The organism is Pseudomonas sp. p99-361 (assembly GCF_003935475.1).
Taxonomy (GTDB): Bacteria; Pseudomonadota; Gammaproteobacteria; order Pseudomonadales; family Pseudomonadaceae; genus Aquipseudomonas; species Aquipseudomonas juntendi.
The window spans coordinates 1-43,387 of the sequence record NZ_RHQO01000042.1 but is presented as its reverse complement, the minus strand read 5'-3'; the positions used below and the strand labels follow the sequence as shown (position 1 = coordinate 43,387).

Annotated in this window: 34 protein-coding genes and 2 pseudogenes; 18 read left to right on the top strand and 18 right to left on the bottom strand. The window is 63.1% G+C overall.

The features are described 5' to 3' along the window. Window positions 1-82: 82 nt before the first annotated feature. A complete protein-coding gene (locus EGJ22_RS17885; protein WP_009685641.1) occupies window positions 83-1,606 on the bottom strand; it encodes a fumarate hydratase in 1,524 nt (507 codons plus the stop codon). Window positions 1,607-1,885: 279 nt separating this feature from the next. On the opposite strand from EGJ22_RS17885, the gene EGJ22_RS17880 reads away from it, so the two are divergent. Next, complete coding sequence (locus EGJ22_RS17880) at window positions 1,886-2,806, top strand: iron-sulfur-binding ferredoxin reductase (protein WP_029887344.1); 921 nt, start codon at window positions 1,886-1,888, stop codon at window positions 2,804-2,806. A 130-nt stretch (window positions 2,807-2,936) separates the two neighbouring features. Here EGJ22_RS17880 and pyk read toward each other — a convergent pair whose 3' ends face one another. Further along, a complete protein-coding gene (gene pyk / locus EGJ22_RS17875; RefSeq protein WP_009685639.1) occupies window positions 2,937-4,391 on the bottom strand; it encodes a pyruvate kinase in 1,455 nt (484 codons plus the stop codon). 234 nt (window positions 4,392-4,625) lie between these two features. On the opposite strand from pyk, the gene EGJ22_RS17870 reads away from it, so the two are divergent. The 3 genes from EGJ22_RS17870 to sbcB all read left to right on the top strand — a co-directional run bounded on the left by EGJ22_RS17870 (window position 4,626) and on the right by sbcB (window position 6,988). Further along, the gene (locus EGJ22_RS17870) at window positions 4,626-5,012 is read left to right on the top strand and encodes a tol-pal system YbgF family protein (protein ID WP_029887345.1); all 387 of its coding nucleotides are present in this window, start codon (window positions 4,626-4,628) and stop codon (window positions 5,010-5,012) included. A gap of 123 nt (window positions 5,013-5,135) precedes the next feature. Then, window positions 5,136-5,495, top strand: coding sequence for a PilZ domain-containing protein (locus tag EGJ22_RS17865; protein ID WP_009685637.1), 360 nt, complete (start codon window positions 5,136-5,138; stop codon window positions 5,493-5,495). A 59-nt stretch (window positions 5,496-5,554) separates the two neighbouring features. Continuing rightward, window positions 5,555-6,988, top strand: a complete 1,434-nt coding sequence (gene sbcB / locus EGJ22_RS17860) for an exodeoxyribonuclease I (protein WP_029887346.1) — start codon at window positions 5,555-5,557, stop codon at window positions 6,986-6,988. Between the two features lie 72 nt (window positions 6,989-7,060). Here the strand turns inward: sbcB and mvaT are convergent, their stop codons facing one another. After that, window positions 7,061-7,438: a histone-like nucleoid-structuring protein MvaT gene (gene mvaT / locus EGJ22_RS17855; protein WP_009685634.1), complete on the bottom strand. Its 378-nt coding sequence runs from the start codon at window positions 7,436-7,438 to the stop codon at window positions 7,061-7,063. 284 nt (window positions 7,439-7,722) lie between these two features. Between mvaT and purU the strand changes: the two genes are divergently transcribed. Next, entirely contained in the window at window positions 7,723-8,574 is an 852-nt protein-coding gene (gene purU, locus EGJ22_RS17850; protein WP_029887347.1) for a formyltetrahydrofolate deformylase, read from the top strand. A 209-nt stretch (window positions 8,575-8,783) separates the two neighbouring features. On the opposite strand, the gene EGJ22_RS17840 is transcribed toward purU, so the two are convergent. The 5 genes and pseudogenes from EGJ22_RS17840 to EGJ22_RS26970 all read right to left on the bottom strand — a co-directional run. Then, window positions 8,784-9,776 carry a lysylphosphatidylglycerol synthase transmembrane domain-containing protein gene (locus EGJ22_RS17840; protein WP_029887348.1) on the bottom strand — a complete coding sequence of 331 codons (993 nt, stop codon included), beginning with the start codon at window positions 9,774-9,776 and terminating at the stop codon, window positions 8,784-8,786. Next, entirely contained in the window at window positions 9,773-10,537 is a 765-nt protein-coding gene (locus tag EGJ22_RS17835) for a DUF2334 domain-containing protein (RefSeq protein WP_029887349.1), read from the bottom strand. The genes EGJ22_RS17840 and EGJ22_RS17835 overlap by 4 nt, the downstream gene beginning before the upstream one ends. Beyond that, a complete protein-coding gene (locus tag EGJ22_RS17830) occupies window positions 10,530-11,651 on the bottom strand; it encodes a glycosyltransferase family 1 protein (protein ID WP_125920320.1) in 1,122 nt (373 codons plus the stop codon). Before EGJ22_RS17830 ends, EGJ22_RS17835 begins: the two co-directional genes overlap by 8 nt. Window positions 11,652-11,810: 159 nt before the next feature. Continuing rightward, on the bottom strand, window positions 11,811-12,575 hold the full coding sequence (locus EGJ22_RS26975; protein WP_371105818.1) for a methyl-accepting chemotaxis protein: 765 nt from the start codon (window positions 12,573-12,575) through the stop codon (window positions 11,811-11,813). A gap of 93 nt (window positions 12,576-12,668) precedes the next feature. Continuing rightward, window positions 12,669-13,685 (bottom strand): annotated as a pseudogene (locus EGJ22_RS26970) (cache domain-containing protein); the annotation flags it as partial. Window positions 13,686-13,854: 169 nt separating this feature from the next. Here EGJ22_RS26970 and EGJ22_RS17820 point away from each other — a divergent pair. Continuing rightward, window positions 13,855-15,330, top strand: a complete 1,476-nt coding sequence (locus tag EGJ22_RS17820; RefSeq protein ID WP_029887352.1) for a helicase HerA-like domain-containing protein — start codon at window positions 13,855-13,857, stop codon at window positions 15,328-15,330. Window positions 15,331-15,442: 112 nt separating this feature from the next. Here EGJ22_RS17820 and EGJ22_RS17815 read toward each other — a convergent pair whose 3' ends face one another. Next, complete coding sequence (locus EGJ22_RS17815; RefSeq protein ID WP_009685626.1) at window positions 15,443-16,915, bottom strand: inorganic phosphate transporter; 1,473 nt, start codon at window positions 16,913-16,915, stop codon at window positions 15,443-15,445. Window positions 16,916-17,223: 308 nt separating this feature from the next. After that, window positions 17,224-17,424, bottom strand: a complete 201-nt coding sequence (locus EGJ22_RS17810) for a hypothetical protein (RefSeq protein ID WP_009685625.1) — start codon at window positions 17,422-17,424, stop codon at window positions 17,224-17,226. Between the two features lie 474 nt (window positions 17,425-17,898). On the opposite strand from EGJ22_RS17810, the gene pcaR reads away from it, so the two are divergent. The 7 genes from pcaR to pcaC all read left to right on the top strand — a co-directional run bounded on the left by pcaR (window position 17,899) and on the right by pcaC (window position 25,987). Next, a complete protein-coding gene (gene pcaR, locus EGJ22_RS17805) occupies window positions 17,899-18,774 on the top strand; it encodes a pca regulon transcriptional regulator PcaR (RefSeq protein WP_009685624.1) in 876 nt (291 codons plus the stop codon). 340 nt (window positions 18,775-19,114) lie between these two features. Further along, entirely contained in the window at window positions 19,115-20,461 is a 1,347-nt protein-coding gene (locus EGJ22_RS17800; RefSeq protein ID WP_009685623.1) for an MFS transporter, read from the top strand. A gap of 261 nt (window positions 20,462-20,722) precedes the next feature. Further along, entirely contained in the window at window positions 20,723-21,928 is a 1,206-nt protein-coding gene (gene pcaF, locus EGJ22_RS17795) for a 3-oxoadipyl-CoA thiolase (protein WP_172828423.1), read from the top strand. A gap of 201 nt (window positions 21,929-22,129) precedes the next feature. After that, complete coding sequence (locus tag EGJ22_RS17790; protein ID WP_009685621.1) at window positions 22,130-23,419, top strand: MFS family transporter; 1,290 nt, start codon at window positions 22,130-22,132, stop codon at window positions 23,417-23,419. A gap of 9 nt (window positions 23,420-23,428) precedes the next feature. After that, complete coding sequence (locus tag EGJ22_RS17785; protein WP_064314687.1) at window positions 23,429-24,781, top strand: 3-carboxy-cis,cis-muconate cycloisomerase; 1,353 nt, start codon at window positions 23,429-23,431, stop codon at window positions 24,779-24,781. Between the two features lie 11 nt (window positions 24,782-24,792). Continuing rightward, a complete protein-coding gene (gene pcaD / locus EGJ22_RS17780; RefSeq protein ID WP_064314688.1) occupies window positions 24,793-25,584 on the top strand; it encodes a 3-oxoadipate enol-lactonase in 792 nt (263 codons plus the stop codon). A 10-nt stretch (window positions 25,585-25,594) separates the two neighbouring features. Further along, window positions 25,595-25,987 carry a 4-carboxymuconolactone decarboxylase gene (gene pcaC / locus EGJ22_RS17775; RefSeq protein WP_047583944.1) on the top strand — a complete coding sequence of 131 codons (393 nt, stop codon included), beginning with the start codon at window positions 25,595-25,597 and terminating at the stop codon, window positions 25,985-25,987. A gap of 170 nt (window positions 25,988-26,157) precedes the next feature. Here the strand turns inward: pcaC and EGJ22_RS17765 are convergent, their stop codons facing one another. From EGJ22_RS17765 to ttgA, 5 genes are all read right to left on the bottom strand, one after another. After that, on the bottom strand, window positions 26,158-26,670 hold the full coding sequence (locus tag EGJ22_RS17765; protein ID WP_029887531.1) for a DUF962 domain-containing protein: 513 nt from the start codon (window positions 26,668-26,670) through the stop codon (window positions 26,158-26,160). A 199-nt stretch (window positions 26,671-26,869) separates the two neighbouring features. After that, the gene (locus EGJ22_RS17760; RefSeq protein WP_009685614.1) at window positions 26,870-28,126 is read right to left on the bottom strand and encodes an OprD family porin; all 1,257 of its coding nucleotides are present in this window, start codon (window positions 28,124-28,126) and stop codon (window positions 26,870-26,872) included. 198 nt (window positions 28,127-28,324) lie between these two features. Further along, complete coding sequence (locus EGJ22_RS17755) at window positions 28,325-29,779, bottom strand: AdeC/AdeK/OprM family multidrug efflux complex outer membrane factor (protein WP_029887532.1); 1,455 nt, start codon at window positions 29,777-29,779, stop codon at window positions 28,325-28,327. Beyond that, window positions 29,776-32,928 carry a multidrug efflux RND transporter permease subunit TtgB gene (ttgB, locus tag EGJ22_RS17750; RefSeq protein ID WP_029887533.1) on the bottom strand — a complete coding sequence of 1,051 codons (3,153 nt, stop codon included), beginning with the start codon at window positions 32,926-32,928 and terminating at the stop codon, window positions 29,776-29,778. The genes EGJ22_RS17755 and ttgB overlap by 4 nt, the downstream gene beginning before the upstream one ends. A 3-nt stretch (window positions 32,929-32,931) precedes the next feature. Beyond that, a complete protein-coding gene (gene ttgA, locus EGJ22_RS17745) occupies window positions 32,932-34,086 on the bottom strand; it encodes a toluene efflux RND transporter periplasmic adaptor subunit TtgA (protein WP_009685610.1) in 1,155 nt (384 codons plus the stop codon). A 259-nt stretch (window positions 34,087-34,345) separates the two neighbouring features. Between ttgA and ttgR the strand changes: the two genes are divergently transcribed. Then, the gene (gene ttgR / locus EGJ22_RS17740) at window positions 34,346-34,978 is read left to right on the top strand and encodes an efflux transport transcriptional regulator TtgR (RefSeq protein WP_029887534.1); all 633 of its coding nucleotides are present in this window, start codon (window positions 34,346-34,348) and stop codon (window positions 34,976-34,978) included. 104 nt (window positions 34,979-35,082) lie between these two features. On the opposite strand, the pseudogene EGJ22_RS17735 reads toward ttgR, so the two are convergent. Continuing rightward, window positions 35,083-36,533, bottom strand: a pseudogene (locus EGJ22_RS17735) (MDR family MFS transporter). Window positions 36,534-36,971: 438 nt separating this feature from the next. On the opposite strand from EGJ22_RS17735, the gene EGJ22_RS17730 reads away from it, so the two are divergent. Further along, window positions 36,972-37,841 carry an oxaloacetate decarboxylase gene (locus tag EGJ22_RS17730; protein WP_009685607.1) on the top strand — a complete coding sequence of 290 codons (870 nt, stop codon included), beginning with the start codon at window positions 36,972-36,974 and terminating at the stop codon, window positions 37,839-37,841. 97 nt (window positions 37,842-37,938) lie between these two features. Here EGJ22_RS17730 and EGJ22_RS17725 read toward each other — a convergent pair whose 3' ends face one another. Beyond that, window positions 37,939-38,853 carry a LysR family transcriptional regulator gene (locus EGJ22_RS17725; RefSeq protein ID WP_009685606.1) on the bottom strand — a complete coding sequence of 305 codons (915 nt, stop codon included), beginning with the start codon at window positions 38,851-38,853 and terminating at the stop codon, window positions 37,939-37,941. Between the two features lie 103 nt (window positions 38,854-38,956). On the opposite strand from EGJ22_RS17725, the gene EGJ22_RS17720 reads away from it, so the two are divergent. Then, the gene (locus tag EGJ22_RS17720) at window positions 38,957-39,832 is read left to right on the top strand and encodes an MBL fold metallo-hydrolase (protein WP_029888060.1); all 876 of its coding nucleotides are present in this window, start codon (window positions 38,957-38,959) and stop codon (window positions 39,830-39,832) included. A 27-nt stretch (window positions 39,833-39,859) separates the two neighbouring features. Then, window positions 39,860-40,474, top strand: coding sequence for an NAD(P)-dependent oxidoreductase (locus EGJ22_RS17715; RefSeq protein ID WP_029888059.1), 615 nt, complete (start codon window positions 39,860-39,862; stop codon window positions 40,472-40,474). Between the two features lie 98 nt (window positions 40,475-40,572). Here the strand turns inward: EGJ22_RS17715 and EGJ22_RS17705 are convergent, their stop codons facing one another. Then, window positions 40,573-41,448, bottom strand: a complete 876-nt coding sequence (locus tag EGJ22_RS17705; protein WP_029888058.1) for a LysR substrate-binding domain-containing protein — start codon at window positions 41,446-41,448, stop codon at window positions 40,573-40,575. Window positions 41,449-41,562: 114 nt separating this feature from the next. On the opposite strand from EGJ22_RS17705, the gene EGJ22_RS17700 reads away from it, so the two are divergent. Next, window positions 41,563-43,200, top strand: coding sequence for a 5-guanidino-2-oxopentanoate decarboxylase (locus EGJ22_RS17700; RefSeq protein ID WP_029888057.1), 1,638 nt, complete (start codon window positions 41,563-41,565; stop codon window positions 43,198-43,200). The last annotated feature ends 187 nt before the right edge of the window (window positions 43,201-43,387 follow it).

The window sequence follows — 43,387 nt, the reverse complement described above, 5'->3', positions numbered from 1 at the left end:
GGTGAACCCGCTCCCACCGGGGACATGAGGTCCCTGTAGGAGCGGGTTCACCCGCGAAGCAGGCGCCGCTGTTACATCAGGCTTACTTGACTTCGACTGCCAGGCTCTGGGCAATCTTGCTCTGCCACAGGGCAGGGCCAGTGATGTGCACCGACTCACCGTTGCTGTCTACGGCAACAGTAACTGGCATGTCCTTGACCTCGAACTCGTAGATCGCTTCCATGCCCAGTTCGGCGAAGGCCAGTACCTTGGACTTGCGGATAGCCTGGGCTACCAGGTAGGCAGCGCCGCCCACAGCCATCAGGTATACGGCCTTGTTGTCCTTGATCGCTTCGATCGCGGTGGGGCCACGTTCGGACTTGCCGATCATGCCCAGCAGGCCTGTCTGCTCGAGGATCTGGCGGGTGAACTTGTCCATGCGGGTCGCGGTGGTCGGGCCGGCAGGGCCAACCACTTCGTCACCGACCGGGTCGACCGGGCCAACGTAGTAGATGAAGCGGCCTTTGAGGTCCACTGGCAGCGCTTCGCCACGGTTGAGCATTTCCACCATGCGCTTGTGCGCGGCGTCGCGGCCGGTCAGCATCTTGCCGTTGAGCAGGATGGTTTCGCCCGGCTTCCAGCTGGCGACTTCTTCCGGGGTGATATCGTCGAGGTTGACGCGACGTGCGCTTGGGCCGGCTTCCCAGACGATTTCCGGGTAGGCGTCCAGCGATGGCGCTTCCAGCTCGGCCGGGCCGGAGCCATCGAGCACGAAGTGCGCGTGGCGGGTGGCGGCGCAGTTGGGGATCATGCACACCGGCAGCGAAGCGGCGTGGGTCGGGTAGTCCATGATCTTCACGTCGAGCACGGTGGTCAGGCCACCCAGGCCCTGGGCACCGATGCCCAGTTGGTTGACCTTCTCGAACAGCTCCAGGCGGATTTCTTCCAGGCGGTTCTGCGGGCCACGGGCTTTGAGCTCATGAATGTCGATGGACTCCATCAACACTTCCTTGGCCATGACCGCGGCCTTCTCGGCGGTACCGCCAATGCCGATGCCGAGCATGCCAGGCGGGCACCAGCCAGCACCCATGGTCGGTACGGTCTTGAGCACCCAGTCGACGATCGAGTCGGACGGGTTGAGCATGGCCATCTTCGACTTGTTCTCCGAGCCGCCGCCCTTGGCGGCGACATCGACCTCGACCTTGTCGCCAGGCACGATGGAATAGTGGATCACGGCCGGGGTGTTGTCCTTGGTGTTCTTGCGGGCACCGGCCGGGTCGGCCAGGATCGAGGCACGCAGGACGTTTTCAGGCAGGTTGTAGGCGCGACGCACACCTTCGTTGATCATGTCGTCGACGCTCAGGGTGGCACCGTCCCAGCGCACATCCATACCCACGCGCACGAACACGGTGACGATACCGGTGTCCTGGCAGATCGGGCGGTGGCCGGTGGCGCACATGCGCGAGTTGATCAGGATCTGGGCGATGGAGTCGCGGGCAGCAGGCGACTCTTCGCGCAGATAGGCCTCGTGCATGGCCTGGATGAAATCGACGGGGTGGTAGTACGAGATGAATTGCAGGGCGTCGGCGACGCTCTGAATCAGGTCGTCTTGCTTGATCACGGTCATGCAGCGCGCTCCTCTTAAAGACGGGAACATTCATAGAGACGCTCGACGGTGCCGACCAGCATGTCGAGACGCCTTGCAAAGGCGCGCCGGCAGCATGGCCGACGCAAAAGGGCGCGGCAGTATAGCGTGCCTCACCGCGTGGCACACCTGCGAGTGGTCTGGACCTTGGTCGGTTGGGGCTGGGCATCCTTTTTGCTGCTGACGCCTGTGGTTGGCCTTACTATCGACGGGCGCGCAGAGCGCCCCCCCACAACCTGAAGCGGGAAGAGATACCTGAAGATGCCCGAACTTTGCGTAGGCGAGCACCGCTGGGCGGTGCCGACCGGCAGCAACCTGCTCGATGCCCTGAACGAGGCCGGGCTCAACGTGCCCTACAGCTGCCGCGCCGGAAGCTGCCACGCCTGCCTGGTGCACTGCCAGGCCGGGCAGCCGCTGGACGCCATGCCTGAGGCCCTGGCCCTGGACCAGCACGCCCTGGGCTGGCGCCTGGCTTGCCAGTGCAGGGTGATCGAGGACTTGCAGGTTGCGTTGTTCGACCCGCAGCGCGATGGTGTGCCGGCGCACGTCTGTGCGCTGGACTGGTACGGTGACGTGTTGCGTGTACGGCTACGGCCCGAGCGGGCGGTGCGTTACCAGGCGGGGCAGCATGTGGTGCTGTGGAATGGTTCGGTAGCGCGGCCTTATTCACTGGCCAGCCTGCCGGGGGAAGATGACTTCCTGGAGTTTCACATCGATTGCCGGCGACCCGGCGCCTTTTGCGACAAGGCTCGTGGTTTGCAGGTAGCAGATGTGCTGCGCCTGGGCGAATTCAGGGGTGGTGCGTTGCACTACGATTTGGATTGGCAGGATCGGCCGCTCTGGCTGCTGGCAGCTGGAACCGGGCTTGCGCCGCTGTGGGGCATCTTGCGTGAGGCTGTGCGGCAGGGGCATCGCGGCGAGATTCGGGTGCTGCATGTGGCGCGCAACAGCGCCGGGCACTATCTGGCTGAACCCCTGATGCAGCTGCAGGGCGTGCAGGTCGAGCTGGTGCTGGAAGAGCAGATGGATGAAGCGCTGGCGCGGTTGCGCCCGCCTTCGCGGCAGACGGTGGCGCTGGTGTGTGGGGCAGCGGGGAGTGTGGACCGGTTTGCGCGGCGGCTGTTCATTGCCGGGGTGCCGCGAGGGCAGGTGTTTACTGACGTCTTCGTTGAGCATGCCTGAGGCAGTCGGGTTGATTGTGCCGGCCTATTCGCGGGCTCGCCCGCTCCCACAGGGGTGAGGCTAGCGCTATACCCTGTAGGAGCGGGCATGCCCGCGAAGGGCCGCAGAGCGGCCCCCCTTTGAGGCAGGCTCAGCCGACCAGCGGATCACCCACATGCAGGATCTTCATGCCATTGGTGCCACCGATGGTGTGGTAGCTGTCCCCTTTGGTCAGGATCACCCAGTCGCCTTGTTCTACCAAGCCACGCTTGAGCAGTTCGTCGACAGCTGCCTGGCTGACTTTGTCGGCGGGCAGCGAAGCGGGGTCGAAGGCAATCGGGTAGACGCCACGGAACATGTTGGCCCGTGCCTGGGTCGCGCGGTGCGGCGAGAGCGCGAAAATCGGCACGTGCGAGCGCAGGCGCGACATGATCAGCGGGGTGTAGCCGCTTTCAGTCAAGGCGATGATCGCCTTCACGCCCGGGAAGTGGTTGGCCGTGTACATCGCCGCCAGGGCGATGCTTTCGTCGCAGCGCTCGAAGGTGGTGTGCAGGCGGTGGCTGGAGCGCTGGCTGGTCGGGTGCTTCTCGGCACCGGAGCAGATGCGGGCCATGGCCTGTACGGCTTCGATCGGGTACGAACCGGCAGCACTTTCCGCCGACAGCATGACCGCGTCGGTGTTGTCGAGCACGGCGTTGGCCACGTCGGACACTTCGGCACGGGTCGGCATCGGGTTCTGGATCATCGACTCCATCATCTGGGTCGCCACGATCACTGCCTTGTTGTTGCGGCGAGCGTGCTGGATGATCTTCTTCTGAATGGCGATCAGCTCGGCGTCGCCGATTTCCACGCCCAGGTCACCGCGGGCGACCATGACGGCATCGGAAGCGAGGATCAGCTTGTCCAGGGTCTCGTCGTCGGCGACGGCTTCGGCGCGCTCGATCTTGGCCACCAGCCAGGCGCTGCCACCGGACTCGTCACGCAGCTTGCGCGCGTATTCCATGTCGCTGGCGTCCCGCGGGAACGACACGGCCAGGTAGTCCAGGTCCATTTCCGCAGCCAGCTTGATGTCGGCCTTGTCCTTTTCGGTCAGGGCCGGTGCGGTCAGGCCGCCACCTTTACGGTTGATGCCCTTGTGGTCCGACAGCGGGCCACCGATGATCACCACGCAGTGCAGGGCATCGGCGGTGGCGGTTTCGACGCGCATGACCACGCGGCCATCGTCGAGCAGCAGTTCGTCACCGACACCGCAGTCCTTGACCAGGTCCGGGTAGTCGATGCCGACGATATCCTGGTTGCCTTCGGTCAGCGGGTGGGCGGTGGAGAAGGTGAACTTGTCACCGATCTTCAGTTCGATGCGCTTGTTGGCGAACTTCGCGATGCGGATCTTCGGACCCTGCAGGTCGCCCAGCAGTGCAACATGGCGGCCGTTCTTGGCAGCGATGTCGCGGATCAGGCGCGCGCGGGCCTTGTGCTCGTCCGGCGTGCCGTGGGAGAAGTTCAGGCGTGCCACGTCGAGACCGGCGAGGATCAGCTGTTCGATCACTTCCGGCGAGTTGCTGGCGGGGCCAAGGGTGGCGACGATTTTGGTACGGCGGATGCTCATGCACAGACTCCTATAGTGAAGCGCAGCGAAAGGCTACTCCTGAATCTCGCTGTAGTCATTGTTCCGTTGCACTACCTGTGACTTCCGCGGTAGGGCAGCTGCAAGCTACAAGCAGTAAGCTACAGAGAAAAGCGCGTGCGGCATTCATGCCGCTCGTGGCGGCCTGGCACTTGTCGCGCGCCGCTGAAGAAAACCCGACAGCGGCCGATAGGTTTGCTATCAAAGGAGATTGCCATGCGAGCCCTGATCGTTTTCGCCCTCGCCGCCAGTGCTGTCGGCTGTACCCGCTGGTCCATGGACCACCACCTGAACAATGCCTATCGCGCCTATGACCGGGGTGATTGCGCGCGGGTGATGCTGGAACTGTCACAAGTAGACCGTACCAGCCGCGCGCGCCCGTTCATCCACCCCGAAGTGTCGCTGCTGCGCGGCCAGTGCCTGGAGCGCCAGGCGTTGTACGTGGACGCAGCCCAGACCTACCAGTACCTGATCCAGCAATACCCGCGCAACGAGTACGCCTATCGCGCCCAGGCCCGCCTGCACACGCTGGAGAAGCTCGGCCATTTGCGCGGTACCGAAGCGGCCGTGGCCCGGCCGGCGACTACTGCACCTTGGCGCTAATACAAAGGTGTGGTTTATTTCACGGGATTCGCAGCGCGTGCTGCGCTAATCTGTAACCCAGCTGTTACAACAACCGCCAGTACCTTGTATTCCTGGCATCAGGTACGGAATACACTCGCCATCATGTTCAACAAACGCCGCATCGAACGCCATCAGCTCCCTTGTGCCCTCAAGGTGTTCAACCGCTTTACCGACCAGGAAATCGGCCTGCTCGGCAACGCCTCGGAAGACGGCCTGATGGTCATCAGCCAACTGCCCGTGCTGGTAGGGCCCGATTATGAATTGCAACTTCGCATGCCCCTGGCCGGCGGCGGGTTCCAGTTCGTCAACCTGACCGCCAGTTGCCTGTGGTGCAGTGAGGACCAGACCCCTGGGCATTACGATTCGGGCTTCATGCTGCTGCAGGCCCCGCGCGAGTACGACGATTTCGTGCGCTCGCTGCGCGACTATTTCAGCTTCCGCCCGGCCAACGCCTCTGCCTGAGCCTTGGCGCCCTGGAATCGCGTTAGAATCGGGTCGACCTCGCAAGACAGGACGACCCCGTGACCTCCAGCATTTTCTGGCACGACTACGAAACCACCGGCATCAACCCGCGCTGTGACCGGCCGCTGCAGGTCGCCGGCCTGCGCACCGACTTCGACCTCAACGAGATCGACGAGCCGATCAGCCTTTACTGCCGCCCCGCCGACGATATTCTGCCGCACCCGGCTGCGTGCCTGGTGACTGGCATCACCCCGCAGTTACTGGCCGAGCAGGGCCTGTGCGAAGCCGAATTCATGACCCGCGTGCATGCGCAGCTGGCACAACCAGGCACCTGTGGGGCGGGCTACAACACCCTGCGTTTCGATGACGAAGTGACCCGCTACAGCCTGTACCGGAATTTTTTCGACCCCTATGCCCGTGAATGGCAGGGCGGCAACAGCCGCTGGGACCTGATCGACATCGTGCGCACGGCCTACGCCCTGCGCCCGGAGGGCATCGAGTGGCCGCAGCAGGACGGGCGCACCAGCCTGCGTCTGGAGCTGTTGAGCAAGGCCAACGGCATTGATCACGGGCATGCGCATGAAGCGCTTTCCGACGTGCGGGCAACCATTGCCCTGGCGCGACTGATCCGGCAAAAACAGCCCAAGTTGTATGACTGGCTGTTCCAGTTGCGCAGCAAGCATAAAGTCATGGAACAGATCCGCTTGCTACAACCGCTGGTGCATGTATCCGGGCGTTTTTCAGCAGCGCGTAATTACCTGGGGGTGGTCTTGCCATTGGCCTGGCACCCGCACAATCGCAATGCACTGATTGTCTGCGACCTGCATCAGGAAACCCTGCCATTACTCCGGGAAAGTGCTGAAGTATTGCGTCAGCGCTTGTACACCCGGCACGAGGATTTGGCCGAGGGCGAACTACCGGTGCCGCTTAAACTGGTACAGATCAATCGCTGCCCGGTACTTGCGCCACTGTCGGTATTACGCCCTGCCGATCAACAGCGGCTGGGCATCGACTTGACGTTGTTACAATCGCGCGGTGAACAGTTGGCCGATCAACAGGCGCAATGGCAGGACAAGCTGGAGCACATTTACGGCAAGGACGATTTCGCGCCGAGTGAGGACCCGGAGCAGCAGTTGTATAACGGTTTTATTGGTGACCGTGACCGGCGTCTATGCGAGCAAGTTCGTGCGCTGGAACCGGCGCAATTGGGCCGGGGGCAGTGGCTGTTCGATGACCCGCGCTTGCCTGAGCTGTTGTTCCGTTACCGGGCGCGCAACTTTCCGGACACCTTGACTCCCGAGGAGCGCCAGCGGTGGTATGCGTTCTGCCAGCAGCGCCTTAGCCAGCCGCAGTGGGGGGCGCCGAACACATTGGGTGATTTCCAGCAGGCGCATCTGCAGGCCTGGGAGCGCGCCGACGAGGCCGGGCGGCGCGTGCTGGAGGCATGGCAAGTACATGCCCGGAACTTGCAACAACAGTTTGCAATTGACTGAAGGCCAGACAAACAAAAACGCCGGCAATGTGCCGGCGCTTTGTATTGCGATAAGAGGGCAGGGGCTGAACAATCAGTCCAGCAGGGTAGCCCAGCTCTCGACCACGTCGCCGCCCCACTTGGCTTTCCACTCTTTCAGGGTCTTGTGGTTGCCGCCTTTGGTTTCGATCACTTCACCGTTGTGCGGGTTCTTGTATTGCTTGACCTTGCGGGCACGCTTGGTAGCAACAGCCTTGACGGTGCCACGCGGTGCTTTGCTCAGTTTCGACTCTGGGTCGAGCAGGGCAATCACGTCGCGCAGGGACTTGGAGTACTCGCCCATCAGGTTGCGCAGTTTGCCTTCGAACTCCAGCTCTTTCTTCAGCTTGTCGTCCTGCGACAGGTTGGCCAGGCGAGCCTGAAGTTCTTTGATGGCTTCTTCGGTGGCGCGGTACTCGTTGATCAGGGACATGGAGTGTTCCTTAATGCGTGTTCAGAAATGTGTGGGGCAATAATAGACAGCCGATACTCGCAAGTAAACATAATGTTGGGCAATTAACTGTTGATTAAGCTGTGACAATATTTCTCCGATGAACAAAAATTTACATTAGCGTGTGCCATTTCGCCGGCTGTGTCAGATAGTGTCCACATTGCCAGCGTGGTTGCTACAGTGGCCGCGGCCGCTGCAATCAATACTGCGCTTTTCCTTGCGTGCCGCTAGAATAAGCGCCTTTGCGAAGTTCTGGAGTCTCATTCATGCGCACCTATCGTCTGGTGATCGCCTGCCCCGACCGTGTAGGGATCGTGGCGAAAGTCAGTAATTTCCTGGCCTTGTACAATGGCTGGATCAACGAAGCCAGCCATCACTCCGATGAGCAGAGCGGCTGGTTCTTCATGCGTCATGAAATCCGCGCCGAATCATTGCCCTTCGGTATCGAAGCCTTCCGTGAGGCGTTTGCGCCGATTGCCGAAGAGTTCTCCATGACCTGGCGGATTACCGACTCGGCGCAGAAAAAGCGCGTGGTGCTGATGGCCAGCCGCGAGTCGCATTGCCTGGCTGACCTGCTGCACCGCTGGCATACCGATGAACTGGACTGCGAGATCCCGTGTGTCATTTCCAACCACGACGACCTGCGCAGCATGGTCGAGTGGCACGGCATACCGTTCTTCCATGTACCGGTCGACCCCAAGGACAAGGCCCCGGCCTTTGCCGAAGTGTCGCGCCTGGTCGTAGAGCACGCGGCCGATGTCGTGGTGCTGGCCCGCTACATGCAAATCCTGCCGCCGCAACTGTGCCGGGACTACGCGGAGAAGGTCATCAACATTCACCACAGCTTCCTGCCGTCGTTCGTGGGTGCCAAGCCTTACCACCAGGCCGCGCTGCGTGGGGTGAAGCTGATCGGTGCAACGTGCCACTACGTCACCGAAGAACTGGATGCCGGCCCGATCATCGAGCAGGATGTGGTGCGCGTCAGCCACGCTGACAGCATCGAAGACATGGTTCGCTTTGGCCGTGATGTGGAAAAGATGGTGCTGGCACGTGGCCTGCGTTATCACCTCGAAGACCGCGTGCTTGTGCATGGCAACAAGACGGTGGTCTTCGACTGATACCGTTGGGTTGCCTGCAAGCCTTTGGGGCTGCTCGGCAGCCCTATCGCTACGCTTGAGGAACATACCGATGGCCAAACGGCGCAACCAACCCACCGCTACGGCCCCGCCCACCGTGGGTGAAGGCTGCCTGGCGCGCTACGACCCGCAAGCGCTGGCCGACACCGACGGCACCGATTTCCCCGGCGCCGCCGAACTGTGGCAGCGGCTCAACCCGCCTGGCGCCGCCAGCGCGTCAGCAACGGACGCGCCAGCAGGCACACGAACACCGGCCCGCCTGCCAGCAGGTAAAAGTAATAAGTGACTGCCCGCCAGATGAGGATCGCCGCGGCGGCGGTGGAGCTGCCCACCAGCGGCGTCAGCAGGCTTGCAGACGTCAGCTCGGCCGCACCTGCCCCGCCCGGTAGCAGGCTGAATTGCCCGGCACTGAGCGACAGCATCTGCACCAGAAAGCTGGGGATCCATGCCAGCTCCCCGCCCAACCCGCGCAATACCAGGTACAACACGCTGTAGCGCAGCCCCCAGTGGATGCAGGTGAGGGTGAACACCAGCGCCAGCGTGCGCTTGGGCAACTGCCAGGTCTGCGCCAGTGCGGCGATGAAGTGCAGCAGTTTGCGGGCCCAGCGGCGCTTGCGCGGTGCGGCCACGCCCAGGCGTTGCAGCAGCCTGCCGTTGAGGCGCATGAGCGCGCGGTGGTAGCGCAGCAAGCCGATCACCCCGACCAGCGCACTGCACAGCAGCAACGCACTGCCCAGCAACATGCTCTGCTGGCTGTGGCCCAGGCTGTGAAACAATGCGTAGCCCGCAATCGCCAGCATCGCGCAGAAAAAGAACAGCAGGTCGTTCAATTGGTCCATGGCGAACACGGCGCCACTGCGCGCCGGGCCGATGCGCTCGCGTGCCAGCAGCGCCATCAGGGTCAACGGGCCACCACTGCCGCCGGGGGTGGTGCAGATGGCGAACTCGGTGGCCATCACCACGCCCAGGCTGCGCAGGTACCCAAGCCTTGCGCCTTGCTGGCCCAGCAACAGGCGCAGGCGCATGGCGTTGATCACCCAGCACAGCAGGATCATGCCCAGCAGGGTCAGCAACAGGCCAGGATCGAACCCTTGCAACCGGGGCAGCAGGTCACTGCCGCCAAGCAGGGCTGGCACCAGCATTGCTGCGACAAGTGCCAGGCCTAGCCAGGCCAGACGGCTCATGCGCTGACCTGTCGGTCCAGCCAGGCGGACTTGGTGAGGGGTTCGCGACCTTGGGCAATCAGGGTGCGCAGGGTATTGAGCCAGTACTCGCGGGAGCTACGGTGGCGCATGTCCACCGGGTGCAGGCCCAGGCGCAGGGTTTCGGCGTTCTGCCACCGTCTGCACTGCCAGTCGCACAGGGCCCGCGAAAGCCCCCGGCGCCAGGCACTGCGGGCGCTCCACACCAGCCCTGGCGCCTTGATCGGGGTGAACTCGGGCAAGCGGTACAGGTGCTGCGGTGTGCTGGTGTAGCGCAAAGGCAGCTGGCGCAGCGCCTGGCGGGTGCCTTCGCTCATCAACCAGGCTGGCGCCACGAAACCTGCCACCGGCCATTGCTGTTGGGCGAACACGGCCAGGCCCTGTTCCAGGCGCTGCAGGGCCTGCTGCTGATCAAGGCCATAGAACTCGCCTTCGTGGGTATAGATACGGCGCATGAAGAAGTCGCCTGGCGTGCGCGGCGGTGGGCCGTTGTCGGCATGGTAGTAGCCATGCAGCGCCAATTCGTCGCCCTCGGCCAGGCGCCGTTCAAGCAGGCGGCAGAACGCCGGTGAGCGCAACAGCGGGTTGCGCTGGTGAAAGTCCGGAACCACCAGCCAAGTCATGGGCACACCGCCGATAGCATCCACCGCCTCCACGAAAGGTTGGTAGTCGGGCCATGTTTCAGGCGCGACATCGTGCAGTACCAGCATCAGGCTACGCGGTGCGGGGCGTGACTCAAGCATGGGCGCGCACCAGAGGCTGATGGCCGAGCACGGCCTGGTAGTGCTGCAGCAGGCCCGCGACCACGTTGTCCCATGAGTAGTGTTGCTCGACGTGGCGGCGCGCCTGCGCGCCCAGCTTGCGCACACCTGCCTCGAATGCCTCGCGCACGGCTGTGGCCATGGCCTGGGCATCGTTGGCTGTACACAGGCGGCCGCACTGGTCATTGACGATTTCGCCGAAGGCACCCGCGCGCACGGCGACCACCGGCGTTGCACTGGCCATGGCTTCGAGAATGACCAGGCCGAAGGTTTCCTGGTCGCCGGCATGCACCAGCAGGTCGGCGCTGGCCATCAGCCGGGCGACCTCCTCGGGCGGGCAGAACTGGCCGATGACACTGACGTTGTCCGGCACATTGGCGGGCATGCCGGAGCCCACCAACAGCAGGTGGTAGGGGTGGCCCAGCTGCTGCATGCAGGCCAGCAATACCGGCAGGTTCTTTTCCCGGGAGCCACGCCCGGCGTAGATCAGCAGGCGGGTGGTATCGGCGATACCCAGCTCGGTACGCACATTGGCGTCGCGTTTGGACGGGTGGAACGTGGCCAGGTCCACGCCCAGCGGTTGTACGTGTACATCGCGCACACCCAGGCGGCGCAGTTTGTCGGCCATGACCCGGCTGGGGGCCAGCACCCGGTCGAAATTCCCATATAGCTTGCTGACATAGGCCTCGACATTGGGCGTGAACCAGTTGCCCATGCGGTTGCTGACCAGCAGCGGCAGGTCGGAGTGGTAGAAGCCGATTACCGGCACGTCCAGCTGGCGCCGGGCCTCCAGCGCCGCCCAGGCAGTCAGGTACGGGTCGCCGACCTCGATCAGGTCCGGCTTGAGCGAACGCAGGGTCTTGCACCACGGGGCCAGGCGTACCGGGAAGCGGTAGCCTTTGCCAAAAGGCAGCGGCAGTGCCGGTACTTGGTAGATGCCGTCGGCATTGTGGGCGCTGGCACCAGGAATCAACAGGCTATGGCGTACGCCCTGGATGGCGTCGAGGCGGTGATGTTTGGCATCAAGATAAGTTCGTACGCCACCGCTGGCGGGGGCGTAGAACATGGTGATGTCGGCGATGTGCACGATCAGCATCCCTCCGGGATCGTCTTTCGGGTCTGTCATCTGGCGCTTGGTTGGCGGCGATGACACGCCTAAAGGTTGACCTTTCAGAAGGATAGTTTGTTCGATCGGGGTTGCGCGGCAAGCTGCCCCAGGGGAGGGGGTGTACCTGCTCCCCTGGGGCGCGTGGGACTAGATCCGGAAACTGCCCACCAGGTGCTTCAGGCGCCCGGCCTGCTGCTCCAGGTCGGAGCACGCACGCAGGGTGGCCTGCAGGTTCTCCACACCTTCCTGGTTGAGCATGTTGATCTCGTTGATATCCATGTTGATGGCTTCGACCACGGCAGTCTGCTCCTCGGTGGCGGTGGCCACCGACTGGTTCATGCCATCGATTTCGCCAATGCGCACGGTCACGCTGTCCAGCCGTTCGCCGGCCTGGTTGGCGATCTGCATGCTGTCGGTGCTGTGGCGCTGGCTCTGATCCATGGTTTCCACCGATGCGCGGGCACCCACCTGCAGTTCTTCGATCATGGCCTGCACCTGTTGCGCCGATTCCTGGGTGCGGTGGGCCAGGTTGCGTACCTCATCGGCCACCACGGCGAAACCACGCCCGGCTTCACCGGCGCGGGCCGCTTCGATGGCGGCGTTCAAGGCCAGCAGGTTGGTCTGCTGGGAGATACTGGTAATCACTTCCAGAATCTGGCCGATGTTCACGGTTTTGCTGTTGAGGGTCTCGATGTGTTCGCTGGAGGTGACGATCAGGTCCGAGAGCCGGTTCATCGCCGCAATGTTGCGCTCGACCACCTGTTGGCCTTCTTCGGCCAGCAGCCTTGCGGAGCTGGCGTGCTGCGAGGCCTGGGCAGCGTTGCCGGCGATTTCCTGGGCCGCGGCACCCAGTTCGTTAATGGCTGCGGCCACGCTGTTGGTGCGGTTGGCCTGCTCATCGGAGTTGGTCATTGATGAGTTCGAGGCGCTGATCACCCGCAGCGCCACTTCGTTGACTTGCTCGGTGGCCGAGGACACTTCGCGGATGCTGCTGTGAATACGCTCGACGAAGCGGTTGAAGGCGTTGCCGAGAATGCCGAATTCATCATGGTTATGGATGCGCAGGCGCTTGGTCAGGTCGCCCTCACCTTCGGCGATGTCTTCCATGGCGCGGGTCATGGTGTGCAACGGCTGCATCAGTACGCGAATCAGCAAGCCGAGCAAGGCGATGATGATGACCACGGCGACGACCGTGGCAACCACTGCCGAGGTGCGGAAGGTGCTCAGCATCGAGAAGGCCTTGGCCTTGTCCACCGACAGGCCGATGTACCAATTGGCCGAGGGCAGGCCGGTGATCGGGGTGAAGGTCAGCAAGCGTGCCTGGCCGTCGCTTTGCACTTCGGTCAGTTCGTTGCTCAGCTTGGGTGTGTGTTGCGGGAACAGGTCTGACAGCGACTTCATCACCAGGGCCTGGTCCGGGTGTACCAGGATCTTGCCCTGGTCATTGACCAGGAAGGCATAGCCCATACCACCAAAGTCCAGCGAGTTGATGATTTGCACCAGACCGTCCAGCGCCAGGTCGCCACCGACCACACCCACGCTGCTGGAGACCTTGCTGAGGATGCCGATGACCATCTTGTTGGTGGTCATGTCGATGTACGGTTCGGTCAACATGGCCCCGCTGGCATTCATGCCATCCTTGTACCAGGGCCGGATGCGAGGGTCGTAGCCGTCGGGCATCTTCGCGTCCGGGCGAACACTGAAGCCGCCGTCGATCTTGCCCAGGTAAACGGTCAGGAAGCTGGAGAGCAGTGCGCGCTGGCCCATGAATGTTTCAGCGTTGGCCGGGTTCTGGGCAATGTTCTGCGCCAGGTTTTCCACCAGTTTGATACGCCCGTCGAACAGGTTGCGGATGTTGGTGGACGTGGAAGTACCCATTTCAGCCAGGTAGTTTTCCAGGTCCTCGCGGATGGCATTACGCTGCAGGTAATCGTTGTAAAGGGTGAAAAGGCTGAAGGCGAGTATGACGATCAGTGAGGCGGCCAACAGTATCTTGTGGCTGAAACGCAGGCTTTTATTCATGGCGTAATCGGTTCCGCTAAGGTTTCAATCAGGGCGTTCGCACGAGTGAGGCCGCAAGGATGTGCAATATCCGGAAAAATCCCTTTTCGGTTGTTCCTCTCTTCTAAGACGAATATCACCCGAAGGTATCGGCCGGTTTCAGTTAAAGCTTGAGCAGGGGATTAAAGAGATGTTGGAAACTTCGACCATAGTTGTGGGATCGGGCCCGGATGGCCAGCCGCTCGGGCAAGCCATGCGCCTGGCCAACCGCCACGGCCTGGTGGCAGGCGCCACCGGTACAGGCAAGACCGTCACCTTGCAACGCCTGGCGGAAGTGTTCAGTGACGCCGGGGTCGCGGTGTTTGCCGCCGACGTGAAAGGTGACTTGTGTGGCCTGGGCGCCGCCGGTGCACCGCAGGGCAAGGTGGCCGAGCGCATCGCCGGCATGCCGTGGCTTGGGCATACGCCACGGGCCTACCCGGTGACGTTGTGGGATATCGCGGGGCAGTCCGGCCACCCGCTGCGCACGACCCTCAGTGAAATGGGGCCGCTGCTGCTGGGCAACTTGCTGGAACTGACCGACAGCCAGCAGGCGGCGTTGTATGCAGCGTTCAAGGTGGCCGACCGTGAAGGCCTTTTGCTGCTCGACCTGAAAGACCTCAAGGCGCTGCTTGCCCACCTGAAAGACAACCCGCAATTGCTGGGTGAAGACAGCGCGCTGATGACCACTGCCTCGACCCAGGCCTTGTTGCGCCGGCTGGCAACCCTCGAGCAACAGGGGGCCGAGGCGCTGTTCGGCGAGCCGGCGTTGCAACTGGAAGACTTGCTGCGCCCGGACCCCGATGGCCGCGGCCGGATCCACCTGCTTGATGCCAGCCGCTTGGTGCATGGAGCCCCCAAGGTCTACGCCACCTTCCTGTTGTGGCTGCTGGCTGAATTGTTCGAGCAGTTGCCCGAGCGCGGCGATGCCGAAAAACCGCTGCTGGCGTTGTTCTTCGACGAGGCGCACCTGTTGTTCAACGGCACGCCCAAGGCGCTGCAGGAGCGCCTGGAGCAGGTGGTACGGCTGATCCGGTCCAAAGGTGTGGGTGTGTTCTTCGTCACCCAGTCGCCGGGTGACTTGCCGGATGCGGTGCTGGCCCAGTTGGGCTTGCGCATTCAGCATGGCTTGCGGGCATTCACGGCGAAGGAGCAGAAGGCATTGCGGGCGGTAGCCGATGGCTTCCGCCCCAACCCGGCGTTCGACACCTTGAGCGTGCTCACCGAACTGGGCATTGGCGAAGCGCTACTGGGGGCGCTTGAAGAGAAGGGCACCCCGGCCATGGTCCAGCGCGTGTTGGTGGCACCGCCGCAATCGCGGATCGGGCCGTTGAGTGCTGCGGAGCGCGGTGCGCTGATTGCTGCTTCGCCGCTGGCCGGGCGCTATGACAAGCCGGTGGACCGTGAGTCGGCCTATGAAATGCTGACCCAGCGCAAAGGTGAGGCGGTGGAGCCGGCGCCGCAACCGAAGGCCGATGAAGAGAGCTTTGCCGACAAGGCCGGTGATTTCTTGCAGAGTGCGGCGGGGCAGGCGATCAAATCGGCGGTGCGCCAGGCAGCCAACCAGTTGGGGCGGCAACTGGTGCGGGGGTTGATGGGGTCGTTGTTGGGGGGCAAGAAAAAATAGTTGGCTGCCACCTGGACCGTATCGAGCCTGGGCCTTGCGCAGTGCCTGTGGGCCCAGCTGCCGATATGAAAAAGGCGCCCCGGGGGACGCCTTTTCCTAATTGCGGTGTCACTCAGCCAATGGCCTTGGACGCCAGCCAGAACAAGCCGGCCGCCAGGCCCATCGAGGCTGGCAGGGTCAGAACCCAAGCCATCAGGATGGTTTTGACGGTGCCACCTTGCAGGCCGCTTTTGTTGGCGACCATGGTGCCGGCCACGCCGGACGACAGCACATGCGTGGTCGACACCGGCAAGGCGAACACGTTGGCCATGCCGATGGCACAGGCCGCGGTGATCTGTGCCGACATGCCCTGGGCATAGGTCATGCCCTGCTTGCCGATCTTCTCGCCAACGGTCAGCACCACACGCTTCCAGCCCACCATGGTGCCCAGGCCCAAGGCCAGGGCAACGGCCACGATTACCCAGAACGGGGCGTATTCAGTGGTGGCGGTAAGGTCCTTGCGCAGTTTTTCCAGGTCGGCCTTTTCGCGGGCTTCCAGGCCAGGCAGCTTGCCAACCTTCTTCGCGGTGTCGTCCAGGCACAGCAGGTAGCGGCGTACTTCAACGCGCTTCTCGGCAGCCAGGCTGTGATAGTCGGTCACGCCTTGCAACGAGGTTTGCAGTGCGGCGATGGTCGGCTCGGTCTGCTGCGGGTTGCAACTGAACTGTTCCGGCAGGTCGCTGGCCTTGGCCTTGCCCAGGGCCAGGAACTCGCCCAGGGTGGCGGCGTTGCGCTCGTAGAACTGGCTCATGTGCAGCGTGGCGTCGCGGGTACGCTCGATCTGATAGGTGGTGCTGTTCAGGTCGAGCACGAACTTGGCCGGAACGATACCGATCAGCACCAGCATGATCAGGCCAATGCCTTTCTGGCCGTCGTTGGAACCGTGCACGAAGCTCACACCCATGGCAGAAACCACCAGGACCAGGCGGTTCCAGAAGGGCGGGTGCTTCTTGTCGTCGAGTTTACGGCGCTGTTCGGGGGTCTTGTGCATCTTCGACAGCGGGCGCCACCACTTCAGGCCGAGCAGCACCAGGGCGGCTACGGCGAAGCCGGCCATTGGCGAGACCACCAGCGACATGGCAATGTCGATGGCTTTCTGCCAGTTAACGCCGTCTCCCAGCGGGATGTCGTTGATCAGGGCATTGGCCAGACCTACACCCAGAATAGAGCCGATCAGCGTGTGCGAGCTGGAAGCGGGAATACCGAAATACCAGGTGCCGAGGTTCCAGGTGATGGCCGCGGCCAGCAGGGAGAAGACCATGGCCAGGCCGTGCCCGGTGTTCACATTGATCAGCAACTCTACCGGCAGCAGGTGCACGATGGCGTAGGCCACCCCGACACCGCCCAGCAGTACGCCGAAGAAGTTGAACACGCCGGAGAAGAACACGGCGAGGTGGGGAGGCATGGCTTTGGTATAGATGACGGTAGCTACCGCGTTTGCGGTGTCATGAAAGCCATTGATGAACTCGAAGGCGAGTACGAAGGTCAAGGCGAGCAGCAGGCTCACCAATACCCAGGCATCCAGTCCGCTGAATAAATCGATCATGAAGGTTGTCTGGCGGTCATAGGGGGGCGGGATTATGCCAGAAAACATTGGCAATCGATGCACCTCCAGCAGGCCGTTGGCACGGCCAAAAGCGCCAAAGCTGCCCTGCGAGCGGCCCTTGATTACAGGGCAAGTTCAGCTTAAATCGGCGAATTGCTGCGAAAAGCAGGTCAAAAACGTAAAGGTCCAGCTTCGGCGCTAATTAAAACGATCGTTTGAAATTTGTGAAAATCCATTTCACTTCGCTTGGGTAATAAGACCAACACGCCCGGGCGAGCCGGGCGAACACAGCGCTGCATTGACCCGGGTCAGGGGTTCTCGCTGCGTAGTTCCTTTTCCATCCGTTCCAGTTCCTGGCTGAAAGCCTGGTCGCGCAAGCTGGCGCGTTTGCGCCAGGGTTTGCGCTCCGGTTCCGTTTGTGCGGCATAGGTGGTGACTTCGCCGCCGTAGACATCCTTGTAACGTTCAGCCTGGCGCTCGAGTTCTGCGCGCAGTTCATCTTTCGTCACATGCAGTACCTGAATTAAGTGTAATCACGGGGGTAACGCGTTATGCGCTTGTGCGCCCTGTTCCGGCCGCAACGGCTTGGTTCCACGGAAGGTTCCGTGGGCACAATTGCGTCACGACTGTGGTGCCGATTATAGCAACCGATAATTTGCCGAACATCGTTATTTAACCTGCACCGCCATCATCCGACGCACGTTATGGCATGTGCCGGTAAACAAGTTGGGGCTTTCTTACAAGTTTGAAAGGCATGCCGGATAAAAGTTCGGGCAACAAGCTGACGAGGGGGGAATTAAAAACGGCCCCGCCGAAAGGCGAGGCCGTTGCCTGGGGACTTCTATGGTGGGTACCTGACCAGTCTCTCCAAAGAAGCCACATGTGGCAGGAGAAAGGTATAAGCAAAAGTGTCAGCGGTCAATTGCGATTATCGGCCGTTTGTTCGATAATCGCACGAACCGGCGTTTTTTTTGAGGTGTGCGATGAGTGACGAAACGGTGGACAACGCTTCTGCCAGCCCAGAGGCGGCACGGCCTGTGTTGGCGGCCATGGCGCCGCCGATCGTGGCCTCGCCGGCCAAGCGCATCCAGGCTTTCACCGGCGACCCGGACTTCATGACATCCCTGGCCCGTGGCCTGGCGGTGATCCAGGCTTTCCAGGAGCGCAAGCGCCACCTCACCATCGCCCAGATCAGCCACCGTACCGAAATACCCCGGGCCGCCGTGCGCCGTTGCCTGCACACGCTGATCAAGCTGGGCTATGCCACCACGGATGGGCGCACCTACTCGCTGCTACCCAAAGTGCTGACCCTGGGGCATGCCTACCTGTCATCCACGCCATTGGCGATTTCGGCCCAGCCGTACCTGGACCGCATCAGCGACCAGCTGCACGAGGCGGCCAACATGGCCACCCTCGAAGGTGACGACATCCTTTATATAGCCCGTTCGGCCACGGTCGAGCGCCTGATTTCGGTCGATTTGTCGGTGGGCGGGCGCCTGCCCGCCTACTGCACGTCGATGGGGCGCATTCTGCTGGCGGCGCTGGATGACACCAGTCTGCGCGAATACCTGGAGCGGGCCGACCTCAAGGCGCGCACCAGCCGTACCTTGCATGATGCCGAATCGTTGTTCGCCTGTATTCAGCAGGTCCGCGCCCAAGGCTGGTGTGTGGTGGACCAGGAACTGGAGCAGGGGCTGCGCTCGATTGCCGTGCCGGTGTACGACGCTTCCGGGCAGGTGCTGGCAGCCTTGAACGTAAGTACCCACGTCGGGCGGGTCACGCGCAGCGAACTGGAGCAGCGCTTCTTGCCGATACTGCTGGCTGCCAGCCGGGACCTGTGCCACCAGCTGTTTGGTTGAGCGCTCAAAGGAGGGGGCGCAGCAACCTGCGGGGCGGGCGCCAGCGGTTTTTTGAACAGGCAAAACGGTTTCCTGTGCGATAAACGCACAGTGTCGTTCGCGGCGAATTGCTTCACCTGCGCCCGCTGATTAATGTCTCTCGCAACGGTCGGCTGTGCCGACCGAACAAGAAAAACATGAGGCACATACCATGCATACTGTCCCTAGGCTGCTGCGCTCGCACCCGCATGCAGTTTCGTTGTATCCAGGCTAACCCAGGCCATTTTCCCTAGCGTTGCCCACCTGTACCGGCTAGCCGAGTGCAAAGGCCTGGCTGTGCCCCTTATTCTGGATAACAACAATGAACCAAGCGCAAACCAACGTCGGCGCGAGCCTTGACGTCCAGTCGTTCATCAATCAGCAACCGTTGTCCCGCTATCAGTGGCGGGTCGTGCTGCTGTGCTTTCTGATCGTCTTCCTCGATGGCCTGGACACGGCCGCCATGGGCTTCATCGCCCCGGCCCTGTCGCAGGAATGGGGCATTGACCGTGCCAGCCTGGGCCCGGTGATGAGTGCCGCGTTGATCGGCATGGTCTTCGGCGCCCTGGGCTCGGGGCCGCTGGCCGACCGCTTTGGCCGCAAGGGCGTGCTGGTGGGTGCTGTACTGGTATTTGGTGGCTTCAGCCTGGCCTCGGCCTATGCCACCAACGTCGACCAGCTGCTGGTGCTGCGCTTCCTGACCGGCCTTGGCCTGGGGGCGGGTATGCCCAACGCCACCACGCTGCTGTCGGAGTACACCCCAGAGCGGCTCAAGTCGCTGCTGGTCACCAGCATGTTCTGCGGCTTCAACCTGGGTATGGCCGGCGGTGGCTTCATTTCCGCGAAAATGATCCCGGCCTATGGCTGGCACAGCCTGCTGGTAGTCGGTGGCGTGCTGCCGTTGCTGCTGGCCGTGGTGCTGATGGTCTGGCTGCCGGAGTCGGCGCGCTTCCTGGTGGTGCGTAACCGTGGCACTGACAGGGTGCGCAAGACCTTGTCGCCGATCGCCCCGCAGGTGGTGGCCGAGGCGGCCAGCTTCAGCGTGCCGGAACAGAAGGCCGTGGCCGCCCGCAACGTGTTCTCGGTGATTTTCTCTGGCACCTACGGCCTGGGTACCGTACTGCTGTGGCTGACTTATTTCATGGGCCTGGTGATCGTCTATCTGCTGACCAGCTGGCTACCGACCCTGATGCGTGACAGTGGCGCGAGCATGGAGCAGGCAGCCTTCATCGGTGCTTTGTTCCAGTTTGGTGGCGTGCTGAGTGCGGTCGGTGTGGGTTGGGCCATGGACCGCTTCAACCCGCACAAGGTGATCGGCGTTTTCTACCTGCTGGCCGGGGTCTTCGCCTACGCCGTAGGGCAGAGCCTGGGCAATATCACCTTGCTGGCGACGCTGGTGCTGGTGGCTGGTATGTGCGTGAACGGCGCCCAGTCGGCCATGCCGTCGCTGGCGGCGCGCTTCTACCCGACCCAAGGCCGGGCGACCGGGGTATCGTGGATGCTGGGCATCGGCCGCTTCGGCGCGATTCTTGGGGCCTGGAGCGGCGCGACCCTGTTGGGCCTGGGCTGGAGCTTCGAGCAGGTGCTCACGGCGCTGCTAGTGCCGGCGGCGCTGGCTACCGTTGGGGTGGTGGTGAAAGGGCTGGTGAGCCACGCCGACGCCACCTGATAGCGAGGCCGCCCTTGCCGGCCAGGCGCTATACGAAGGTGGGTAGCAAGGCAACAAATAGTTCGATAATCGCACTAATAGTCGATTATCGGATTGTAAGCTACCCACCGGCCTCCTTAATCTGAGCTTACTGAAGCACCCTGACCAGGAGCCTCCAATGCCACGTGCAGACCACCACCGAACCCACCGAAATCAAGCTGCCACCCCGCGTGACCTTGATGCCCGTACCGCCGCGGCCCATGGCCAGCCGGCAGGAGAAGCCTGATGCGAGACGTATTCATCTGTGACGCCATCCGTACCCCGATTGGCCGCTTTGGCGGCGCCCTGGCCGGTGTGCGTGCCGACGACCTGGCCGCCGTGCCACTGAAGGCGCTGATCGAGCGCAACCCCGGTGTGCAATGGGACCAGGTTGACGAGGTGTTTTTCGGGTGCGCTAACCAGGCAGGTGAAGACAACCGCAACGTGGCGCGCATGGCGCTGCTGCTGGCCGGCCTGCCCGAATGCATTCCGGGCGTTACCCTTAACCGCCTGTGTGCTTCGGGCATGGATGCCATTGGCACTGCTTTCCGCGCCATTGCCAGCGGGGAAATGGAGCTGGCCATCGCCGGGGGTGTGGAATCGATGTCGCGCGCCCCGTTCGTCATGGGCAAGGCCGAAAGCGGCTATTCGCGCAACATGAAGCTGGAAGACACGACCATCGGCTGGCGTTTCATCAACCCGCTGATGAAGAGCCAGTACGGCGTGGACTCCATGCCGGAAACCGCCGACAACGTGGCCGACGATTATCAGGTATCGCGCGCCGACCAGGATGCTTTCGCCTTGCGCAGCCAGCAAAAGGCCGCTGCAGCGCAGGCAGCCGGCTTTTTTGCCGAGGAAATCGTGCCGGTGCGCATCGCCCACAAGAAGGGTGAAGTGATCGTCGAGCGTGATGAACACCTGCGCCCGGAGACCACCCTGGAAGCGTTGACCAAGCTCAAGCCGGTCAACGGCCCGGACAAGACCGTCACCGCCGGCAACGCTTCGGGCGTCAACGATGGTGCGGCAGCACTGATCCTGGCCTCGGCTGAAGCGGTGAAGAAGCATGGCCTTACCCCGCGTGCCCGCGTTCTGGGCATGGCCAGCGGTGGCGTTGCGCCACGGGTGATGGGCATTGGCCCGGTCCCGGCAGTGCGCAAGCTGACCGAGCGCCTGGGTGTGGCGGTGAATGATTTCGATGTGATCGAGCTCAATGAAGCGTTCGCCAGCCAAGGCCTGGCAGTGCTGCGTGAACTGGGCGTGGCCGATGATGCGCCGCAGGTGAACCCTAATGGCGGCGCGATCGCGTTGGGCCACCCGCTGGGCATGAGCGGTGCTCGCCTGGTGCTGACGGCGCTGCATCAACTGGAGAAAAGCGGTGGCCGTAAAGGCCTGGCGACCATGTGCGTGGGCGTCGGCCAAGGCTTGGCGCTGGCCATCGAACGGGTTTGACCTGTCCTGGCCCCTTCGTGGGGCAAGCCGGGTGTCACAGCATGGCCGTTGCCCACTGCACAACGCCAAACTGTGGCAGCAGGCTTGCCCAGCGAAGGGGCCGGCACCTTCGACCCAAGGCCAATTGCCAGCTTCAAGGCGGAACGAGGTGTTACCAGGTATGTCTAGACTAACCTGTGACCCTTCAGGAGTAACCTCACCATGACTTCAACCTATTACACCGGTGAAGAGCGCAGCAAGCGCATCTTCGCTATCGTTGGTGCCTCTTCGGGCAACCTGGTGGAATGGTTCGACTTTTACGTCTATGCCTTCTGTGCGATCTACTTCGCCCCGGCGTTCTTCCCCTCCGACGACCCCACGGTGCAGTTGCTGAATACCGCGGGGGTATTCGCCGCAGGCTTCTTGATGCGCCCGATTGGTGGCTGGATCTTCGGCCGCCTCGCTGACCGCCATGGCCGCAAGAACTCGCTGATGATCTCGGTGCTGATGATGTGCTTCGGCTCGCTGATGATCGCCTGCCTGCCCACCTATGCCAGCATTGGCACCTGGGCCCCGGCGCTGCTGTTGCTGGCGCGCCTGATCCAGGGCCTGTCGGTGGGCGGCGAGTACGGCACCACCGCCACGTACATGAGTGAGGTGGCCCTGCGCGGCCAGCGCGGCTTCTTTGCCTCGTTCCAGTACGTGACGCTGATCGGCGGCCAGCTTTTGGCCGTGCTGGTGGTAGTGATCCTGCAGCAGCTGCTGACCGAGGATGAGCTGCGTGCCTGGGGCTGGCGCATTCCGTTCGTGGTCGGGGCCATTGCTGCACTGATCTCGTTGATGCTGCGCCGCTCGCTGCACGAAACCAGCAGCGCCGAAACCCGTCAGGACAAGGATGCCGGCACCATCAAAGGCTTGTTCAGCAACCACGCTGCAGCCTTCATCACCGTGCTGGGCTACACCGCAGGTGGGTCGCTGATTTTCTACACCTTCACCACCTACATGCAGAAGTACCTGGTGAATACCGCTGGCATGACGGCGAAGAACGCCAGTTATGTGATGACTGCTGCGCTGTTCCTGTTCATGGTGCTGCAGCCGTTCTTCGGCATGCTGTCCGACCGTATTGGGCGACGCAATTCCATGCTGCTGTTCGGCGCGTTGGGAACGCTGTTCACCGTGCCGCTGCTGATGGCGTTGAAAACCGTGACCAGCCCGTTCATGGCCTTCGTACTGATCAGCCTGGCACTGTGCATCGTCAGTTTCTATACCTCGATCAGCGGCCTGGTGAAGGCCGAAATGTTCCCGCCGCAAGTTCGTGCGCTGGGTGTAGGCCTGGCCTATGCGGTGGCCAACGCAGCATTCGGCGGTTCGGCCGAATACGTGGCCCTGGGGCTGAAGACCATGGGTATGGAGAATACGTTCTACTGGTACGTGACAGCGATGATGGCGATAGCCTTCCTGTTCAGCCTGCGCCTGCCGAAGCAGGCCGAGTACCTGCACCATGATCATTAAGGAAGCTGCATGAGCAACCAACTGTTCGACGCCTACTTCACCGCGCCGGCCATGCGCGAGGTTTTTTCCGACCGTGGCCGCCTGCAGCGCATGCTGGATTTCGAGGCCGCGCTCGCCCGCGCCGAGGCTTCGGTCGGCTTGGTTCCGCACAGCGCCGTGGCCGCCATCGAGGCGGCCTGCCAGGCCGAGCGCTATGACGTAGGCGCCCTGGCCAATGCCATCGCCAGCGCGGGCAACTCGGCAATCCCGCTGGTGAAGGCGTTGGGCAAAGTGATCGCCACCGGCGTGCCCGAAGCCGAGCGTTATGTGCACCTGGGCGCTACTAGCCAGGATGCGATGGACACCGGCTTGGTATTGCAGTTGCGCGCTGCCCTCGACTTGCTGGAAAGCGACCTTGGCCAGCTTGCCGAAACCTTGGCGCAGCAGGCCTTGAAGCACGCCGACACCCCCATGGTGGGGCGCACGTGGCTGCAACATGCCACGCCGGTGACCTTGGGCATGAAGCTGGCCGGGGTGCTTGGCGCCGTGACCCGCCATCGCCAGCGCTTGCAGGCGTTGCGCCCGCGCTTGCTGGTGCTGCAGTTCGGCGGCGCCTCGGGCAGCCTGGCGGCCTTGGGCAGCAAGGCGCTGCCGGTGGCCGAGGCGCTGGCCGAGCAACTGCGGCTGGCCCTGCCGGAACAGCCTTGGCACACCCAGCGCGACCGCTTGGTGGAGTTTGCCTCGGTGCTGGGCATGATCGCCGGCAGCCTGGGCAAGTTCGGCCGCGATGTCAGCTTGCTGATGCAAACCGAGGCTGGCGAGGTGTTCGAGCCTTCCGCGCCGGGCAAGGGCGGCTCTTCGACCATGCCCCACAAGCGTAACCCGGTGGGGGCCGCCGTTCTGATCGGGGCCGCCACCCGGGTGCCGGGGCTGGTTTCGACGATGTTCAGCGCCATGCCCCAGGAACACGAGCGCAGCCTGGGGTTGTGGCATGCCGAATGGGAAACCCTGCCAGAAATCTGCTGCCTGGTCTCCGGTGCGCTGCGCCAGGCCCAGGTGATTGCCGAGGGGATGGAGGTGGATGCCGAGCGCATGCGCCGCAACCTCGACCTGACCCAGGGCCTGGTGCTGGCCGAGGCGGTGAGCATTGTGCTGGCACAGCGCCTGGGCCGCGACCGCGCCCACCACCTGCTGGAGCAATGCTGCCAGCGCGCCGTGGCCGAGCAGCGTCACCTGCGTGCCGTGCTGGGTGACGAGCCGCAGGTCAGCGCCGAACTGTCCGCCGAGGAACTCGATCGTTTGCTCGACCCCGCCCATTACCTGGGCCAGGCCCGCGTCTGGGTGGCGCGCGCCGTGTCCGAACATCAACGTTTTACTGCCTGAAGGAGACCGCTGTGGCGCATTTGCAACTGGCCGATGGCGTTTTGAATTACCAACTCGATGGCCCGGCAGACGCCCCGGTGCTGGTCCTGTCCAACTCGCTGGGTACCGACCTGGGCATGTGGGACGCCCAGATGCCGCTGTGGGCCCAGCAATTCCGGGTGCTGCGCTACGACACCCGTGGCCACGGTGCATCGCTGGTCACCGAAGGCCCTTATTCCATCGAGCAACTGGGCCGCGATGTGCTGGCGTTGCTCGATGGCCTGGACATTGCCAAGGCGCACTTTGTCGGCTTGTCGATGGGTGGCCTGATTGGCCAGTGGCTGGGCATCAATGCCGGTGAGCGCTTGCGTAGCCTGACCTTGTGCAACACCGCCGCCAAAATCGCCAATGACGAGGTGTGGAACACCCGTATCGACACCGTGCTCAAGGGCGGCCAGCAGGCCATGGTCGACCTGCGCGATGCGTCCATTGCCCGCTGGTTCACCCCAGGCTTTGCCCAGGCACAAGCCGCAGAGGCCCAGCGTATCTGCCAGATGCTGGCGCAGACCAGCCCCCAGGGTTATGCCGGCAACTGCGCGGCGGTGCGTGATGCCGACTTCCGTGAGCAACTCGGTCGCATTCAGGTGCCGACGTTGATCGTGGCAGGGACTGAAGATGTGGTAACCACCCCGGCGCACGGCCAGTTCATGCAAACCGGTATTGCCGGTGCCGAATATGTCGAGTTCCCGGCAGCGCACCTGTCCAACGTCGAGATTGGCGAGGCGTTCAGCCACCGCGTGCTCGCCTTCCTGTTGGCTCACTGAGGACCCTGCCATGGACGAGAAACAACGCTACGACGCCGGCATGCAAGTACGCCGCGCGGTACTGGGCGATGCCCATGTGGACCGCAGCCTGGAAAAGCTCAACGACTTCAATGGCGAGTTCCAGGAAATGATTACCCGGCACGCGTGGGGTGACATCTGGACCCGCCCCGGCCTGCCACGTCACACCCGCAGCCTGATCACCATTGCCATGCTGATCGGCATGAACCGTAACGACGAACTGAAGCTGCACCTGCGCGCGGCGGCCAACAACGGCGTGACCCGCGACGAGATCAAGGAAGTGCTGATGCAGAGCGCGATCTACTGCGGCATTCCAGCGGCCAATGCCACCTTCCACCTGGCGGAGTCGGTATGGGACGAGCTAGGGGTAGAGTCGCGTAGCTGACCCTCACGCGGCACCTGTGCAGGCGCAACTGTCTTTCTCAAAATTTGAAAAGCCTGCGCGGTTCATTGTGGGAGCGGGCTTGCCCGCGAAGCAGGCGACGCGGTGTCTGGCACCGGCTGCGCCGGTGTTCGCGGGCACGCCCGCTCCCACAGGCCGCTCAGGTGCCACGGTTACATCGAGCGTATGGCCACCGGGCCTGCATTGCTTTCCACAGCCTGCTTCAGGGCCGGGCACAAGCCCAACATGAAGGCCGCTTCTGCCACCACGAACAAAGGCCCGATGATCAGGCCACTGATGTCGTCCACAAACGCTGGTTTTCGGCCTTCGTAATAGTGGCCGACGAACTGGATGATCCAGCCCAGCACGAACGCGCCCACCCCGGCACCGAGCCAAAGCCCGGTAGGCTGCACCGCCAGCACCTGGCCAACCCACAGGCACAAGCCCAGCAACGCCCCCATCACCAGCCCGAAGCGCAGGTCCAGGCGCAAGTAGAACCAGACCGAAGCCGCTGCCGCCAGCAGGGCAGGGGACAGCCATATGCCAGCAACCTCCCACCCGGGGCGGGACAGCAGGATGGTGACTGCCAGCACGATCATGGGGATGCCGATGAAGTGGGTGACGATGTTGCGCGGGTCGCGGTGGTAACTGGCGTACTGGCTCAGGTGGTCGACGAGCGTTTTCATTGTTGTGCCTCCCTGGTTTGCCTGGGCTGGTCAAGCTGCCTGTCAGGGCCCTGCGCGGCGGTTACACGCCGCGACAGGCCCGGTACAGGCAATGGGTATAGCTCAGGATAGCCCGCAGCCACCACTATCATCAGCGGGGCGAATGGCAGGGGCGCCCCGCGGGCTTATCCTGCGGGGCCATGGCGCACATTGGCAGGGCTTACAGCAGGTTCAGCGGGTAGCTCACGATCAGGCGGTTCTCGTCGAAGGCGTTGGTGCTGAAGTCACGGCGCATGGTGGAGTTGCGCCATTTCACCGACAGGTCCTTGAAACTGCCCGATTGGATCACGTACGCCAATTCGGTTTCCCGGGCCCATTCCTTGCCATCATCAACGTTGCCGACGGTCACGTTCTCACCCTTGATATAGCGGTTCATCAGCGTCAGGCCGGGAACGCCAACGGTGGCGAAGTTGAAGTCATGGCGCACCTGCCAGGAGCGTTCCTTGGCGTTGTCGAAGCTGGAGTTGTAGCTGTCGTTGGCCAGGGTCCCGCCGCTGGTGCCATTGACCCGCATCCAGGCGTTGTCGCCGCTGACCTTTTGCAGGCCCACGTAGAACGTATGGCCCTGGTAGCGCGCCGAAAGCAGCGCCGAGGCGGTACGGTTGTCCAGCTTGCCGGCACGCTCGGCGCCGTCTTCCTTGCCGATGAAGTAGCCCAGGTTGGCGCCCAGGGTCCAGTCGCCCAGCGGCTGGCTGTGGGTCAGGTTCAGGTACTGTTGGTGGTAGATGTCCTTGAGCTGGGCATCCCACAGGCCAATCATGGTGCGTTTGTCGTTGAAGGTGTATTCGCCGCCACCGAAGTTGAACCGGTCGGAGGTGAACGCGCCTTTGCCGTTCATCGACATGTCTTCCATGCTGGCGTCGTTGCGCGGGCTGTTGCCGCGGAACTGGCCGGCGTACAGGGTCAGGCCGGCGATTTCCCTGGAGGTCAGCTGGCCGCCGCGGAAGGTTTGCGGCAGCGAACGGCCGTCGTCCGAACGCAGGATCGGCAGCACCGGCATCCATTCCCCGACCTTCAGTTCGGTTTCGGAAAGCTTGGCCTTCAACGCCACACCCAGGCGGCCAAAATCATCGGCTGGGCGGCCGTCGTCGTGCACGGGTAGCAGGTGGGTGTTGGTGGTGCCTTTGCCACCGTCGAGCTTGACCGAATACAAGCCCAGCACGTCCACGCCGAAACCGATGGTGCCTTGGGTGAAGCCGGAACGGGCATCCAGAATGAAGCTCTGCGTCCATTCTTCGGCCTTGCCCTGTGGGTTGGCCGGGTCAACGAAGTTACGGTTGATGTAGAAGTTGCGCAGGTTGAGGGTGGCCTTGGCGTCTTCTAGGAAACCGCCTTGGTCGGCAGCGAAGACGGGGAGGGCGCAGGACATGGCCAACAGGCCGGGCAGCAGCTGGCGTGCGGTTTGCGAAGTGCTCATCTGTCGTGGATCTCTTGTTTTTATGGGGCGTTGCGTGGGGGGATGGTGCTGCGTGAGGCGGGGGTGAGGCAATTCGTCGCAAACGGAAGGGGGCGATAATCGAACGGAATGTTCCAGTTGGTTAATTGCTGACACATTTTGCAGCAGCCATGAAAAAGGCCCACCGCCAGGGTGGGCCTTGTGCTGTACCGAGCCAGGTCAGCCTTTGGGCGTATTCACCGCGGCTTGCTGGTTGGCCTGGCCAGTGCGCTCGTACCAGCCACCGCCCAGCGCCTTGTACAGGTTGACCTCGCTGGTCAGCTGCGACAGGCGATCGCCGATCAGCGCCTGCTGGGCACTGAACAGGTTGCGCTGGGCGTCGAGGAAGGTCAGGTTGCTGTCGATACCGATACGGTAGCGGCGCTCGGCCAGGCGATAGTAGTCCTGGTTGGCTTGCACCAGGTCGCGTTGGGCCTGCAATTGCTCTTCGAAGGTCTTGCGCGCTGCCAGGCCATCGGAGACTTCCTGGAAGGCCGTCTGGATGGTCTTTTCGTACTTGGCGACGTTGATGTCCTTCTGGATTTTCGAGTAGTCCAGGCTGGCCTTCAGGCTGCCGGCGTTGAAGATCGGCAGGTTGATCTGCGGCTGGAACAGCCAGGTGCCCTGGCCGCCCGAGAACAGGTGGCCCATGTCGGGGCTCAGGCTGCCGGCGTTGGCCGTCAGGCTGATGCTTGGGAAGAACGCTGCGCGGGCGGCGCCGATATTGGCGTTGGCGGCCTTGAGCAGGTGTTCGGCTTCCTGGATGTCCGGGCGGCGCTGGAGGATGTCGGACGGCAAGCCGGCTGGTACTTCCGCCAGTTGATCGGCGTCGAGCTCCAGCGGCTTGGGCAGGTTGGCAGGAATGCCGGTGCCCAGCAGCACGGTCAGGCTGTTGACGTCCTGGGCGACCAGGCGCTGGTACTGCGAATACTTGACCCGGGCCCCTTCCACGGCGGTGCGCGCCTGGCTCAAGTCCAGTGCCGAGGCCACGCCCACTTCATTGCTGCGGCGGGTGAGGTTGTAGCTTTCCTCGTAGGTCTTCAGCGTTTCTTCGGTCAGCTTGAACAGCGCCTGGTCGGCCTGCCAGGTGTAGTAGGCGTTGGCCACGCTGGCCACCAGGGCAATCTGCGTGGACCGCCGTGCCTGTTCGCTGGACAGGTAGGTTTCCAGGGCTTGCTCGGTCAGGCTGCGTACCCGGCCGAACAGGTCCAGTTCATAGGCGCTGACACCCAGCGTGGCCGAGTATTGGCTGGTGATGCTGGACTCACCGGTTTGCGACATGTTCGCCGGTACCCGCTGGCGGCTACCGCTGGCGGTGGCGGAAACCGCCGGGAACAGGTCGGCCCGCTGAATGCGGTACTGCGCGCGGTACGCGTCGAGGTTCAGTGCGGCAACACGCAGGTCGCGGTTGTTGACCAGCGAAGTCTGGATCAGCTGCTGCAGTGCCGGGTCACGGAAGAACTGGCGCCAGCCCTGTTCGGCAGCGGCGACGTCTGCCGACTGCGTGGGGGAATATGCAGGGCCTTGCGGCCACTGCGCAGCCACCGGCGATTCCGGGGTCTGGTAGTCAGGGATCAGCGAGCAGCCGCCCAGAATGAAAGCGGTTACCGCCAGGGACAACAAAGACTTGGTCATTGCCCAGCCTCATAACGTGGAGTTTCAGGGGTGGCGTCTTTTTCCGGCTTTTTGCTGCCGAACAGCGACGACACTGCGACGAAGAATAGCGGTACCCAGAAGATTGCCAGCACGGTCGCGCTGATCATGCCGCCGATCACGCCGGTGCCGATGGCGTGCTGGCTGCCGGCGCCCGCGCCGCTGGCGATGGTCAACGGTACCACGCCAAGGATGAATGCCAGCGAGGTCATGATGATCGGGCGCAGACGCATGCGGCAGGCTTCGATCGCGGCGTCGTACAGGCTGCGACCCTGCTCGTGCAGTTCCTTGGCGAACTCGACGATCAGAATGGCGTTTTTCGCCGCCAGGCCGATGGTGGTCAGCAGGCCGACCAGGAAGTACACGTCGTTGGACAGGCCGCGCAGGCTGGTGGCGATCAGTGCACCGATGATACCCAGCGGTACCACCAGCACCACGGCGATCGGGATCGACCAGCTTTCATACAGCGCTGCCAGGCACAGGAACACGAACAGTACCGAGAGGGCGAACAGTGCCGGCATCTGCGAGCCGGAGAGTTTTTCCTCGTAGGACATGCCGGTCCAGGAGAAGCCCACACCGCTAGGCAGTTCGCCGGCAATGCGCTCGACCTCGGCCATGGCTTCACCGGTGCTGTAGCCAGGCGCCGGGGCACCGAGAATCTCCATGGCCTCCACACCGTTGTAGCGCGACAGCTTGGGCGAACCGTAGCTCCACTCACCCTTGGCGAAGGAGGAGAACGGCACCATCTCGCCAGCGCCATTGCGCACGTACCACTTCTGCAGGTCTTCAGGGCTCATCCGCGCGTTGGCTTCGCCCTGGATGTACACCTTCTTGACCCGGCCACGGTCGATGAAGTCGTTTACGTAGCTGGCACCCAAGGCGATGGACAGGGTGTTGTTGATGTCGGCAATGGTCACGCCCAGGGCGCTGGCACGCTCGTCGTCGATGGTCAGCTGGTACTGCGGCTCATCGTTCAGGCCGTTCGGGCGTACGCCACTGAGCACTTTGCTCTGCGACGCCTTGGCCAGGAACTCGTTGCGCGCTTCCATCAGCTTGGCATGGCCGACACCACCGCGGTCCTGCAGAAACACGTCGAAACCGGTGGCGTTACCCAGTTCCAGCACCGCCGGTGGGGCAAACGCGAACACCATGGCATCGCGGAAGGTGAAGAAGTGCTGCTGGGCGCGTTGGGCCAAGGCGAACACGCTGTTTTCCTGGGACCGTTCACCCCATGGCTTGAGCATGATGAATGCCATGCCCGAGCTTTGCCCACGGCCGGCGAAGTTGAAGCCGTTGACGGTGAATACCGACGACACGGTGTCGGCTTCATCCTTGAGCAGGTATTCGCGCATCTGGTCGACCACCACCTGGGTGCGCTCGGCACTGGAGCCGGCCGGGGTCTGCACCTGGGCGAACAGCACGCCCTGGTCTTCCTCGGGCAGGAACGCGGTAGGGATGCGGGCGAACAGCCAGATCATGCCAACCACGATCAGTGCATAGGCCAGCAGGAACGGCACCTTGTTGCGCAGGATGGCGCCCACGCTGCGCTCGTAGCCGTTGACGCTGCGGTCGAAGTTGCGGTTGAACCAGCCGAAGAAGCCCCCTTTGGCGGTGTGGTGCTCGCCCTTTTTCAGCGGCTTGAGCATGGTCGCGCACAGGGCAGGGGTGAAGATCAGCGCCACCAGCACCGACAGCCCCATGGCCGAAACGATGGTGATGGAGAACTGCCGGTAGATTACGCCGGTGGAGCCACTGAAGAACGCCATGGGCAGCAGAACCGCCGACAGCACCAGGGCGATACCCACCAGGGCCCCCTGGATCTGCTCCATGGAGCGCTTGGTCGCCTCCTTGGGCGGCAGGCCGTCTTCGGACATGACCCGCTCGACGTTCTCCACCACGACGATGGCGTCGTCCACCAGCAAGCCGATGGCCAGCACCATGGCGAACATGGTCAGGGTGTTGATGCTGAAACCCGCAGCGGCAAGGATGCCGAAGGTACCCAGCAACACCACCGGCACAGTCATGGTGGTGATGATGGTGGCGCGGAAGTTCTGCAGGAACAGGTACATCACCAGGAACACCAGCACCACGGCTTCGATCAGCGTATGGATTACGCCACTGATCGACTCGGTGACCACCGGCGTGGTGTCATACGGGAATACCGCTTTCACCCCAGGTGGGAAGAAGGGTTCCAGGTCGCTGATGGTCTGGCGCAGCGCCTTGGCCGTGTCCAGGGCGTTGGCCCCGGTGGCCAGCTTCACGGCCAGACCGGAGGCCGGCTTGCCGTTGAACTGGGCGCTGATGGCATAGTTTTCACCGCCCAGGCCAACCTCGGCGACATCCCCCAGACGCACCTGGGAACCGTCGTTGTTGACCTTGAGCAGGATCTTCTCGAACTGCTCGGCGGTCTGCAGGCGGGTCTTGCCGATGATGGTCGCGTTCAGCTGGGTACCCGGCATGGCCGGCAGGCCACCAAGCTGGCCGGAGGACACCTGCACGTTCTGCGCAGCCACGGCATTCTTGACGTCGACCGGGGTCAGCTGAAACTTGTTCAGCTTGGCCGGGTCGAGCCAGATGCGCATGGCGTACTGTGCACCGAACACCTGGAAGTCGCCCACACCGGCAGTACGCGAGATCGGGTCCTGCATGTTGGAGACGATGTAGTTGGCCAGGTCGTCCTTGGTCATGCTGCCGTCTTCGGACACCAGGCCGATCACCATCAGGAAGTTCTTCACTGCCTTGGTAACACGGATGCCTTGCTGCTGCACTTCCTGCGGCAGCAGCGGGGTGGCCAGGTTGAGCTTGTTCTGCACCTGCACCTGCGCGGTGTCGGGGTTGGTGCCTTGCTCGAAGGTGGCGGTAATGGTCATGCTGCCGTCGGAGTTGCTTTCCGACGACACATAACGCAGGTTGTCGATACCGTTGAGCTGCTGCTCGATCACCTGGACCACGGTGTCCTGCACGGTCTGCGCCGAAGCGCCCGGGTAGGTCACGGCGATGGCGATGGCCGGCGGCGCGATGCTGGGGTACTGGTTGATCGGCAGCTTCAGGATCGACAAGGCCCCGACCAGCATGATCACCAAGGCGATCACCCAGGCGAAGATCGGGCGATCGATAAAGAACTTCGACATGGTTTACTCCGCTTTGGCGTCTGCTTTCGCCGCGTTGGCCTGATCAGGGCTGCCCGGCTTCTTGACGTTGGTGGCTTCGCTGACCTTGACCTCGACGCCAGGGCGCACGTACTGCAGGCCTTCGGTGATCAGGCGGTCACCCGGGTTGAGGCCTTCTTCGATCAGCCAGTCGCTGCCCAGGGTTCGGTTGGCCTTGAGCTGACGCAGTTCGACCTTGTTGTCCTTGTTCACCACCAGCGCGGTTGGCGCACCTTTCAGGTCGCGGGTAACGCCCTGTTGCGGGGCCAGAATGGCGTTGGCGTTGACCCCGGCCTTCAACCGCGCATGCACGAACATACCGGGCAGCAGGGTGTGGTCAGGGTTGGGGAACAGCGCACGCAGGGTCACCGAGCCGGTGGTCTCGTCGACTGCAACTTCCGAGAACTCCAGGCGGCCTTCCTGCTTGAACAGGCTGCCGTCTTCGAGCACCAGCTGTACCGAGGCGGCGTTGTCGCCAGCCTTCTGCAACTGGCCGCTTTCCAGGTCGCGGCGCAGCTTGAGCAGCTCGGCAGTGGACTGGGTAACGTCGACGTAGATCGGGTCGAGTTGCTGGATGGTGGCCATGGCGTTGGTCTGGCCGTTGTTCACCAGCGCACCTTCGGTGACCGCTGAGCGGCCGATACGCCCGCTGATAGGGGCCAGCACCTTGGTGTAGCGCAGGTCGATCTGTGCACTTTTCAGCGAGGCTTCTGCTTGCAACCGTTTGGCATTGGCGTCGTCGTATTCCTGCTTCGACACGGCCTGCTCGTCGATCAGTTGCTTGTAACGCTCGGCCAGCGAGCGGGTAGCTTGCAGGTTGGCCTGGGCATTACCCAGCGCTGCCTCGTACACGGCAGGGTCGATCTGGTAGAGCTGCTGGCCTTCCTTGACGTCGCTGCCTTCCTTGAACAGGCGCTTGAGAATGATGCCATTGACCTGCGGGCGCACTTCGGCAATGCGGTAGGCACTGGTGCGCCCCGGCAATTCCGAGGTCAGGGTGAAAGGCTGAGGCTGGATGGTTACGACGCCGACCTGAGGAGCCTGCGCCGCTGGCGCTGCTTCTTCTTTCTTACAGCCACTGAGCAGTGTTGCCAGGGCGACGGCGGAAACCAGAGCGGTAACGGCTGGCTTGAATTGCATGAGGATCCTCGGGTCGCAGGAGCAGGTAGACGCTCAAGAATAATGGAAGAGTCGAGATCTGGAGAAATTTGCTATCCGGTAGATAAATAGCTTGCTAAGGAATATACTTACATTCATGGTTGTTTGTAAATACCGCTTGGTTGTACCCAGGTACCGCCACAGCCCGTGATTAGCCCCGCCGCGAGGCGCCCTGCAGAGGTGCCCGCGAAATGTTCCCCCGTGCGCAGCGTGCGTTCGGGCCCGATGAGGTTGTACTGCCATGGTCCGTCGAACCAAAGAGGAAGCCCAGGAAACCCGCGCCCAGATCATCGAGGCAGCGGAGAAGGCCTTCTACAAGCGCGGGGTTGCGCGAACCACGCTGGCCGACATCGCCGAGTTGGCGGGGGTGACCCGCGGGGCGATCTACTGGCACTTCAACAACAAGGCCGAACTGGTGCAGGCGTTGCTCGACAGCCTGCATGAAACCCATGACCATTTGGCGCGCGCGAGCGAAAGCGAGGACGAGGTCGACCCGCTTGGCTGCATGCGCAAGCTGCTGTTGCAGGTGTTCAACGAGCTGGTGCTCGATGCCCGAACCCGGCGTATCAATGAGATCCTGCATCACAAGTGCGAGTTCACCGATGACATGTGTGAGATTCGCCAGCAGCGCCAGGCCGCAGTGCTGGATTGCCACAGGGGCATTACCTTGGCCCTGGCCAATGCCGTGCGCCGGGACCAGTTGCCGGGCGAGCTGGATGTCGAGCGCGCGGCGGTGGCCCTGTTTGCCTATGTCGATGGCCTGATCGGGCGCTGGCTGTTGTTGCCGGACAGCATTGACCTGTTGGCGGATGTCGACAAATGGGTCGACACCGGGCTGGATATGCTGCGCTTGAGCCCGGCGCTGCGCAAATGACTCTTTGTGAAGGATTGTGAGGGAGTGTTTCCGCTTTGTATTAAGGGACGATTAATGCGTTGCGTTCCCTCGCCATGCACCATGCTTGCACCGTGCCCAGGTGCTCAACGGCCGCGCAGTTGCCGGTCCGGTAACGCCACCGCCGCGATCAGCCCTAGCATCGCGACCACGGCGCTGCCCAGCAACAGCTGGCGGAATGTCTGCAACAACCGCCCTTGGGTGGCCACGTCCACCTCGCCTGCCTTCAAGCTCCCCAGCAACGGGTTACCGAGCAATTCGAAACCGCCCTGGTGCAGCAGTGCCAGCAACAGGCTGGACATGCATGCCACGCCCATGGCCCCGCCCAGCGAGCGGAACAGGTTGGTGGTGCTGGCGGCGACGCCGATGTCCTGGCTGGCCACCGCGCTTTGCGTGGCTACCAGCGAGGTCGGGAACTGCAGGCCACAGGCTATCCCGGTCAACAGCATGAACAGTGCGCTGGGCAACGCCGACTGCGGCGAGGTCAAGGCCATGCCGACGATGGCCAGCGGCATCAATATTGCGCCGGCAAGGATCTGCGGTTTGTAGCGCCCGGTGAGGCTGGTCATGCGGCCACCGGTGAACGACCCCATGGGCAGCCCCATCACCAGCGGCAGCAGGTGCAGGGCGGCGCTGTCGGCACCGGCACCGGTGATGCCTTGGTAGCGCAAGGGCATGAGCATGGTCAGGGAAATGGACTGGAAGCTGGCGAAGAAGATCACCCCCAACACAGCACGGCTACCCGATTGCCGAACAGGCCAAGTGGCAGCAACGGTTCCGCGCAGCGGCTTTCGTGGGCAATGAACAAGCCCAGGCCCAGCACGGCGCAGGCGAACAATGCCAGCACGGCCGGGTCGCCCCAGCCATGGCCCTGGCCGACCAGGGTGATGCCCAGCAGCAGGCTGCCCAGGCCGAGAATCAACAGTACAGCGCCAAGGTAGTCGACCTGGGCCTGGCGGCGTTGTACCGGCATGCCCGCCAAGGCTCGTTGAATCGACCACAAGGCCAGCAGCCCCAGCGGCAGGTTGATCCAGAACACGCCGCGCCATGACAGGTATTCGGTCAACCAACCGCCCAGCACGGGCCCGGCGACACTGGCCACGGCATACATGCTGCTGAAGTAGCCCTGATAACGGCCACGCTCGCGGGGCGGCACGAAGTCACCGATGATCGCCTGGCTGACCGAGACCATGCCACCTGCGCCGATACCTTGCAGTACCCGGGCCAGCACCAGTTGCTGCATGTCCTGGGCCAGCGCGCAGGCGATCGAGGCCAGGGTGAACAGGCTGATGCCGGTCAGGATCATGCGCCGTCGGCCATACAGGTCGCCCAGTTTGCCGTAGATGGGCACGGCGATGGTCATGGCGACCATGTAGCCGGAAATGACCCAGGCCAGCAGGCCGACGTCGTTGAACTGGGCCGAGATGGCTGGCAGCGAGACGGCGACAATGGTCTGGTCCAGGGCGCCGAGAAAGATCGCCAGCATCAGGGCGGTGAGCACGTTGCGCAGGGTGGTGGGGGGCAGGGCGGCGGTCACGGGGGTACCTTGGTTATCGGTTTTGGCATCTTCGCGGGCATGCCCGCTCCCACAGGTAACGATCAGGCTCGAGCATGAGCCGTATATGTGGGAGCGGGCGTGCCCGCGAACAGGCCCTCGAATTGTAACCCGAGTTAGGTAGCTTCCTATGTACTAACTGCATCCCCTATGCCGAATCGGCATTGGCGTATTCATCCAGTGCAGCATGGCCGCGTGATATCGTTGGTATGCCACAGGGGCCGAATGCCGCGGGTTGCACCAGCTTGGTGCAACATTATGCCGCAGGTTTCACGGGCCCCTGTCTCCCACACCTTTTATTCCTCTGCCTGCATGCCGAGCATGACCGCCCACATGGCGACGGTTGGAACAGGTCAGGTAGACCCGATTGCAGGGGTCGGTAGTTACCGTTCAAAATTTGCACATAATTGCGGAGTGATCATGCCCAAGGCTTCCCATCAAGATCTGCGTTTTGCCTTCCGCGAGCTGCTCGCTTCAGGTTCCTGTTACCACACCGCCTCGGTGTTCGATCCGATGTCGGCACGCATTGCGGCTGACCTGGGGTTCGAGGTCGGTATCCTCGGCGGCTCGGTCGCCTCGTTGCAGGTGCTGGCTGCGCCGGACTTTGCGCTGATCACCCTCAGTGAGTTCGTCGAGCAGGCCACCCGGATTGGCCGCGTGGCGCAGTTGCCGGTGCTGGCCGACGCCGACCATGGCTATGGCAACGCACTGAACGTGATGCGCACGGTGATCGAGCTGGAGCGCGCCGGGGTGGCTGCCCTGACCATCGAGGACACCCTGCTGCCAGCCCAGTTCGGGCGCAAGTCCACCGACCTGATCCCGGTTGATGAGGGCGTTGGCAAGATCCGGGCGGCATTGGAGGCCCGGGTCGATTCATCGTTGTCGATCATCGCCCGTACCAATGCTGGCGTGCTCACCACCGAAGAAATCATCGTGCGTACCCAGAGCTACCAGAAGGCTGGTGCCGATGGCATCTGCATGGTGGGCGTAAAGGACTTCGAGCAGCTCGAAAAGATCGCCGAGCACCTGACCGTGCCGCTGATGCTGGTCACCTATGGCAACCCGAACCTGCATGACGACGAGCGCCTGGCACGCCTGGGCGTGCGCATAGCCGTCGATGGCCACGCGGCGTACTTTGCTGCAATCAAAGCCACCTACGACTGCTTGCGGCTGCAGCGCGGCAAGCAGAACAAGTCGGACAACCTCAGCGCCACCGAACTCTCGCACACCTACACCCAGCCCGAGGACTACATCCGCTGGGCCAAGGAGTACATGAGCGTCGAGGAGTGACCGGCAGGGCGCCGTCAACGCAACGGACGGCGCTCAAGGTACAGCGACAGGTGGGACCAAGGCGCATAGCCATGCCGGCTGGCCGGCGATGAGGCCATCATGCCCATGACAGATCGCGGTCCCACTCTGGGTCGTCCTTGAACCGCTCCACCAGAAAATCCAGCATGCTGCGCAAGGTGGCCGGCATGTGCTTGCGCGAGGTGTACACCGCATTCAGGTTCAGCTCGCGCGGCCTGGCGTGTGCCAGCAGCCGCACCAGTTCACCTTTGCGCAGGGCGTCGGCGGCCTGGTAGGTCGGCAACATGGCGATGCCGGCCCCAGCCAGTGCCGCCTTCTGCAAGGTCATTGCCTCATTGGCGCTGATGTTGCCGGCCACCGGCACGCTCACCTGCTGGCCGGCCACGTCGAAGTGCCACAGGCTATGGCCGAAGTAGGCATGGGTCAGGCAGTTGTGCCGGCTCAGTTCCTCGACCTGTTGCGGGGTGCCATGCTCGTGCAGATAGGCGGGTGCCGCACAGACCACCGACCGGCACACGCTCAGCCGCCTGGCAATCAGGTTGGGGTCCAGGTCGTTGCTGGTGCGGATGGCCAGGTCGATGCGCTCGTCCACCAGGTTGACGGTGCGGTCGAGCATCTGCAGTTCAACCTTCACACCGGGGTAACGCTGCACATAAGCCGCGATGGCATCCACCAGTTGGGCCTGGCCGAACGAGGTGCTGACGCTGATACGCAATGCCCCCTTGGGGGCATCGTCCGGTTGTTGTACTGCGGCCTGCAGTTCACCTGCCAGGTCCAGCAAGTGCCGGCAACGGGGCAGGGTTTCCTGGCCAGCGGCCGTCAGGCTGAGCTTGCGTGTGGTGCGTTGCATCAGGCGTGCACCCACCCAGTCTTCCAGCTCGGCCAGGTAACGCGATACGACCGGACGCGACAGTTGCAGGTGATCCGCCGCCGCTGACTGGCTGCCCAGGTCGACAACGGTGACAAAGACGCGCATGGCGTTCAGACGGTCCATGACTTGCTCGCTTTCAGAAACAAACTATGTCCAAGCATCGCATTTTTTGTTACGGATCGGGCAACTAAGCTGTGGGGCATCGATCTAGCGGAAGGCTTACCCAATGTCCCTGTTCACCCCACTGCGTGGCCTGTTGCTGGCCTGCGTCACCCTCGCTGGTCCGGCCATGGCCGCCGAGCCTTTGCACCTGGAAGTCTACAACCCCGGCCACGACGCTATTTTCCCGGTGAGCTCGGTAATCGTCAGTGGCGAGCACGATGCGGTGCTGGTCGATGCCCAGTTCGGCAAGGCCCAGGCCGAGCAACTGGTGCAACGCCTACGGGCGGGTGGCAAGCACCTGACCAGCATCTACATCAGCCACGGTGACCCGGATTACTACTTTGGCCTGGATACCCTGACCCAGGCGTTCCCCGACGCCAGGGTGCTGGCTTCGGCTGCCACCGTTGCGCACATCCGCCAGACCATGGAGGCCAAGCTGGCCTACTGGGGGCCGCAGATGGGGGCCGACAAACCGGCGCGGCTGGTGCTGCCTCAGGTGCTCGAAGGCGACCGCCTGACCCTGGAGGGGCAAGCCCTGGAAGTGGTCGGCCTGGACGGCCCTCAGCCTGACCGCAGTTTCGTCTGGATCCCTTCGATCAAGGCCGTGGTCGGCGGTGTCGTGGTAGCCGAACACATTCATGTGTGGATGGCGGATACGCAAACGCCCAAGTCCCATGCCGACTGGCTGAGCACCCTGGCGCGCATCGAAGCGCTGGCGCCGCGCACGGTCGTGCCGGGCCACTACCTGGGCGATAGCAGCCGTTCGTTGGAGGCCGTGCGTTTCACGGCCAACTACATTCGCGATTTCGACAGCGAGGCCGCCAAGGCGAAAGATGCCGGCGCGCTGATCAAGGCGATGAAGCAGCGTTACCCGGGCCTGGCCGATGAAAGCTCGCTGGAGCTGGGGGCCAAGGTCGCCAAGGGCGAAATGAAGTGGTAATTCCGTTCAATTGATGGAGCGTATGACATGAGCAAGATTGCAATCATCGGCGCCACCGGTCGTGCTGGCAGCCAGTTGCTGGAAGAGGCCCTGCGCCGTGGCCATAAGGTGGTGGCGATTGCCCGCGACCCGTCGCAGCTGCAGGGGCGTGACGGGGTGACCATCAAGGCGCTGGATGCCAAGGACGGCACAGCCCTGGAGGCCGCAGTGACAGGTGTGGACGCAGTCCTGAGTGCAGCGCACTTCTCCACCATCGAGCCGCAGGCGATCATCGAGCCGGTCAAGCGTGCCGGGGTCAAACGCCTGCTGGTGGTTGGCGGTGCCGCCAGCCTGTTGCTGCCGTCGGGGCAGCGGGTGATCGACAGCCCTGATTTCCCGGAGGCCTACAAGGCCGAGGCCACGGGCGGTGTGCGTTTTCTGGAGGCGTTGCAGGGCGAGCAGGACCTGGATTGGACCTTCCTCTCGCCCTCGGCGGAGTTTGTTGAAGGCGAGCGCAGCGGGCACTACACGCTGGGCAAGGACCATCTGCTGATCGGTGCGGATGGCAAGAGCTGGATCACTTTTGCCGACTATGCGATCGCCATGCTGGATGAGCTGGAGCAACCGCAGCATTCGCGGCAGCGGTTCACGGTCGGGTATTGAGTCGCCTGCTTCGCGGGCTGGCCCGCTCCCACAGGTATTGCACAGGTTTCAAATCCTGTGCGTCACCTGTGGGAGCGGGCGTGCCCGCGAACAGGCCTTCACAAGCTGGCCTGGCCCTCCAGCCAGTCCAGCAGCTCCAGCAACCCCGCCGGCAGGTTCCTGGCCTGGCTCACCAGGTAGTAGCCCTTACCGGTCCGCACCTTCAGCGCAAACGGCATGCAAAGCCGCCCGCTACGCAAGTCATCGCCAATCAGCGACCAATCACCGATAGCCACGCCTGTCCCCTGCGACGCCATGGCCATGGCCATGTCCAGCGTTTCGAAGTGCTGCTTCGGCCCCTGCGCAGCCAGCGTTACCCCAGCCGCCTGCAGCCATAACCGCCAATCATGCTCATCCCGCGAGGGGTGCAGCAACATGTGCCGCGCGAGGTCTTCAACCTGCTGCAAGGGCAGCAGCCCCTCACGCAAAGACGGTGCGCAGACCGGCGTCAGTTGCTCATCGAACAGCTTGCGCACCTGCAGCCCGTGGTTCGGTGCCTCGCCATAGACCACCGCGGCATCAAAGCCCTCGCGGCGCAAATCCACGCCATGCTGAACGGTCGTGGTCAGTTCCACCGGTACATCCGGGCGCAGTGCCTGCCACTCCATCAAGCGCGGCAGCAGCCAGCGCATCACACACGTGGGGGCCTTCAACTGCAGGGTCGTGCTGTGCTCTCCCACCTCACGCACCCCTTGTTCGATCAGCGCAAACACCTGTTGCACCCGTGGCAGCCAGTCCTGGCCTTCACGGGTCAGGCTCAAACCGCGGGCCTGGCGCTGGAACAGGGCATAACCCAAGTGCTGCTCCAGGGCGGCGATCTGCCGGCTGACGGCGCCCTGGGTGATGTGCAACAGCTGCCCGGCGCGAGTGAAATTGCAGCACTGGGCGGTGATCAGGAAGGTATGCAAGGCGGGTAAGGGCGGGAGGCGTTTCATCGCAATAAGCCATGACTTCAGGACATGGCTAGTATGTGTTTTTTTGCATTGTGGCGATAGCCGTGGCTTGGGTCCAATAAGCGCATAACCCAACAAGATCGATGGTGAACCCCGATGGCAACCTGCGGCGAAGTGCTGGTCAAACTCCTTGAAGGCTATGGCGTGGACCATGTCTTCGGCATCCCCGGCGTGCATACTGTGGAGCTTTACCGAGGCCTGGCGGGCTCGTCCATTCGCCATATCACCCCGCGCCACGAGCAGGGCGCCGGGTTCATGGCTGACGGCTATGCGCGCACCCGCGGCAAACCCGGGGTGTGCTTCATCATTACCGGCCCGGGCATGACCAACATCGCCACCGCCATGGGCCAGGCCTATGCCGATTCGATTCCGATGCTGGTGATCTCCAGCGTGCAGTCGCGTGACCAGCTGGGCGGTGGCCGTGGCAAGCTGCACGAGTTGCCTGACCAGGCGGCGCTGGTGGCGGGTGTCGCGGCGTTTTCGCACACCCTGATGAATGCAGCCGACCTGCCACAGGTATTGGCGCGGGCCTTCGCGGTATTCGACAGCGCCCGGCCGCGCCCGGTGCATATCGAAATACCGCTGGATGTGCTGGTTCAGCCCGCCGACCAACTGTTGCCGGGCCGCCCGGTACGGGGTAACCGGGCAGGGGCTGCACCGCAGGCCGTGGCGCAGATGGCTGAACGCCTGGCCAGCGCGCGGCGGCCATTGATCCTGGCCGGTGGGGGGGCCTTGGCAGCAGGTGCTGCGCTGGCCCGCCTGGCCGAGCACCTGCAGGCACCGGTAGCCCAGACCATCAATGCCAAGGGCTTGCTGCCATCCAGCCACCCGCTGCAGATTGGCTCGACCCAGTCGCTACCGGCTACGCGGGCGCTGGTGGCCGAGGCCGACGTGGTGCTGGCGGTCGGTACCGAACTGGCCGAAACCGATTATGACGTGACCTTCAAAGGCGGTTTCGACATCCCGGGGAGCCTGCTACGCATTGACATCGACCCGGACCAGACCGTGCGCAACTACCTGCCGGAACTGGCACTGGTGGCCGATGCCGAACTGGCTGCCGAAGCGCTGCTGGCGGCCTTGCAGGCGCAGCCGCAGGGGGTACACGACAGCAACTGGGGGCGGGCTCGCGTGACCAGGCTGCGGGAAGCCTTGGCAACCGGCTGGGACCAGCCGACCCTGAGCCAGACACGCTTGTTGACGGCCATCGTGCAGCGCCTGCCCGGTGTTGTGCTGGTGGGCGATTCTACCCAGCCCGTCTACACCGGCAACCTGACCTTGGACATGGACCAGCCGCGCCGCTGGTTCAACGCCTCGACGGGCTACGGCACCCTGGGCTATGCCTTGCCGGCGGCCATGGGTGCCTGGTTGGGCAGTGCCGAGCACGCCGTTGAGCGGGCGCCAGTGGTGTGCCTGATTGGCGATGGCGGCCTGCAATTCACGCTGCCGGAGTTGGCCAGTGCCGTGGAGGCGCAGGTGCCGTTGATCGTGCTGCTGTGGAATAACCAGGGCTACGAAGAGATCAAGAAGTACATGCTCAACCGGGCGATAGAGCCGGTCGGGGTGGATATCCATACCCCAGACTTCATCGGCGTGGCGCGGGCGTTGGGGGCCGCAGCGCAGAGCGTGGCGGATGTGGCGCAATTGCAGGCGGCGCTGGGGCAGGCGGTGGAGCGCAAGGGGCCGACATTGATCCAGGTAGACCAGCACCAGTGGCAGGGCACGGTTGTTGGTTGAACCTTGAGTCTTGGGTTGCTGGTGCCGGCCCTATCGCTGGCAAGCCAGCTCCCACAAATGGACTGCCCCCAATAAGTTGGACACCAATCCAATTTCTTGGGGGCAGTCCACCCTGTGGGAGATTCTATGGTTCCTGGCAAGGGTAGCCGGAGCATCTTCAGCGCCTGTGAGATCGAGCGCCGCCCGC

What these genes read in the sequence shown, in the direction of transcription:
- EGJ22_RS17785 (WP_064314687.1), top strand. Translation starts at nt 23,429, where the DNA reads ATGAGCAACCAACTGTTCGACGCCTACTTCACCGCGCCGGCCATGCGC.
- EGJ22_RS17820 (WP_029887352.1), top strand. Translation starts at nt 13,855, where the DNA reads ATGTTGGAAACTTCGACCATAGTTGTGGGATCGGGCCCGGATGGCCAG.
- EGJ22_RS17760 (WP_009685614.1), bottom strand. Translation starts at nt 28,126, where the DNA reads ATGAGCACTTCGCAAACCGCACGCCAGCTGCTGCCCGGCCTGTTGGCC.
- EGJ22_RS17700 (WP_029888057.1), top strand. Translation starts at nt 41,563, where the DNA reads ATGGCAACCTGCGGCGAAGTGCTGGTCAAACTCCTTGAAGGCTATGGC.
- EGJ22_RS17835 (WP_029887349.1), bottom strand. Translation starts at nt 10,537, where the DNA reads ATGCTTGAGTCACGCCCCGCACCGCGTAGCCTGATGCTGGTACTGCAC.
- EGJ22_RS17840 (WP_029887348.1), bottom strand. Translation starts at nt 9,776, where the DNA reads ATGAGCCGTCTGGCCTGGCTAGGCCTGGCACTTGTCGCAGCAATGCTG.
- EGJ22_RS17720 (WP_029888060.1), top strand. Translation starts at nt 38,957, where the DNA reads ATGTCCCTGTTCACCCCACTGCGTGGCCTGTTGCTGGCCTGCGTCACC.
- EGJ22_RS17865 (WP_009685637.1), top strand. Translation starts at nt 5,136, where the DNA reads ATGTTCAACAAACGCCGCATCGAACGCCATCAGCTCCCTTGTGCCCTC.
- mvaT (WP_009685634.1), bottom strand. Translation starts at nt 7,438, where the DNA reads ATGTCCCTGATCAACGAGTACCGCGCCACCGAAGAAGCCATCAAAGAA.
- EGJ22_RS17715 (WP_029888059.1), top strand. Translation starts at nt 39,860, where the DNA reads ATGAGCAAGATTGCAATCATCGGCGCCACCGGTCGTGCTGGCAGCCAG.
- pcaC (WP_047583944.1), top strand. Translation starts at nt 25,595, where the DNA reads ATGGACGAGAAACAACGCTACGACGCCGGCATGCAAGTACGCCGCGCG.
- pyk (WP_009685639.1), bottom strand. Translation starts at nt 4,391, where the DNA reads ATGAGCATCCGCCGTACCAAAATCGTCGCCACCCTTGGCCCCGCCAGC.
- EGJ22_RS17790 (WP_009685621.1), top strand. Translation starts at nt 22,130, where the DNA reads ATGACTTCAACCTATTACACCGGTGAAGAGCGCAGCAAGCGCATCTTC.
- EGJ22_RS17830 (WP_125920320.1), bottom strand. Translation starts at nt 11,651, where the DNA reads ATGCTGATCGTGCACATCGCCGACATCACCATGTTCTACGCCCCCGCC.
- pcaR (WP_009685624.1), top strand. Translation starts at nt 17,899, where the DNA reads ATGAGTGACGAAACGGTGGACAACGCTTCTGCCAGCCCAGAGGCGGCA.
- ttgR (WP_029887534.1), top strand. Translation starts at nt 34,346, where the DNA reads ATGGTCCGTCGAACCAAAGAGGAAGCCCAGGAAACCCGCGCCCAGATC.
- EGJ22_RS26975 (WP_371105818.1), bottom strand. Translation starts at nt 12,575, where the DNA reads ATGACCAACTCCGATGAGCAGGCCAACCGCACCAACAGCGTGGCCGCA.
- ttgA (WP_009685610.1), bottom strand. Translation starts at nt 34,086, where the DNA reads ATGCAATTCAAGCCAGCCGTTACCGCTCTGGTTTCCGCCGTCGCCCTG.
- EGJ22_RS17755 (WP_029887532.1), bottom strand. Translation starts at nt 29,779, where the DNA reads ATGACCAAGTCTTTGTTGTCCCTGGCGGTAACCGCTTTCATTCTGGGC.
- EGJ22_RS17765 (WP_029887531.1), bottom strand. Translation starts at nt 26,670, where the DNA reads ATGAAAACGCTCGTCGACCACCTGAGCCAGTACGCCAGTTACCACCGC.
- EGJ22_RS17705 (WP_029888058.1), bottom strand. Translation starts at nt 41,448, where the DNA reads ATGAAACGCCTCCCGCCCTTACCCGCCTTGCATACCTTCCTGATCACC.
- EGJ22_RS17870 (WP_029887345.1), top strand. Translation starts at nt 4,626, where the DNA reads ATGCGAGCCCTGATCGTTTTCGCCCTCGCCGCCAGTGCTGTCGGCTGT.
- ttgB (WP_029887533.1), bottom strand. Translation starts at nt 32,928, where the DNA reads ATGTCGAAGTTCTTTATCGATCGCCCGATCTTCGCCTGGGTGATCGCC.
- EGJ22_RS17885 (WP_009685641.1), bottom strand. Translation starts at nt 1,606, where the DNA reads ATGACCGTGATCAAGCAAGACGACCTGATTCAGAGCGTCGCCGACGCC.
- EGJ22_RS17725 (WP_009685606.1), bottom strand. Translation starts at nt 38,853, where the DNA reads ATGGACCGTCTGAACGCCATGCGCGTCTTTGTCACCGTTGTCGACCTG.
- purU (WP_029887347.1), top strand. Translation starts at nt 7,723, where the DNA reads ATGCGCACCTATCGTCTGGTGATCGCCTGCCCCGACCGTGTAGGGATC.
- EGJ22_RS17815 (WP_009685626.1), bottom strand. Translation starts at nt 16,915, where the DNA reads ATGATCGATTTATTCAGCGGACTGGATGCCTGGGTATTGGTGAGCCTG.
- EGJ22_RS17730 (WP_009685607.1), top strand. Translation starts at nt 36,972, where the DNA reads ATGCCCAAGGCTTCCCATCAAGATCTGCGTTTTGCCTTCCGCGAGCTG.
- EGJ22_RS17800 (WP_009685623.1), top strand. Translation starts at nt 19,115, where the DNA reads ATGAACCAAGCGCAAACCAACGTCGGCGCGAGCCTTGACGTCCAGTCG.
- EGJ22_RS17880 (WP_029887344.1), top strand. Translation starts at nt 1,886, where the DNA reads ATGCCCGAACTTTGCGTAGGCGAGCACCGCTGGGCGGTGCCGACCGGC.